The following is a 45983-nucleotide window of genomic DNA, read 5'->3' on the forward strand; positions in this document are numbered from 1 at the left end:
GTCCTCAAGGCGGCCAACGCCGAGACCATTCTGACCAGCGAGCTGTACACCACCCACGCCGCCGCCGACAAAGGCATCGCCTCGGTCCAGGCCAACAGCCCGCTGGATGAGCGTTACGAGAAGAAAACCACCAAGGATGGCCATCCGTATTTCAACCTCAAGGCGGGCAACCACGAGATCATCGGCAGCAGCGAGGCCTATTCCTCCGCTGCAGCCATGGAGAAAGGTATCGCCAGTGTGAAGGCCAACGGCCCGACCAAGGTGGTCAAGGACAAGACGTTGCCGGTGCTTTGAAATCAGTGCACATCCTCTGTGGGAACGGGCTTGCTCCGGGCGGCGTTCCGACGAAGGCGTCAATCGTGTCGCAGTTAGACTTCAACGGGTACGGTCAGCTTAGGGCCACCCAACGCATGGCTCTTGGAATCAAAAAACCGCAACTCAACCCCCGTCCCCTCAAACACCTTCGCGTAATGCCGCTTCTGGTGCTGGATGAATGCCTTGCTGCGCGGGTAAATCGAGATCGCCACCACCGGCGGCTTCGCCAGGCGCAAGGCGTGGATGATGTGGCTGTCCTGCTCTCCCAGCGCATGGCCGAAGATGCACAGTGCCTGGCCGTGACCGAGTAGTTGCTCGTAGCAGAACGACAGATAGTCCGAACTGCGGATGGTCTTTAGCTTGTCTGCGCTCGGCCCTTCGTTGACGAACAGCGGCACGTCGTCGAGGGTCTTGATCGTGTTGTTGATGGCGAAATTGCCCAGCAAGGTGCCCTCGGTCGACATCAGCTTGCGCGCCGTACCGTCCTGGTTGCGCACCAGGTGCAGGCCTCCGTGCAGGTACAGCAAACGGGTTTTGTCGGTGGTCGTGTCGCTCAGGTTGAAACCGGGCTCGGCCCCCTGGAACAGGTCGGTAATCGCCTCAGGCTGCTGTTGCACCGCCCAGTAGTTGAGCAGGTCGTAATTGGTGGTGAACACCGTGCGGTAACTGGCCAGTTCCTGATTGATCGTCGCCAGCGTCGAAGGCACCACCAGCCGCCATGGGATATGCACCGCATGCACGGTGTTGATCAGCGCTTCCTTGATCGCGTAGTAGCGATTGCGCGGGGCGGCGGAGCTGACAGCCAGGGCCTTGTTGACCCGGCTGGTGGTTTTCAACGCGCTCAGTACCTGCTCGAAACTGCGGGTCTGCAGCGCGTCGAACACGCTCAGCTCGGATTGGCTCAGGGGTTTTTCTTCAACGGTGCGGGCGTTTTCGAACAACGACTCGTAGCCGAAATCGTCCCACACCGCGCGACTGGCGCCGTTGCCCACCAGCAAGCCACTGAACGAAGTGGTGCTGCGCAAGACGTTCCAGTCTTCAAGTTGGGCATCGACATCCTGGAAATCGGTCATTGCGGTCTTCGTCTCACGGCAAAAGGTCTGTGGGCGGCGACTTTATCACGACCGGTGCCCGGACCACGGCACGACGCGGGCGAAGAACGCTATGCTGCGACTTTGCCTGAGCCGACTTCGCCGAGTACCCGATGCTGCAAAAAAGCCTGATCCGCCGTCTCGACCTGATCACTCTGCAACTGTTCGTCGCTGTCCATGAAGAGGGCACGCTGACCCGTGCCGCCTCGCGCGAAGCGATTGCCGTCTCGGCGGCGAGCAAGCGCTTGATGGAGCTGGAGGAGGCGTTGGGCATCAGCCTGTTCGTGCGCCAGGCCAAGGGCATGTCCCTGACGCCGGCCGGTGAAACCCTGCTGCACCATGCCCGGCAGATGTTGTTCAACGTCGAGAAAATGGGCCTTGAACTGGGCGAGCACAGCCACGGTGTGCGCGGCTATGTGCGGATGCTCGCCAACCTGTCGGCGATCATTCAGTTTTTGCCCGAGGACCTGCGGGATTTTTCCGAGCGTCACCCGCAGGTCAAGACCGACCTCGAAGAACGGCCCAGTGCCGGGGTGATTCAGGGCGTGCTCGACGGGGTAGCCGACCTCGGGATCTGTTCCATCGACAGCGACATCAAGGGCCTGCACAGCGTGCTGTATCGCCAGGACAAACTGGTGGTGTTGATGCCGCCGCACCATCCATTGGCGAACCGCTCGAGCGTGGCGTTCGCCGATACGCTGGACAGTGATTACGTCGGCTTGCATGCCGCCAGTTCGATCAACATGCGTACCCATGCCGCAGCCCGTGAGGCCGGCAAGGTGTTGCGGGTGCGTATTCATGTGCCGGGGTTCGATGCCATGTGCCGCATGATCCAGGCCAACATGGGGATTGGCATCCTTCCGCAGCGGGCCTATGAATTGTTCGGCCGGGCGCTGGGTTTGTACGCGGTGCCGTTGACGGACGAATGGTCGGACCGGGCATTGATTCTGGTGGTGCGCGATGAGGCGTTGCTGTCGCCGGTGAGCCGGATGCTGTTTGAGCATTTGCGGGGTTCAGCCTGAAAGTTCTTCGCTGACTGGGCCGGCCTCTTCGCGGGCAAGCCCGCTCCTAGAGGGGATGTGTGATCGCCACGAATCAACTGTAGGAGCGGGCTTGCTCCGGGCGGCGATCCGACGAAGGCGGCCTTGAGGCTGCGACAATCTTCCAGAGCGTTCGCGTTTGGCGAACGCCCGTTGCCAACTGAAGGTTGGATTCCCGAGCCCTCTGTCCTCTAGCCTTGGCGCATATTCCAAGAACAAGAGGTACCCCGCGATGACTGCCCCCTTGAGTGCGATCAAAGTGATCGAGATCGGCACGCTGATCGCCGCGCCATTTGCGGCGCGCATGCTGGCCGAGTTCGGCGCCGAGGTGATCAAGATCGAAGCCATGGGCCAGGGCGATCCCCTGCGCAAATGGCGCAAGCTGCACGAAGGCACCTCGCTGTGGTGGTACCTGCAATCGCGCAACAAGAAGTCCCTGGCGCTGAACCTCAAATCCCCCGAAGGCATCGAACTGGTCAAGCAACTGGCGACCAGCGCCGATGTGCTGATCGAAAACCTGCGCCCCGGCGCCCTGGAGAAACTCGGCCTCGGTTGGGACGTGTTGCATGCGCTCAATCCCAACCTGACGCTGGTGCGAATCTCCGGTTACGGCCAGACCGGCCCGTACCGCGATCGTCCGGGTTTCGGTGCCATCGGCGAGGCCATGGGCGGGATTCGCTATACCACCGGCACGCCCGGTACGCCGCCGGCGCGGGTCGGCGTGAGCCTTGGCGACTCCCTGGCTTCGCTGCATGCGGTGATCGGTGCGCTGATGTCGCTGCTACGGGTCAAGACCGGGCAGGGTGGCGGGCAAATCGTCGATGTGTCCCTGGCCGAAAGCGTGTTCAACGTCATGGAAAGCCTGGTGCCGGAATACGACATGCTGGGCCATGTGCGTGAACGCAGTGGCGGCGCCTTGCCGGGCATCGCGCCATCCAACACCTATCTGACCGCCGACGGCGCCTACGTGGTGATTGCCGGCAACAGCGATCCGATCTACAAGCGCCTGATGCAAACCATCGGCCGCCCTGATCTGGCCGAAGCCCCGGAGTTCGCCCACAACGACGGGCGTGCAGCCAAGAGCAATCTGCTCGACGCCGCCATCACCCACTGGACCAGCAGCCTGCCCATCGACGAGGTGTTGGCCGCCCTTGAAGCAGCCGAAGTCCCGGCCGGACGCATCTACTCGGTGGCCGACATCGTCGCCGATCCGCATTATCAGGCGCGGGACATGCTGCTCAATGCCGAGCTGCCCGGTGGCGCCACGGTGAAGATGCCGGGCATCGTGCCGAAACTCTCCGAAACCCCCGGCGGCGTGAACTGGTCCGGCCCTGGTTTGGGCCAGCACACCGACGGCATCCTCGCGCAACTGGGTCTTACCGTTGCCGACATAGAGCGCCTGAAAGTCGAAGGAGTGGTGCAATGATCACCGATTATTCCGATAGCCTGATCGTGCAGGAAGTGTCCCCGCGCGACGGCTTGCAGATCGAGCCGACCTGGGTTGAAACCGACGACAAGATCGCCTTGATCGATCAACTGTCGCTGGCCGGATTCAGCCGTATCGAAGCCGGTTCGTTCGTGTCGCCCAAGGCCATTCCAGCGCTGCGCGATGGCGAGCTGGTGTTCAAGGGCATCGCCCGGCAACCGGGGGTGATCTATGTCGCGTTGATCCCCAACCTCAAAGGCGCGCTACGGGCGCTGGCGTGCAGTGCTGATGAGCTGAACCTGGTGATGTCCGCCAGCCAGACTCATAACCTGGCGAACATGCGCATGGGTTGTGAAGATTCGTTGGCCGCGTTTGGCGAGATTGTGCAGTTCGTTGGCGACAGTCCTGTGCGGCTCAACGCCAGCATCGCCACCACCTTCGGCTGCCCGTTCGAAGGCAAGATCGATGAGGACCGCGTACTGCAAATCGTCGAGGCCTATCAGGAACTCGGCATCCAGGGCATCACCCTGGCCGATACCACGGGCATGGCCAACCCGCGTCAGGTCGACCGGCTGGTGCTTCGGGTGCTGCAACGGGTGTCCCCGGCGGACCTGACCCTGCATTTTCACAACACCCGCGGCCTTGGCCTGTGCAACGTGCTGGCCGCCTACGAGGCCGGTGCCCGACGCTTCGACGCGGCCCTCGGCGGCCTCGGTGGCTGCCCGTTTGCACCGGGGGCATCGGGAAACATCTGCACCGAGGATCTGGTGAACCTGTGCGATGAAGTCGGCATTCATACCGGTATCGATCTGCCGCTGCTGCTGAAACTGTCCCGGGGACTGCCGGCGCTGCTCGGTCACGAAGTGCCCGGTCAACTGGCCAAGGCCGGGCGCAATTGCGACTTGCACCCGATCCCCACCTGACACACCGAATCACCTGTAGGAGCTGGCTTGCCAGCGAAGAGGCCAGCCCATTGAACATCGATGTCGACTGACACGCCGCTTCGCCGGCAAGCCGGCTCCTACAGAAAGAACATCACACCTAACCAGACAACAAAAACAATCGGACACCTACGGGAAGTCCGCCTGGAGAACCGCAATGAGCCTGAATGCACTGGAGGCGGGCGCGAGCCCGGCCGTTAGCCACGACACCGAAAAAGCCTTGGTCAGCAAAGTCGCCTGGCGTCTGATGCCGCTGATCATGGTCTGCTACCTGTTTGCCTTTTTCGATCGCATCAACATCAGCTTCGCCAAGTTTCAGCTGCAGACCGACCTGAGCCTGAGCGACACCGCGTACGGCCTCGGCGCCGGGTTGTTCGTGGTCGGTTATGTGATTTTCGAAGTGCCGAGCAACATGATGCTGTACAAGGTCGGCGCCCGGCGCTGGATCGCCCGGATCATGATGTCCTGGGGCCTGGCCACGGCGGCCATGGTGTTCGTCAACAGCGAATGGCAGTTCTACGTGCTGCGCTTCGTGATTGGCGCAATGGAGGCGGGTTTCGCCCCAGGCGTGCTGTATTACCTGACCCTGTGGTTCCCACAGCACTATCGCGGGCGCATCACCTCGATGCTGTTCCTGTCGTCGGCGTTCGCTGGCCTTGTGGGCGCGCCGTTCTCGGGGCTGGTGCTGCAACACCTCGACGGCTTCCTGCAAATGCGTGGCTGGCACTGGCTGTTCCTGCTCGGTGGCGTGCCGTGCATCGGCCTCGGCTTGCTGGTGCTGACCCTGCTCAAGGACCGCATCGAAGACGCCCATTGGTTGACGCCTTCGGAGAAAACCCTGCTGGCCAGCCGCATCGCCCGGCATGAGCCGCACAAGAGCGGAGGTTCGCTGCTCGCCGCGCTGCGGATTCCAGGTTTCCTGACCTTGGGCCTGATCTATTTCCTGATTCAGGTGGCGTCCTACGGCTTGAACTTCTGGGCGCCGCAACTGATCCGCAGCGCCGGCACTGAAAGTCCGGTGATGATCGGCTTGCTCACGGCCATCCCGTACATCTGCGGTGCCATCAGCATGGTGGTGATCGGACGCCTGTCCGATGCTTCTGGCGAGCGACGCAAGTTTGTCGCCGGTCTGGTGGCGGTCGGCGCGATCGGTTTCTTCTGTGCAGGGATTTTCGCCAACCAAACGACCTTCCTGATTGTCGCGTTGGGCCTGCTCGGTGCCGGGATCATCGCCTCTATCCCGAGCTTCTGGACCCTGCCGCCGAAACTGCTGGCCGGTGCCGGCGCGGGCGCTGCCGGCGGGATCGCGGTGATCAACACCCTGGGCCAGTTCGGCGGCATCGTCAGCCCGGTGATGGTCGGCCGGATCAAGGACCTGACCGGCAGCACCACGCCGGCGCTGTATGTCATTGGGGTCTGTGCGCTGATTGCGGTGGCGCTGTTGCTGTGGGGGTTGCCGCAGAAGTTGCGCACACTCGACAAGTTTTAAAAGATCGCAGCCTTCGGCAGCTCCTACTCGGACCACGCATCCCCAGGAGCTGCCGGAGGCTGCGATCTTTTGATCTTCAAGAAGTCGCTGTCATCGCTTTTTCCGCAGCGTCACTAAACTGAATCAACACCACCCCGGCCATCAACAGCGCCACCCCAAACATCTTCGGCAAGGTGACCTGCCGCTCCACCAACCCAAACCAGCCGTAGTGATCCAGCAACAACGACGCCACCACTTGCCCCGCCAGCGCCAATGCCATGAACCCCGCGGCACCCAGCTTGGGCAGCAGTACCAATGCCAGGGAAATAAAACACACCCCAAACACGCCACCGGCCCACATCCAAGGCGGCGCCTTGCTGATGAACGCCAGTGACGGCAACGGCAAGCGCATTGCAACGATGATCGGCAGCAACACCACAACGCTCACCAGCAACGAGGCGAGCGTCGCCCACAACGGATGGCCCAACCCGCGTCCAAGATTGACGTTGATCGCACTCTGAAACGGCACCACCGCCCCGGCGATCATCGCCAGCCCCATCAGACCGGCCCAATGCAACGTACTCATGATTGATCTCCAACAGGTTTTGCTGGACTCTAGAGTATTCGTCGCGCAGATTTAAATTCCGTTTTGTTATCCTGAACATGCACCAGATGAATGATCTGCGACGCATCGACCTCAACTTGCTGGTGATCCTCGACGCCCTGCTCGCCGAGCAACACGTGACCCGGGCGGCTGAGCGTCTGCACCTGAGCCAGCCAGCGGTCAGCCATGCGCTGGCGCGATTGCGCGACCTGCTTGGTGATCCGCTGCTGGTGCGCGCCGGGGCCGGCCTTGTGCCGACTCCGCGAGCGCTGGAGCTGGTGGCACCGCTGGCCGAAGCCCTCGCCCAGGTGCAAGCGCTGCTGGCGCCGAACGCCTTCGATCCCGCGACCACCAGGCGCACTTTCCGCCTGGCGATGTCCGACTATGGCGCCGCCATCGTCCTGCCGGGACTGATCCGAACCTTGCGCCGTGAAGCGCCGGGCATTGACCTGCAAATCAGCCATGGCAGTCGCGAAAGCATGCTCGAAGGGGTGCTCAACGGTGACATTGATGTCGCCGCCGGTGTGTTCCCGGAAATGCCCAACGAGTTGCGCAGCACGGCGCTGTTCGAAGAGCACTACGCCTGCCTGGTCGACCGCAAAAGCTTGCCCATCGATGGTGTCCTCGACCTGCCCACCTACCTGGCTCGGCCTCATGTACTGCTGGAGATGCGCGGCAGCGGCACCCCGGAAATCGAGCGCGCCTTGACTGCATTGCGCGAGCGCCGGCGTGTCGCCATCAGCCTGCCGCACTGGAGCGTGGCCCCGGAACTCATTAGCGGAACGGACTTGATCCTCACCGTCGCGTCGCGAGGATTGCGCGATATCCATGAGTCCTCATTGGTCGTCGTGCCACCGCCGTTTCACATTCCGTCGTTCACCTTTGTGTTGGCGTGGCATAAACGGCGGGGCGGGGATCAGGCGTTGAACTGGTTGAATCGCAGGATTGGGGAGGGGATCGATCGCTAGAGGCTTTTCTAAAATGGCCTTTACCAATTGGAAGGTGGCAGGCGACGCGTATGAAAAATTCGTAGTACCTGAAGCCGACCTTGGCGAACCCGGTAGGGAATCAAATAGGGGCGATGTGGCATGATCCATTCCCGGGTACCGGGTAAGCGTCCTTCACGACCCGTCGCTGGAAATCGGGCAAGGTGATCGACACTGGCGAGAATCGCCTGGACAAAATCTGCTGCAGCTTTTGGGTTCTCGATGGCGATGTACGCGGCTTCATCATCCAGATTCTTTAACGCCGTACGCAACCACTCAGCGGGCATTCGTCGTCCACTTGTCAGCCATTGCATTCACTTCCTCTTGTGTCGCGAAGTCACCTTCATCGGCTTCTTTCAAGGCTTTCTGAATTTCCTCGATTTGCCACGCTTCACGGGCCAGGTATTCACGCAGCGCATCCACGGCCAGAAATGATTTGCTGCGGCCCGTTGCTTTGGAAAGACTCGCGAGGGTATCGGCGATTTCGTCTGGTATGCGCAGGGACATAACTGACATGGTGGTCTCGATGTAGTGGTTTGTAATACAACATACTACACCGCCATCTGTGGGGCGGGGCCAACCCGTTCGTCTGTCGAGATGTTTCAGTCGACAGGCAATGACCTGATATAGACTGGCCACCATTCACCAAGTTGTTCAAAAGGATTCCCCATGACCCCATCGTTGCTAATGGCCGTGCTTGCCTCGGGTTTTATCTACGGCATCACCCCGGGGCCGGGTGTGCTGGCAGTGTTCGGCATTGGCGCGGCCCATGGGCGACGGGCCGGGGCGGGGTTTCTGTGCGGGCATTTGCTCGGCGATGTGCTCTGGTGCAGCACGGCGCTGATCGCGATTGTCGGTGCGCGGGAGATCGGCAGTACCGCGTTCGACGTGCTCGGTGTGCTCAGCGGCCTGTACCTGTTCTGGCTTGGCTGGCGTGCGGTGCGCGCCCGGCGCAGCAGCGCTGATGCGCCACAGGGGCCGGCGCGGAAACCGTTCTGGCACGGCATTCTGTTCGGTTTGACCAATCCGAAGGCCTATCCGGTAGCGGTGGCGACGTTCACGGCACTGTTGTCGAGCCGCGCGGAACTGCTCCACTGGTCAATGCTGCCGGCGCTGATCGCCCTGAGTTTCGTCGGCGGGTTGCTCGCCTACGCTATTCTCGTCGGTGTTGTCGGTGCGCGGCGAGTGCGCAGCTTGTACCAGCGTCATGAACTGGCAATCACTCGGTTGTGCGGGGTGATGTTCATCGGTTTCGCCATCAACGCGCTGGTCCATGCGTTGCCGGGGCTGATGCCGAACAAGGCTTGAATGTGATCACAAGGACGCAAGGCCGACAGGGCAGGGATGATTGATGAGCACTGCATAATCGGGACACCCACGCTGAACCATGGAAAACCGAAACTCCGCGCCGCTGGCGAGCTATATCGATCTGTTGCTGGACGCCGTCTGCGCGGTGGATAAACAGGGCCGTTTCGTCTTTGTCAGCGCGGCGTGCGAGCGCATTTTCGGCTACAGCGCCGACGAGATGATCGGAGAAACGATGATCGATATGGTGCACCCGGCCGATCGCCAGCGCACCCTCGACGCTGCCCGGGAAATCATGGGTGGCGAACCCAAGCTCAACTTCGAAAACCGCTACCTGCGCAAGGATGGCAGCGTGGTACACATCCTCTGGTCGGCACGTTGGTCCGAGGACGATCAATTGCGCATCGCGGTGGCTCGCGACATCACCGAACGCAAGCAGGCCGAATCCCGGCAGGCAGCGTTATATGCGATTTCCGAGGCGGCCCACGCGGCGGAGGATCTGCTGGCGTTGTTCAAGCGCATCCACATGATCATCGGCGAATGGCTGCCGGCACTGAATTTTTCCGTGGCGCTGTACGACGAGCGCTGCGCGCAGTTGAATTTCCCTTATCACGTCGATGACCACGAGCCACAGCCCGAACAGCCCGGAACCATGACCGGGCGCCTGTGCACCGAAGTGATCCGCACGGGGCAGCCGATCCTGTTGACCCCGGACCAGAGCACACCGCCTGCCGGCTTCGAAGCGCTGTTGACCGGGCAGAACGCACCGTGTTGGCTGGGTGTGCCGCTGAACTCGCAAAACGGCACCATTGGCGCATTGATCGTCAAAAGCATTCCGGGCGGCGAGCGCTACACCGAGCAAGACAAGGAACTGCTGCAATACGTCTGCGCCCAGGTCGCAACCGCCATCGAGCGCAAGCAACTGCATGCCCGCCTGCAATACATGGCCCAGTACGACCAATTGACCCAGTTACCCAACCGCGAACTGCTGCGCGAGCGGCTCAAGGCATCACTGCAAGCGGCCCGGGAGGACCGCGGGCGCATGGCGCTGTTGTACGTCGACCTCGACCGCTTCAAGCAAGTCAACGACACCCATGGCCACGCAGTCGGCGACATGCTGCTGCAAGCGGTGGCCAACCGGCTCAAGGGCTGCGTACGGGAAACCGATACCGTGGCCCGCATCGGCGGCGATGAATTCGTGGTGTTGTTGCACAGCATTCGCGCTGCAGGCGATACCGACATCGTGGTCGAGAAAATCCGTCAGGTCCTGGTCCAGCCCCTGCGTCTGGACGGGCACAGTGTGAACATCCAGCCAAGTATCGGCGTCGCTCGATACCCCGATCACGGCACCGAAGAGAAGCAATTGTTCAGGCATGCCGACGAGGCGATGTACTGCGCCAAACGCGAGCATCACCTGCGACTGGTCTGAAAACCGGGCACCGTTCGTCGTGGTATCCATGCAATTTTCTAAACCTTTTAGGACGCGCAACTTCAGATTCTATGGGGGCTGCAGCTCGCCGCGATCATCACCAGGAGGAAGAGAATCATGCCTAATTCAAGAAACTCGAACTCGGGAAACTTCGCCAACGATCGAACGAAGGCCTCTGAAGCCGGTCGCAAGGGTGGGAAAACCACCACCACGACCGTCGATAAAGACCCTGCCAAACCTGGCATGGGTCGCAAGGGCGGTCAGAAAACCCGCTAAAGGATGCAGGTGGTTTTGATTGAGAAGCGGGGGCGAAAGCTCCCGTTTGACTTTGAAAAGGAGGGCGCGACCATGAACCGGATGGCCACCCGATTATGTAATGTCAGTTTTGCCACGTTACTGGGCCTGATTGCCAGCAGCGCCTTTGCCCAGTCGCCCGCCGAGTTCATCGACGAGGCCTCGGCAAAAGGTATCGCCGATATCGAAGTGAGCCGCCTGGCGCACCAGAAATCCGAGTCCAAAGAGGTCAAGGACTACACTATCGTCGTCATCAACGACCGCACCACTGCGAACCAGCACTTGGCGAAAATCGCCAAACAACTGGATTTACCTGTCGCCCCGCGCGAAGAGGTTGTCGAAAAAGCCAAAGCCCTGATGCCACAAATCATGGAAGGGGAGACCTACGACGAGGCCTATGCAGCCAGTCAGGTGAAGACCACCCAGGAAGCCATCGATCAGTTGCAGCAGGAAGCACAAACCACCGACCTGCCGGAAATCAAGGCGTTCGCCGAAGAAACCCTGCCCAAATTGCAAAATCATCTGCAAATGGCCAAGGCGTTGCAGGCTAAAAGTTGAGCATAAGGATTGAACGCATACGGCGCGGAACTTTGATCACGCGCCGTTTTTTTTAGCTCTGATCCAGAGGCGGATTGGGGTTATGCGTTGAATTCAGGCCATTGAGGTCAAGTACTCGACGTGGCCGAAAAGATGATTCTCTGAAACATTTGGCGGTGTTCGCTGCGGTATCGTAGCCGCCCGAGGACAACACACCGACAGGAGAACGCAATGAGTTGGTCCGCCAAACAGTACGTCGCTTTTGAAGATGAACGCACCCGTCCCGCCCGTGACCTGCTGGCGGCCATTCCCGCCGGGGACGTGCGTTCGGCCATCGATATCGGTTGCGGCCCCGGTAACTCCACCGAGTTACTGGTGGAGCGTTTTGCCGATGCCACAGTGCGCGGGCTGGACAGTTCCAGCGACATGATCGAAGCCGCTCGCAAGCGCTTGCCGCAGGTGCAGTTCGACATCGCCGACATCGACACCTGGAATGACAGCGGCCCGTTCGATGTGATTTTCGCCAACGCGGTGTTGCAGTGGGTGCCTGATCACGCCACGTTGCTACCGTCGCTGGTGAGCAAACTGGCGCCGGGTGGCAGCCTGGCCGTCCAGATGCCTGACAACCTGAATGAACACTCGCACCGCTTGATGCGTGAAGTCGCCGCTGATGGCCCTTGGGTCGGCAAACTGGCAGGCGCCGCCGGGCAGAGGGCTGAAATGGCCGATGCCAGCGGTTACTACTCGATACTCAAAGCCTGTTGCACCCGCGTCGATGTGTGGCGCACCACTTACCACCATCCCTTGGCGGGCGGCGCGTCTGGCGTGGTGGAGTGGTTCAAGGGCAGCGCGCTGCGGCCGTTTCTCGATCCGCTGGATGAGACGGAACGGGTGCAATATCTGAAGCAGTATCAGGTTGCTATCGAGCGGGCGTATCCGGTAGTGGCCGATGGTTCGGTACTGCTGCCATTTCCGCGACTGTTTATCGTCGCAACCCGCTGATGGGAAAAAGGGACAGACTTATCTGTCCCTTTTTATCCATCAACGCTGAACGCCGACCAGCATCATCATCGGCCGTTCCCGCTCTTCGGCAAGCGCTGGCTGCGCCGCCACCTCGGCATCGCTCGGCCCCCATTCGTTGACATGGCGGATGCTGAAACCCGCCGCTATCAGCGAGTTGAACAACGTCCCGATGGTTCGATGCTGCTTGATCACGCCGTCCGCCAGCCAGTTGGTCACTCGCTCGCCTTCCATCTGATAACCGTCCACGGGCCAACTCTTGCGGCCCTCGGCATCGATGATCCAGCCAGGATTGCGCGGAGCCATGAAGATCGGGTGCTCGATGGAAAACACGAAATGCGATCCGGGTTTGAGGGCTGCGTAGAGATGCGTGAACAGTCCAGGCAAGTCCTTGATGTAATGCAGTGCCAGGGAGCTGTAGGCCAGATCGAACGTGGCGGCGGGCAGATCGAGCTGTTCCAGGTCGGCGCGCTCATAACGGATGTTGGATGCGGATGTGGACTTGCGTGCCTGTTCCAGCATCTTTTCCGAAACATCCAGACCGAGCACGCATTCGACGCCTTGCTCACTGGCCCAACGGCAAAACCAACCGTAGCCGCAACCGAGATCCACCACCTTCAAGCCCTGCATGGGCGGCAGCATGGCCTTCAGTGCAGGCCACTCCGGCGCGGCATCGAGACCGCCGATGGAGCGGGCCATCTGGCTGTAGCCCTGGAAAAATTGAGGGTTGTCGTAGATGTTTTGAGTCATGTAAAAGTCCATGTCCCGGAAAGAAAAAGCCCGAACATAGTACCGGACCAAGCCAGCACTGGAAGATCGGGCATGGGACGTCAGGACGGAGCTGCATCCATGCGTCGAGCGATAACGTCCAGCACATCGCAACCGTCGCGTAGCGGCACGCAGCAGAGCAATGCGAAGTCGCTCAGCACCACGATGTCAGAGGTCAGGTCGCCGCACATTGCGAGATTTTCAAGAAGCTGAGTTACGGCGCGAATTCTGTAGCTGGCGGTGCTGAGCAGGGAGTGCAGGGGTTGGGTGGTGTTGACGTAGAGGGAGGGGAGGTCGTCGGCGTTGCTGGTTAAAGCCATGAATTCTTTCATGAGTGAGTACCAATTGTAGGTGGAAGACCTACCACTCAATCGTCGCCAAACAATAGGGTGGTAGCTGTACGCGGGTTGGCGAACCGGACAATGGTAAAACCGGCAGACCCGAAGGTCTCCCACGCACAGCTACCGAAAAAGCAGCCAAGCGTGATCAAAAGTGCTCCGAGAAATCCTCGGAGCCTTCTGTACCGTTGTTACCGAGTCGCCAAACCCGATACGCCATTTGGGCGCGGTCGGACTATAGGTCTCATGACAAAGGCACAGCAATGCGCAAGTGTACGGACATTTCCCAGTGTCGTGTAGGACGTTGCTTTTTCTGGCGTTGATCTCCGTTGGGCCTTTAAAAGTGGGTCTTTGCACTGACTTCGACGGGCCCTTCATCAAATCCCGCCCACAAAAAAACCGGCCACTTGGGACCGGTTTGTTCATTTCAAAAAGCAACGTTCTTAGCCCTGTTGCAACACCTTGAGTGCCGCCGAGGCCAGAAAACCCGAACGACTTTTCTCTTCCGGGTGGTGCAGTACGTATTCATCAATCCGGTTGAGCAGGTAGCCAGGCAAAGTGATATTCAGCTTCTGGGCCTTGCCCAGATATTTGGTTACATCAATGTCCACCAGCGCCCATGCACACCCAGCGTACTTTGGGTTGGCAGCATGCAAGGTCACTTTATTGGCAGGGGGAATTGGTGATCCGTCTTCGGCCAGAATCTCGAAGTGGCCCTCGATGGCTTCCCGCGCCATGGCCATCGCGTCATCCAGGTCTTCCCCAGCGGAAAAGCACCCTGGAATGTCAGGAACTTCCACGCCCCAGGCGTGTTTATCGTCCCCCATTGAAATTGCAATTGGGTACAGCATGTTGATTGTCCTCCACGGACGTAGCGCATCGGGCTCCTCAGAGCAGCGCCTGTTGCAAAATACTGATGGCCGTTTTCTTGAGCAGATCTTTCTTCGGGTGAGGGACAGTCACCAGCCCCGGTTTGGTCGGATGCTTGAAGTGATGATGGCTGCCTCTGATCCGTACCAGATACCAGCCGTCCGCAACGAGTTGGCTTATCAAAAATCGGCTATTCACATCACCTCCCTGTGGTGTGCTTGTGGTTACTATACCTACTGAAATTTTGTTATCAACACTATACCTACCAAACCCTCCTGGGTTCGGCGGGAAAGCGATAGGCTTCGAGTCTAGGAGGGCGCTGTGGCAAAGGCTTTGGGTAAGCCTGTCATTACCTGTTTTGTGTATTGCGAGGTTTTGCCGTGAACACGTGACACTCGAATTTCAGGCATAAAAAAACCGGCCATCAAGGCCGGTTTTTTCTGTCTCTACATCCCCCGTCAAAACCACCCTGACGTGAGATAAAAATTCGATTGGAGCGGGTGAAGGGAATCGAACCCTCGTTATCAGCTTGGGAAGCTGGAGTAATGCCATTATACGACACCCGCTCAGAGCGTTGACTTTGTACCAGATACGGCCATGGATTTGAAGTTTTTCTTTACGTGGGGCGGGTTTAACGCAGATGTGACAAAAAAGCCCGGACCGTCTGACGGTCGATCGCGGGCAAACCTCGCGCCTGCAGAATACGTTTAACGCAGCAGGGCGGGGCTTGCTCGCGATGACGCTACTTCAGATTGCCAATGCATGATGTTCCTGGACTTTGTGGTAACGCGGTCGGCTTTCGTGTTGCGCTGGTTTCAGGAAACCCATCAGTGCGTTGCGGCTGTCTCGGCAGGCGGCTTTGTGCTCCATGTCGAGAAAGTGGCCGGTGGCCTGAAGGGTACTGAACGTGCTGTGTTGCACGTGGCTTTCGAACAACCGGGCGTCGGCGGCGGCGGTGTATTCATCCCATTCGCCGTTGAGGAACAGCACTGGCACGTCGATTTTTTTCGCCGCGTGCAGGTAGCACTGGCGGTCGCTGTGCAGCACGTCGTTGATGTGGAAGTGCATCTGCCCGTACTCATGTTCGGCCAGGGAGCTGACGTGGCGATAGTTGAAACGCTTGAACAACGACGGCAGGTGTTTGCCGATGGTGTCGTTCACCAGGTGCCCGACCCGGTCGCGGTCCAGGTTGCCGAGGTGTTCGACGCCGCGCTCGAGGTAGTCGAGCATGTGTGCGTTGATCACCGGGGAGAACGAGCTGATCACGGCTTTTTCGATGCGCCGTGGTCGTTGCGACAACGCCATCATGGTCGCGGCACCGCCCCAGGAAAACGACAGCACGTGTTCGGCGGCGAAGTGGTCGATCAGCTCAAGCAGGATCTGTCCTTCGATTTCCTTGGTGAGCATTTTCTCATGCAGGTTGTGGGCTTTTGACCGGCCCGCGTAGGGCTGGTCGTAGCAGACGACGTTGAACTGCGGATGGAGGTTTTTCACGGTTTGTGCAAACGACGCAGTCGTGGCCATCGAGCCGTTGACCAAGATAATGGTCTTCTCTGCGGCGTCTGCGCGATAGAACTCCGTGTAAACCCGATACTGACCCTGTATATCCAACACAGCGATTTCTGGCCTCATGTCATAAGACTCCTGGCAAGCGGGTATGCGCGCAAATAGAGATTGCACGAGCTTTGTGACAGGTAGGCATACGCCTGGAATTTGAGAGGCCCATGTCGATCCACTGCAGTCCGGTCGACGGGTATTGTTATTGGCGGGCAGTCTGCCGGATGAGGCCGGAACCCCTGGGTTCCTACCGGCAAAAAGTTTCTTAGAAGTATGTGGTGACTCGTCGGTCACATTTCGGCCGACGTCCTGATTCAAGCAGGGGTCACGTCATCGCGCAAGTGCCATTGGTAAATTGTTCGACAACTTTCTGCTCGGCGGTCGCCTGCTTAGATCAATCCGATCTCTGCATCGCTCAGTGAGCGGTATTCGCCCGGTTTCAACGCGTCGTCGAGCACCAGCGGCCCCATGCGTTCGCGGTGCAGGCGCATCACCTTGTTGTTGAAGTGGCCGAACATGCGCTTGACCTGGTGATAGCGGCCTTCGACGATGCTCAGGCGTGCGCACTTTGGCCCGAGCAGCTCTAGCCCGGCCGGTTGCGTGGTGAGGTCTTCGAAGGCGAAGTACAGCCCTTGGCTGAACTTGATCGCGTATTCGGGGCCGATGTCCTGTTCGGTTTCGACGTAATAGACCTTGGGCAGTTTGGTCTGTGGTTGGGTCAAGCGTCGCGACCAGCTGCCGTCGTTGGTGATCAGCATCAGACCGGTGGTATTGAAATCCAGGCGTCCGGCGATGTGCAGTTCTTCCTTGTCCGGCTCGTGGATCAAATCGAGCACGGTCGGGTGCTGCGGATCCTTGGTAGCGCTGACGCAACCGGCAGGTTTGTGCAGCATGAAGTGGCGCAGGGGTTTACCGACTTGCAGCACGTCGTTGTCGACTTCGACGCGGCTGAATTCGCGGACTTCGCTGTGCGGGTCGCTGACGACTTTTCCGTCAACCCTGACGCGTTTTTCCACCAGCAACAGGCGCACCTGTTTACGGTTGAAGCACGGCAGGTTGCTGAGGAAACGGTCGACGCGCATGGCTTAGGATCAGTGAAGAAAGGGGCGCGCATCTTACTAGAACGATTCGGGCGCTGCTTGCAACTGCGCCTCGACCTCGGCGCAACGCGGGCACAGGCACGAGGCGTTGCGCAGTTCCGTCGGCAGCGCCTGGAGCACCGCCGGGTCGATGCTGACGCCGTAGCACCAGCAGGCGCGGTCAGCGGTTCGCGGGTCGGCCAGGGTGCAGTCGTTGGGGGCGCCGCAGGCGGGGCAGAGCTCAGGCTGGTTCATGGACGGAGTGAGACTTCTCTACGCAGGTTCGGTTGCGGCCACATTGTTTGGCCCGATGCATCGCATGATCCGCCCGCGACAGCAGGCTGTGCAAGGTGTCATCGGGCTGCAGGGTGGTGAGACCGATGCTCACCGTCATCGGCAGTTCGGTGTTGGCGATGTTGTCGCGGATCGATGCCCGAGAGGCGTAGTAACTGAAACAGGAGGTAGCGAGGAAGCCTGTGCTCAGCAATACGACCAGCGTGAGGACCAACGAGCGTTGAGAATACAGTGGCGAGCGAAGCGGCATGGCAGCTCCATTGGCAGTCATTCGATGGCATGCATTCCAGGGGGAGTGCCGGGAAATAACTGCTCCATGCGCGCCGCGAATGGTCGTTCCCACATGCCACGGAGGGTTACACCCGGCCCTGCAGGAGCTGAGCGTGCGCGCAAGTGCACCGCATTGGAACGTATCCGCCGCTGATCAGAAGGCACTCGCGGCGTTGCACTTGGCAGAGTTTTGCCAGTCAAAACAGATGTCAGCCGGTGTGTGCCGACTGCTGTCACAGGTCTTTACGGAGGCCGTCATGTTGCGTCGATTGTTGTTTGGTGCAGTGCTCGGTTTTGGATTGTCTGGCTGCTACTACTACGACGGTCCTGCCGATGTTTACGCGGCACCTTATTACTATCCCGGTTACTACTCGCCTTATTACCACGGCGGCTATTACGGCCCACGTTATTACGGTGGTTATCGCTCCTATTACTACGGTGGGCATGGTTATTACCGTGGCCACGGCTATCACGGCGGTGGATATCGCGGTGGCCACCATTAACCAGGGCGTGAAGGGATGAAAAACCTTTCATCGGCCAGATGTTTCCACTTGTTTCAGGCGCGCACCAGATTCCGAATTCGATGTCTGATATTTCGACAGTCATCGAACATTTGATTGTCGCCTGCCAGCGTCGCTGGTGTGGCTTACCCGCGGTCCAGGAGGCCGCCATGCTCTGTCGAATACTTCTGCTAGCTGTGTTGGGATTATCCCTTGGTGGGTGCGCGCCTTACTACGACGAAGGAGGCAGTTACTACAGTTCCGAGGTGTATACCTCGCCTGCGCCAACCTATTACACCGGGGGGCATTCTTACTATTCCAATGGTTATTACACACCGCCACCCCGGTATTACGTGCCGCCAGCGCGGTATTACCAGCCGACACCACGCTATTACTCGCAGCCGCGGATCTATCAACCGTCGCGCCATTACCAGTCGGCCCCTCGTTACTATCAGCCGTCGCGGGGCGACTACCGCATGCATCAGAACCATGGCTGGGACGGCCGTAGCCGTGGGAACTGGAACAACGACTATCGCGGTCACGACGGGCGCAACCATCGTAGTGAACGTGGCGGTCACAACTGGCGGGGTAACCACCGCTAATCATTAAACTGAATACAAAACCTGTGGGAGCGAGCCTGCTCGCGAAGGCGGTGTGTCAGACACCTATAGCGTCAACTGACAGACCCTCTTCGCGAGCAGGCTCGCTCCCACATTTTTTATGCCCGGACTTCAGTACTCGGACAGGTCCGCCAACGGATGCCGACCTTCCCACGCCTTGTGAAAATGCGCCTCTACCACCGCGTTTGGCACGTTGTTGATATCCGGCCAGTGCCAGTGCGGCTTCTGATCCTTGTCGATCAACCGGGCACGTACGCCTTCGCTGAATTCCGGATGACGACAACAGTTGAGGCTCAGGGTGTATTCCATCTGAAAGACTTCGGCCAGCGACAGGTGCCGGGCACGGATGATCTGCTCCCACACCAGATGAGCGGTCAGCGGTGCGCCTTCGCTCAGGGTCCTGGCCGCGCGGTTCAGCAACAGATCCCTGTGATCGCGCAAGGCGCTGATGGCCTTCCAGGCGCAACGCACGTCGCTGACATCCAGCAGTTCGTCGATCTGCTGACGGCGCGGCAGCCACTGGGCTTCGGGCATCTGCGCCACGGCTTCCTGCTGCAGGGCCTTGAGCAGGCTGTTGAGCTGCATCGGTGTCTGTTCCTGCCAGTTCAATTGCAGCAGACCTTCGATCAACTTCGGCTGCTGCTCATCGAGCAGGAAACGATCTGCCAGGTCCAGGTCGATGGCATCGCGGCCGTTCATGTGCGCACCGGTCAGGCCCAGGAACAACCCGAGCTTGCCGGGCAGGCGCGACAGAAACCAACTGGCGCCAACGTCCGGGTACAGGCCGATGCTGATCTCCGGCATGGCCAACCGGCTACTCGGCGTGACAATACGGATGCCTGCCCCTTGCAACAGTCCCATGCCGCCGCCGAGCACATAGCCGTGGCCCCAACAGATCAACGGCTTGGGGTAGGTGTGCAGTTTGAAGTCCAGGCGATACTCCGCCGCAAAAAACTGCGCAGCCAGTGGCGGTACTTCACCCGGATGGACGCGACAGGCTTGCACCAGGCTGCGCACTTCGCCGCCGGCGCAAAAAGCCTTGGCGCCGTTACCGCGCAAAAGGACGCAAACGATCTGCGGGTCCTTGGCCCAAGCCTCCATGCGGTCGCGCAGGGCGTTGATCATCGGCAGGGACAGGGCGTTGAGGGAATTTTCGGCATCCAGGCTGGCGATGCCAATGCGGGCGCCGTCCGTGCCGGTGAGTTCTTCGAAGTGCAGATTCATCGTGACCTCGATCGGGAATTTGAAGGTTAAGTATGATCGGTGTATGGGAAAGTGCCGGATCTGCGTCAGATCAATTGACAAGTGTGGTGAGCTTTCCTAGGGTTCGCCCCATTGTTTTTGCCGGATGTAACCATGACTGCTGACGACCGTATCAAACTCGAACCGGGCTGGAAGGAGGCACTGCGTGCCGAATTCGACCAGCCCTACATGGCAGAATTGCGAAACTTCCTGCAACAGGAACGGGCGGCCGGCAAGGAGATCTATCCGCCGGGGCCGATGATCTTCAGCGCGCTCAATTCCACGCCGCTGGACAAGGTCAAGGTGGTGATCCTCGGCCAGGATCCTTATCACGGCCCGGGCCAGGCCCATGGTTTGTGCTTTTCGGTGCAACCCGGCGTACCGGCGCCGCCGTCGCTGGTGAACATCTACAAAGAGCTCAAGCGCGACCTGAACATCGATATCCCCAACCATGGCTACCTGCAGAGCTGGGCCGATCAGGGCGTGCTGATGCTCAACACCACTATGACCGTCGAGCGCGCCAACGCCAATGCGCACAAGGACAAGGGCTGGCAGCTTTTCACCGATCGAATCATTGAAGTGGTCAGCCAGCAGCAACCGCACCTGGTGTTCATGCTGTGGGGCGCCCATGCCCAGAGCAAGCAGAAACTGATCGATGCCACCAAGCATCTGGTGTTGACCTCAGTGCACCCGTCACCGCTGTCGGCCTATCGCGGCTTCCTCGGTTGCGGGCACTTCAGCCGCACCAACAAGTTTCTGGAACAGAACGGCGAGACGCCTATCGAGTGGCGGTTGCCGCCGGTTTAGGGTGGGTGGAGGGCTTTTGTGGCGAGGGGGCTTGCCCCCGTTGGGCTGCGAAGCGGCCCCAAATCCAGTAAATGAGTTTTTTCTGAATCACCGCGCGCGCAGTATTTACGACTGCTGCGCAGCCGAACGGGGGCAAGCCCCCTCGCCACAGTCATCACCTGCCTCCAGGATTGCGTCAGGACTTTTCCGGATTGCGGTTCCAATACCTGAACAACGGCTCCGCCAGAAACAGCACAAACAACAGCCGCATTACCTGCATCGCCGTCACCAGCGGCACCGACAGTTGCAGGGTTTCCGCCGTCAGGCTCATCTCGGCGATGCCGCCGGGCATCATGCCCAATGTTAGCGAACGCAGGTCCAGATGGGTCAGCGCGCTCAAGCCCAATGCCGCCACCGTGGCGATCAGCATGGTCAACGCCGTGCCAATCAAGGTGCGGCCCATGAACGATGGCGCACGCCGGAAAAACTGCCGGTTGAAGTGACAGCCCAGACCGCTGCCGATCAACCATTGGCCGATCTGGCTACCGCCGTTGGGTAAACCGATGTGCAGATCCCAGCCGATGCTGACTGCCGCACTGACCAGCAATGGCCCGAACAGCCAGGGATTGGGTTGACGCAGGCGTTCCCAGATCCAGGCGGCCAACGCGCCAGCAGGAAACAATACCGCCAGCCAGCGCCAATCGATGCTGCCAACATGGGAAATCGGCGCCCCGTCGCCCAACAGATACTTGAAGGCAGCCGGTACGCACAGCACCACCACCAACACCCGCAAACTCTGCCCCGCCGCCACACGGCTGAGTACCGCACCATTGCGGGCGCCGAGGTTGACCATTTCCCCGGAACCACCGGGCATGCTGGAAAAGAACGCCGTGGCGCGGTCTTCACCGGTGCGGCGCATCAGCCACACGCCGACCACGGCAGACAGGCTGGTGACCAACGCACCGAAGAAGATCAGACCGAAATGACTCAGTACCTGTTCCATCACTAGCGGGGTGAAGTGCAGGCCGATACCGATGCCGACGATCCACTGGCCGCACTTGCGACCGCCAGGGATTTCGGCCAATTGCCAGGGTGTCAGGCAGCGCACGAGGATGATCGCCAGCAACGAGCCGACCATCCACGGCAAAGGCCAGCCGACCTGGCTGGCGAGGTAGCCGCCAAGCAGGCCGACCAGCGGGGTTCCCCACCAGTTTCTGAAGGGGGGCCGATCAGACATCGGCGATAGCGCGCTGCGTGGCCGAACGTTTGCGCCAGATGCGCAGGATCGGCATCAACAGCATGATCGCCGTCAGGACCCAGACACCGAAGGTGATCGGGCTCGACCAGAGGATTTCCAGCGCACCGTTGGAAATCGACAGGGCGCGGCGCAGGTTCTGTTCCATCAAGCCTCCGAGGATGAAGCCCAGCAATACCGGCGACAACGGGAAGTCCAGTTTGCGCAGGATATAACCGAAGATGCCGATGCCGATCATCAGGAACAGGTCGAACGTGGTGGCATGCACCGCGTAGACGCCGATCCCGGTAATAATCGCAATCACCGGCACCAGTGCCCAGTTTGGCACCGCGAGGATGCGGGTGAACACGCGGATCATCGGGATGTTGAGGATCACCAGCATCACGTTGGCGATGAACAACGAAGCGATCAGGCCCCAGACGATGTCGGGTTGTTCCTGGAACAGCAACGGGCCTGGGGTGATGTTGTACAGCGACAGGGCGCCGATCATCACGGCCGTGGTGCCGGAGCCTGGAACACCGAGGGTCAGCATCGGCACCAACGCACCGCAGGCCGCGCCACCGATGGCGGTTTCCGGGGCGGCAAGGCCGCGCTTGTCACCTTGGCCGAATTTGCCGCCAGCACCGGCGATGCGTTTCTCGGTCATGTAGGCCACGGCACTGGCCAGGGTCGCGCCGGCACCCGGCAACACGCCCATGATGAAACCCAGTACGCCGCAACGAATGTTCACCGTGAACACCGACGCCGCTTCCTTGAAGTTGAACATCATGCGCCCGGTGGCTTTCACCGCTTCCTGGCCGTGATGGGTTTTTTCCAGCAGCAGAAGGATTTCGCTGATGGAGAACAGACCGAGCACCAGCACGACGAACTGGATGCCGTCAGTCAGGTGGATGTTATCCCCGGTGAAGCGATACACGCCGCTGTTGGCGTCGATGCCGACGCTCGACAGGAACAGGCCGATCAGCGCCGCGATGAACGTTTTCAACGGACGGTCACCGGCCATGCCGCCAAGGCAGACAATTGCAAACACCATCAGCACGAAGTATTCCGCCGGCCCGAAGGCAATCGCCCATTTCGCCAGCAGCGGGGCGAACAGCACCATGCCGCAGGTCGCGATGAAGGCACCGATGAACGAGCTCCATGCCGACAGCGACAGCGCGACACCGGCCAGGCCCTGGCGGGCCATCGGGTAGCCATCGAGGGTAGTCATCACGGTAGACGCTTCGCCCGGGATGTTCAGCAGAATCGAGCTGATCCTGCCGCCGTATTCGCAACCCAGGTACACCGCCGCCAGCAGGATCAGTGCCGATTCCGGTGGCAGGCCGAGGGCGAATGCGATCGGGATCAACAGTGCCACGCCGTTGATCGGACCGAGGCCCGGCAACAGCCCGACCACGGTGCCGATCAGGGTGCCGCACAGTGCAGTCACCAGGTTGTACGGGCTCAGCGCGACGCCGAAGCCCTGACCCAAATAGCCAAGAGTATCCATATCAGTTCTCCAGAACGTCGAGCAGGCCGAGGGGCAGCGGTACGTCCATCACGCGGTCGAACAGCAGGTAGAGGCCGACGGCCATCAGGCTGATGATCACGATGCTGGGTACCCAGCGGCCGCCATACAGACGGGCCATGGGCACGCCGATCAGGATGCTGGCGACGATGAAACCCAGCGGTTCGAAGGTGCCGGCGAACACCAGCAACAGCACCACACAGACTCCGATTTTGGTCAGGGTTTCGCGATCCAGCGGCGGCTCGTCATCGCTGTGCTTGATCGGCGCAGGACGAAATACCATGTACAACAGTGCCGAGCCCATCAGGCCGAGCATCAACAACGGGAAGGCCCGAGGCCCCACCGGTTCGTAGGAAAAAGCCGCTTGATACGGCCACGCCATCAGTGCCAGGCCGATACAGGCCAGCAATAGCACCGAGGCGAAAATGCGTTGTAAGAGCATGGGGAACTCCTGGGCTGCGGCCCCGCCAACACGGAGCCGCAACCGCTAGACAGAGACGATCACTGGATCAGGCCGAACTCTTTGGCCAGCACTTTGTAGTCCGCAACCTGCTTTTTCACGTAGGTGTCCAGTTCCGGGCCGGTCATGGCGAACGGGAAGAGCTCGCGCTGATCGCGCAACTTGGCGAAGTCTTCGGAAGCCAGCAATTTGTCGAAAGCCGCTTTCCACCAGGCGTAGTCTTCGTCGCTGACTTTTGGCCCGAGGTAGAAGCCGCGCACCACCGGCCAGACGATGTCGTAGCCTTGCTCACGTGCTGTCGGGATGTCCTTCATTTCCGGCTCGTCTAGACGCTTGTCGGAGAACACTGCCAACAAACGCATGTCACCGCTCTGGATGTGCGGCATGGAGTCGGAGATGTCGGTGCTGCCGACCTGGATGTGCCCACCGAGCAGGGCGGTGGCGATTTCACCGCCGCCTTCGAGGGCGACGTAACGCAGGTCACGCGGGTTGATCCCGGCAGCCTTGGCGATCAGCGCGGTCTGCATCCAGTCCTGGCTGCCGACGGTGCCACCGGAACCGATCACCACTTTGCTCGGATCTTTCTTCAGTGCCTGAACGAGGTCGTCCAGAGTCTTGTAAGGCGAATCGCTTTTAACCGCGATGGCGCCATAGCTGGTGCCAACGGCGGCCAGCCAGCGCACGTTGGTTTCATCGAAACGACCGAACTTGCCTTGCGCAAGGTTCAGCAGTGAACCACTGGACCAGGCCACCAGGGTGCCGGCATCGGCCGGACGCTGGGCGACCACCGCGTTGTATGCCACCGCGCCGACACCGCCGGGCATGTAGGTCACGCGCATCGGTTTGGTCAGCAGTTTTTCGTTGACCAGCGCGCTTTGCGCCAGTTTGCAGGTCAGGTCGAAACCACCGCCGGGCGAGGCCGGGGCGATGCATTCCGGGCGTTTGGGTTCGGCGAGCGCTTGGCCGGTGAGCAGCAGGACGCTGGCGGCGAGGGCTAGTTTACGCATTGACAGGTTCATTCAAGTCTCCTTGGGAGTTGTTGTTATTGACGTACTGAATTACCAAAGGGCAACGCTATAGCTCACCAGCAGACGCACTTCATCGGCATCGCGGGCGGAGTAGTTGGAGCGGTAGGTGGCATTGCGCAGACGCACGGCGACATCCTTGAGCGCGCCGCTTTGTACAACATATTTAATCTCGCTGTTACGTTCCCACTCTTTGCCTTCGTCACCGTTCTTGAGCTTGATGTTGTCACCGCTCACGTAACGGCTCATGAAGGTCAGGCCGGGGACGCCGAGGGTGACGAAGTCGAAGTCATAACGCGCTTGCCAGGAGCGCTCTTGGGCGCCGGCAAAGTCGTTGATCTGCACGAAGTTCACCAGGTACGGGTCGCTGCCATCCACATATGGGAACGCGCTGTCGCCGGACATGTGCTGGTAGCCCGCGCTGAACTTGTGCCCGCTCAAGGCATAACTCACCAGGCCGTTGAGGGACTTGTTGTCGATCGGGCCGCCACGGGCCTCGCCCTGGTCATCACTGATGGCAAATCGCAGGTCGCTGGCAACGGTGCCAGGGCCGAACGGCTGCGAAGCAACCAGCCCGAGATAGTGCTGGTTGTAGACTTCATCGAGTTGCGCGAAGTGGTAGCTGCCGGTGATTTTGTCGGTGAACTTGTAGTCCACGCCGCCAAAGTCGAAGTGCTTGCCAGCCACTGTTCCGGCGAAGCGGTTGTTCTTGTTGTTGAGGGCTACGTCCTCGAAGTCGGTGCTGTCGCGATCCTTGGCCTTGTCCAGACGCCCGCCGGTGAAGGTCAGGTTCTTGATCTCCCTGGAGGTCAGCATGCCGCCTTCAAAGGTCTGCGGCAGGATGCGTCCGTCGTTGGGCTTGAGGATCGGCAGTTCCGGAATCAGGGTGCCGATTTTCAGCTCGCTGGCGGAGATTTTCACTTTGCCGGTCAGGCCGAGCTTGGAGTATTCGTCGACGGCTCGCCCATCGTCAGTCGGTAGCAGGCCGGTACCGGTGCGGTCAGGGCTTGAATCGAGCTTGACCCCCAACATGCCCAGCGCATCGACACCGAATCCCACAGTACCGTCGGTGTAGCCTGATTTAAGATTGAGCATGAAACCCTGGGCCCACTCGTCACGCTTGGACTGTTGGGCACTGGTGCCGTCGCGATAATCGCGATTGAAGTACATGTTGCGGGTTTCGAAAGTGGCCGAGCTGTCGTCGAAGAATGCGGCCTGGCTCAACGGTGAAAAACCGGCAAGGGCAGCAGCGCTGGCAAGCGCAGTGTGGCTGAAACGGGAGAGGCGGGCAGGCGCGATAGCCTGGGTCTGCAGGGACTGCATGGATGACTTACTCCGTTTATTGTTCTTATTTGTCGAAAACGCTTCGAGGCGTTTTTCGTATCGCTGTGTGGCTGCAGCGACGGCAGTCGAAACTGTCCGTGGCTGGACTGTAACGGGCTAACCTTTCGCTAAGCTTTCAGCTGACTTTCACGGTTTTCGGGCTTCACAGCGGCGGTTGCGGCTGTAAACTTCGCGCCAAAGAATGGCGTCGACCATCCCTGAACGAGGTAAAGATCCATGCGTGTCCTGCTCGTCGAAGACCATTTGCAGCTCGCCGAAAGTGTCGCCCAGGCGCTCAAGAGCACCGGGTTGACCGTGGACGTTCTGCACGATGGCGTGGCAGCCGACCTGGCGCTGGGCAGCGAGGAGTACGCCATGGCGATCCTCGACGTCGGCTTGCCGCGCATGGATGGTTTCGAAGTGCTGGCGCGTTTGCGGGCGCGGGGCAAGAACCTGCCGGTGTTGATGCTGACCGCCCGCAGCGACGTCAAGGATCGGGTCCATGGCCTGAACCTCGGCGCCGACGACTACCTGGCCAAGCCGTTCGAACTGACCGAACTCGAAGCCCGGGTCAAAGCCTTGTTGCGCCGCAGCGTGCTGGGCGGTGAACGCATTCAGCGTTGCGGTGTGCTGGCCTATGACCTGGAAACCCGGCGCTTCACCCTCGGCGAAGAATTGCTGACCCTGACTTCCCGCGAGCAAGCCGTACTCGAAGCCCTGATCGCACGCCCCGGTCGGGTGATGAGCAAGGAGCAATTGGCGTCGCAAGTGTTCGGTCTCGATGAAGAGGCCAGCCCCGATGCGATCGAAATCTACGTGCACCGGCTGCGCAAGAAACTCGATGGCCAGCCGGTTGCCATCGTGACCTTCCGCGGCCTCGGTTACTTGCTGGAAAGCCGCGATGCATAAGCCCAGCAGCCTGCGCTGGAGGTTGTTGTGGAACCTGGCGCTGTTGCTGGTGGTGTTGATGCTGGCCAGTGGTTTGAGCGCCTACTGGAACGGTCGTGAAGCAGCCGACACGGCCTATGACCGGACTTTGCTCGCCTCGGCGCGGACCATCGCCGCAGGCCTGTCCGAGCACGATGGGAGCCTCAGCCTCGACGTGCCTTATGTCGCCCTCGATACCTTCGCCTACGACAGCGCCGGGCGGATTTTCTACCTGGTCAACGACATCAATCAGAAGCTGATTTCCGGTTACGAAAACCTGCCCGCGCCGCCGCCGGGAACGCCGCGCACCGATGACTATCCAGCGCTGGCACGTTTCTACAACGCCCAGTACCGCGGGCAGAACGTGCGCGTGGTGAGCCTGCTCAAGCCCGTGAGCGAGCCGAACATGAACGGCATGGCGGAAATCCGCGTGGCGGAAACCGATGAAGCGCGGGTGAGCATGGCCCGCAGTCTGGCGACAGATACTTTGCTGCGCCTGGGCATGCTTGCGGGTGGGGCCTTGATGTTGGTGTGGTTCGCGGTGAGTGCCGCGTTGCGTCCGCTGGAGCGCTTGCGCACGGCAGTGGAGGAGCGTCAGCCGGACGATCTGCGGCCCTTGCCATTGGTGGAAGTCCAGCGCGAATTGTGGCCTCTGGTGCGCGCCCTCAATCACTTTACCGAGCGCTTGCGCGGGCAGTTCGAGAAGCAGGCGCAATTCATCGCCGATGCCGCCCACGAACTGCGCACGCCGCTGGCGGCGCTCAAGGCACGACTGGAACTGGGCATGCGCTCAGTCGAGCCCGAAACCTGGCGCAGCACGCTGGAAACCGCCGCCCAGGGTACTGATCGCTTGACCCATCTGGCCAATCAGTTGCTTTCCATGGCACGGGTCGAAAATGGCGCCCGGGCGATTGCCGAGGGCGGCGCGCAGTTACTCGACCTCAGTCAGTTGGCTCGGGACCTGGGCATGGCCATGGCGCCGCTGGCCCACAAGCGCGGCATCGCGCTGGCGCTGGAAGCGGATGAACCCGTCTGGTTGCGGGGCGAGCCGACATTATTGAACGAACTGCTGAGCAATCTGGTGGATAACGCACTGGCTCACACGCCACCGGGTGGCAACGTGATTTTGCGCGTCTCGGCGCCCGCCGTACTGGAAGTCGAAGATGATGGCCCCGGCATTCCTCTCGAGGAGCGCGATCGGGTATTCGAGCGGTTCTACCGACGCAATCAGCAAGTGGCCGGTTCAGGGTTGGGGTTGGCGATTGTCGGTGAGATCTGCCGCGCGCATCTGGCGCAGATCAGCCTGCATGATGGTGAGCACGCAGGGTTGAAGGTGCGGGTGAGTTTTGTTGCGGGGGATTGATCACTTCTTTTGTGGCGAGGGAGCTTGCTCCCGTTCGGGTGCGCAGCACCCGTAGAATCAGTAAATGCGGTTTGTCCGAAATACGCGGTGCATGGTTCGGGGCCGCTTCGCAGCCCAACGGGGGCAAGCCCCCTCGCCACAATGGTCAGTAAAACATCGTGCGTGTTTCTTCCAGGTCGGCGCATATCGCCTTGTCGTCAAAGTCGATTCCGAGTGCCTTGTAGGCCGGTACATTCAATGCATCGGCACGGGCGAGCGGGTGATCGGTGTCCTGCAGGCAATACAGGCTGGCCACCTGCACCAGATCCACATAATCGACCTGCGCAGACTGGCGTTTGAAGTTCAGGTACAGCTGCGGCACTTGCACCAGCATGTCGGGAAATTCCCAGACCCTGAGCAGTTTTTCGCCGATCAGCGGATGAATCTGATCGATCACATGGTTGAGGCTGACCGGGTCGGACAGCAGCTCATAGTGATCTTCGGCGTAGGTCAGGATCGGCAGCACGCCGATCTGATGCACCAGCCCGCCAAGGGCCGCCTGATCGGGCTTGAGTCGGGTATGGCGGCGGCACAAGGCGTAGCTGACGCCGGCGATTTCCAGGCTTTTACGCCAGACATCGCGCATCTTCTGTTCAACCACGTCGGAGCGGGCATGGAAAATCTGCTCCATGACCAGGCCGATCGCCAGATTGCAGCTGTAGTTGATGCCCAGACGGGTGATCGCGGTATGCAGATCGGTCACTTCCTGGGTCGCGCGCAACAGTGGGCTGTTGACCACTTTGATCAGGCGTGCCGACAGCGCGGTATCGCGGCCGATCACTTTGCTCAGGGTACTGACGCTGACTTCCGGGTTTTCTGCGGCCTTGCGAATCCGCAGGGCCACTTCCGGTAACGTTGGCAGAACCAGGTCATCGTTATTGATGGCCTCAACCAAATCCTTTTGGACCTTTTCCGCCAGTTCGCTCATTTAGTCTCTCTAGGGGGCGCGCCAAGTGCTGCCGTTATTGCTGGATTTCGCGATCGCGGTCCAGTTCATAAGGCAGGTCGAGCAGTTGCAGGGACGGCCCCTCGAGCTCGCCCAGGTGGATGTCTCCACTGTCTGCTGCTTCGGCTTGCAACACAGCCAGGAGTTCAATGTTCTGCCCGGCGCGGGCAGCCAGCACCACTTCGCCAATGGAACTGCCGTGGGTCGGGGAAAACAGCGCGGTACCCGGTTCAGGCAGTTCGCTGACCGTCAGTTGCAGGCGATACAAACGGCGCTTGAGTTTGCCCAGGTACTGCATGCGCGCGACGATTTCCTGCCCGGTGTAGCAACCTTTCTTGAAACTCACGCCACCGACCGCTTGCAGGTTGAGCATCTGCGGGATGAACAACTCGCGGGTGTCGGGCATGACCTGGCCGATCCCTGCGCGGACCTGGCCCAGCAGCCATTGATTGAGGTCGCCTTCGCTCAGCACCACCGATAGCTTGCCTTTGACCGCATCGGCTTGACCGGCGGAGGCCCACAACTCGGCGCGTTGCGGCGAGACACGGATGGCGATCAGCCCATCGTTGCGCACGACGCTGTCGGTTTCTGCCGGCAGGTCCAGACCGAGGCTGACCAGTGCAGCGTCGCCATGGTCAACGCCGAAGCGAACCCAGGCGGCACTTTCGTCGGTCAGTTTCGACTTGGAAAACACGGCGTATTTTTTCAGGTCCGCCAGTTGCGGTTCGAGCAATGCGGTGGCCATGGCCAGGACCACGCCATCTCCTTCGAGCAGGATGCGGAAACTCGATTGCATCCGGCCTTTCTGGGTGCAGCGCGCACCGAGGCTGGCCCGGGATTCGCTCAGGTAGTTGAGATTGCAGGTCAGTTGGCCTTGCAGGAATTTGCTGGCGTCCGCGCCGCGGACCGCGAGAACACCTTCATGAGAAAGGGTGCAGAAAAAAGCAGAATCGGCCATGGGTCATCGCAGGGTAAAGAGTCTGGCGGACATCATAAGGGGGCGCCTTCGAAATGGGTAGTTCACAAAGGATCACCGGTGCCCGACCAAAGCCGACTGTTCGACGGGGCGCGGGCCTGTATACTTGCGGCCTATTTGAGGAGCGCTCCATGGTCGAAGATGTTGAACTGAACCGCCTCTACTGGCACAGCCGCCGCGGCATGCTTGAACTTGACGTGCTGCTGGTACCGTTTGTGAAAGAGGTTTACCAGCACCTCAACGAGGTTGATCGCGCCTGCTACGTCAGGTTGCTCGAATGCGAAGATCAGGACATGTTCGGTTGGTTCATGGAACGCAACGAATCCGAAGATCCTGAGCTGCAACGCATGGTTCGCATGATCCTGGATCGTGTTCAGCCCAAGTAATTCGTTCGAATGCCGCTGGCATGCCTCACGGCAGTTGCTGGCGGCGTATCTTCTGGCCCAGCTGCTCACGTTGGGTTCGCTGTTTTTACTGTCGATTCCGGTCTGGGCCAGCGCGCTCGGCGTCGCGCTGTGTGTGGCTCACGGCCTCTGGCTGTTGCCCCGGCAGATCTTGCTGACGCACCCGCAGGCCTTTTGCGGCTTGCGGCGCGATGCCGATGGCTGGCAATTGTGGAGTCGGGCCAAGGGTTGGCAGCCCGTGCAACTGAGACCGGACAGCCTGGCGCTGCCGTTGGTGGTGGTACTGCGTTTTCGACTACGTGGTGAGCGCCGGGTCCGGGCCATTTGCGTGCCCCGGGATGCGCAGGCGGCGGATGTGCACCGACGCCTGCGGGTCCGGCTCAAGTTCAGCCGACGTAGGTGGGCGGCACCAGAATAGTGTCCAGTGCGACCGGCAACAGGTTCGGGTAGTCGAGGGTGTAATGCAGGCCACGGCTTTCCTTGCGCTCCATGGCTGACAGAATCATCAGCTCGGCCACTTGAGCCAGGTTGCGCAGCTCGATCAAATCCCGGCTGACCTTGTAGTTACTGTAGAACTCGTCGATTTCATCCAGCAGCAATTGCACGCGGTGTTGCGCCCGTTGCAGACGCTTGTTGGTGCGCACGATGCCGACGTAGTCCCACATGAATCGCCGCAGCTCATCCCAGTTGTGCGCAATGATCACGTCTTCATCGGAATCGGTGACCTGGCTCGCATCCCAGGCGGGAAGGGGGACTGGCATCGGAATCCGGGGCAGCTGTTCAAGAATGTCTGCGGCCGCCGAGCGGGCATAAACGAAACATTCCAGCAGCGAGTTGCTGGCCATGCGGTTGGCGCCGTGCAGGCCGGTGAAACTGGTTTCGCCAATGGCGTACAGACCCGGCACGTCGGTGCGGCCCTGTTGATCGACCATCACACCACCGCAGGTGTAGTGCGCAGCCGGGACCACCGGAATCGGTTGCCTGGTGATGTCGATGGAAAATTCCAGGCAGCGTTCGTACACCGTCGGGAAGTGCGTCTTGATGAAAGCTTCGGGCTTGTGGCTGATGTCCAGATAGACGCAATCGACGCCCAGGCGCTTCATTTCATGGTCGATGGCCCGTGCGACGATGTCCCGTGGTGCCAATTCGGCCCGTGGATCGAAGCGCTGCATGAAGCGTTCACCGTTGGGCAGCTTCAGGTGGGCACCTTCGCCTCGCAGGGCTTCAGTGATCAGGAAGCTCTTGGCTTGCGGGTGATACAGGCAAGTGGGGTGGAACTGGTTGAATTCCAGGTTCGCCACCCGGCAGCCTGAGCGCCAGGCCATGGCAATGCCATCGCCGCAGGCGCCGTCAGGGTTACTGGTGTACAGGTAAACCTTGGCCGCACCACCGGAGGCGAGGATCACAAAACGGGCGCCATAGGTGTCGACTTCGCCGGTACCGCGATTGAGTACATAAGCGCCGAGGCAGCGATCACCTTCCAGGCCCAGGCGTTTCTCCGTGATCAGGTCAACCGCCACCCGCTGTTCCAGCAATTCGATGTTGGGTCGTTTCCTGGCCTGGTCGAGCAGGGTTGTGAAAATGGCAGCGCCCGTGGCATCGGCGGCGTGGATGATGCGCCGATGGCTGTGGCCGCCCTCGCGGGTCAGGTGGAACTCGAAGCCGCCATCTTCGTTGCCCGACTGTTCATCGCGGGTAAAGGGCACGCCCTGGTCGATCAGCCACTGAATGGCTTCCTTGCTGTGCTCGACGGTAAAACGCACAGCGTCCTCATGGCACAGGCCGCCGCCGGCATTGAGCGTGTCATCGACATGGGATTCAACGGTATCGGTGTCATCCAGCACGGCCGCAACGCCACCCTGGGCCCAGAACGTCGAGCCATTGGCGAGGTTGCCCTTGCTCAGTACGGCAATGCGCAAATGACCGGGCAAGGTCAGCGCAAGGCTCAAGCCGGCAGCACCGCTGCCAATTACCAGAACATCGTGTTGAAACTGTTGGCTCATTTCAGGATTCCGCTCAAAGCGACCCGGGTCGGGGGTTGGCGCAGCTGGACTGGCGAGTCAAAGCAGCCGCACTGCCCACTAGTATATAGAGGGGGGGAGCGGCACAATACCCGAGCTGGCATGGCATTGTGAAACTACTGTGACGCAAAATATCGGTCGCTTCGTCGGATGTTTTTCTGCCCGTTGGGCGCAAGAATGACCGTATCGCCGATTTAACAGTCTTTTTCCCTACACGGTTGCACAATGTCAGGTCGGCGCAGCTATAAATATTTGGAACTTTTGCCAAAGGGCCAAGATCAATAGACGGTTGTCTGAAACATGGGACAGTGTCGGCTTCAGTGCGAGATTGCAGTGCGATCCTTGCCGAAGAATCCGATGACAAGATTATCCGCGCGGCCGGGTCAACTCGTGCTGCGCTTTTCGTGCGTGCCAAATCAGAGCCCGCAGGAAACTTGCCTGGAGGGGGAGAACTTTTGCGAAAAGCCCGAGTCTATGTTTGCAAGTCTGGTGATTTACTTCTGCAAGCCTCCTCCGAGCTCATCGAGGAGTGTTCATGCTAACCCAGGAAGAGGATCAGCAACTGGTCGAGCGCGTTCAGCGCGGCGACAAGCGTGCTTTCGATCTGCTAGTGCTGAAATACCAGCACAAAATTCTCGGGTTGATCGTGCGTTTCGTGCACGACACCCATGAAGCCCAGGATGTGGCACAAGAAGCCTTTATCAAGGCGTACCGTGCACTTGGAAATTTTCGCGGAGACAGCGCGTTTTATACGTGGCTTTACCGCATCGCCATCAACACGGCGAAAAACTATCTGGTTTCACGCGGCCGTCGGCCGCCGGATAGCGATGTCAGTTCCGAGGATGCAGAGTTCTACGATGGCGATCATGGCCTCAAGGATCTCGAGTCGCCAGAACGGGCTTTGCTGCGGGATGAGATCGAAGGCACGGTCCATCGAACCATTCAGCAACTGCCGGAAGATTTGCGTACGGCTTTAACTTTACGTGAATTTGATGGTCTGAGTTACGAGGACATTGCGAGCGTCATGCAATGTCCGGTAGGCACCGTGCGCTCCCGGATCTTCCGCGCCCGGGAGGCCATCGACAAAGCCCTGCAGCCGTTGTTGCAGGAAAACTAAAGACAGCGGCGACAGCCAAGAGAGGAACGCCATGAGTCGTGAAGCCCTGCAGGAATCGCTGTCCGCAGTGATGGATAACGAAGCGGACGAATTGGAATTGCGTCGGGTATTGAATGCCTGCGACGATGTTGAAACCCGTGAAACCTGGGCTCGTTATCAGATCGCTCGGGCAGTGATGCACAAGGATCTGCTGCTTCCTCGTCTGGACATCGCTGCGGCTGTTTCTGCTGCCCTGGCTGACGAAGCCGTACCGGCAAAACCTTCCCGTGGTCCATGGCGTAGCCTGGGTCGTCTGGCGGTCGCAGCTTCCGTGACCCTGGCGGTGCTGGCCGGTGTGCGTCTGTACAACCAGGATGAGATCGCCGGTGTCGAACTGGCCCAGCAATCCAGTCAACCCGCACTGGCCGCTCCTCAAGTAAAAGGCCCTGCTGTTCTGGCAGGCTACAATGAGAGTTCGGAAGCTACTGGCCCCATGGCCAGCGGTGTATTGCAAGGTCAGCCAGGCTGGCACGATCAGCGTCTGCCAGGCTATTTGCGCCAACATGCTCAACAGGCTGCACTGAAAGGCACTGAGAGCGCTCTGCCGTACGCTCGTGCCGCAAGTCTGGAAAACCGTTAAGGAGGACCATGCGCGCCATACCTCTACTTTCGCTTCTGCTCGGCGGCTGGTTCATCGTTCCAGCCCAAGCCGATGATGCCCAGGACTGGTTGACCCGCCTGGGCCAGGCAGAGCAACAGCAAAGCTTTCAGGGTACTTTCGTCTACGAGCGTAACGGTAGTTTTTCTACCCATAACATCTGGCACCGTGTCCAGGATGGAAAAATCCGTGAGCGATTGATCCAGCTCGACGGCTCCGCTCAGGAAGTCGTTCGCATTGATGGGCAAACCCAATGCGTCAGTGGCACGCTGATAGCAGGGCTTGGGGACTCCCCGAACTCCGCGGCCCGTGCACTCGATCCTCAAAAGCTCAAGAATTGGTATGACCTCGCTGTCATCGGCAAGTCGCGTGTCGCCGGGCGTTCCGCGGTGATCGTATCGCTGACACCCCGCGATCAACACCGCTACGGTTTTGAACTGCATCTGGATAAAGAAACCGGCCTGCCTCTGAAGTCTTTGTTATTGGACGACAAGGGACGGTTGTTGGAGCGCTTCCAGTTTACGCGACTGGATACCGCTGACGTTCCTTCCGAAAAAGACCTGCAGGCCAGTAATGATTGCAAGCCCGTCAATCTCGAAAGTGACAAGGCTTCTGCCGTCAAGTCTGCCCAGGTCTGGCGTTCCGACTGGTTGCCGCCCGGCTTCGAGCTGACCAGCAGCACCGCTCGCAAGGATCCGGAGACCAAAACCCAGGTCAATAGCCTGATGTATGACGATGGTCTGACGCGTTTTTCGGTATTCCTCGAGCCGCTCAATGGCGCAACAGTCACCGATACCCGCACTCAGTTGGGGCCGACCGTTGCGGTTTCCCGGCGCTTGACCACGGCACAGGGTGAGATGATGGTGACCGTCGTCGGTGAAATACCGGTCGGTACCGCTGAGCGTATAGCGCTTTCGATGCGTACCGACGCCGCTGCGACCAAGCAGTGAGCTGAATTCGAAATGTTTCGTGAGCATTTCAATTTGCTAAAATCCCGTAAATTTCATATAGGTCAGAGTCCCTCGGCTCTGGCCTTGTTTGTTGTTCCCGGAACAAAAATACCGGCGTATTGTTCCCGGTGTTCCTTGCTCCATATCGCTTAACCATGCTCGTCGTAACGGGAGCCGTATGTCGATACCACGCTTGAAGTCCTACCTTTCCATTATTGCCACCGTGCTGGTTCTCGGTCAGGCGGTCACCGCCCAAGCGGTCGAATTGCCTGACTTTACGCAACTGGTCGAACAGGCCTCGCCTGCGGTCGTGAACATCAGTACTACGCAAAAACTGCCGGATCGCCAAGTCAGCCAGCAAATGCCCGACCTCGAAGGCTTGCCGCCAATGCTGCGCGAATTCTTCGAGCGAGGCATGCCGCCGCAATCGCGTTCACCTCGCGACCGTCAGCGCGAGGCAACTTCCCTGGGGTCGGGTTTCATCATCTCTACTGATGGCTATATCCTGACCAACAACCACGTGATCGCCGATGCTGACGAAATCCTCGTCCGCCTGGCTGATCGCAGCGAAATGAAAGCCAAGCTGATCGGTACCGATCCACGTTCCGACGTGGCGCTGCTGAAAATCGAAGGCAAGGATCTGCCAGTGCTGAAGCTAGGTAAATCCCAGGACCTGAAGGCTGGCCAATGGGTTGTCGCGATTGGTTCGCCATTCGGCTTTGACCACACGGTGACCCAGGGCATCGTCAGTGCCGTCGGTCGCAGTCTGCCGAACGAAAACTATGTACCGTTCATCCAGACCGACGTACCGATCAACCCGGGTAACTCGGGCGGCCCGCTGTTCAACCTGAACGGTGAGGTGGTCGGGATCAACTCGCAGATCTACACTCGCTCCGGTGGCTTCATGGGTGTGTCGTTTGCGATCCCGATCGACGTGGCCATGGATGTTTCCAATCAGCTGAAATCCGGTGGAAAAGTCAGCCGAGGCTGGCTGGGTGTCGTGATTCAGGAAGTCAGCAAGGACCTGGCCGAGTCGTTCGGTCTGGAGAAGCCTGCGGGTGCGCTGGTTGCCCAGATCCAGGATGATGGCCCGGCTGCCAAAGGTGGCCTGCAAGTCGGCGACGTGATCCTGAGCATGAACGGTCAGCCAATCGTCATGTCGGCCGACCTGCCGCATCTCGTTGGTGCGCTGAAGGCTGGCGCAAAAGCCAATCTGGAAGTGATTCGTGACGGCAAGCGCAAGAAAGTCGAGCTGACCGTCGGTGCAATTCCGGAAGAAGCCAAAGAGCTGGATGCCGAGCCAAAATCCAGCATCGAGCGCAGTAGCAATCGCCTCGGTGTTTCTGTGGTCGAGTTGACTGACGACCAGAAGAAAACCTATGACCTCAAAGGCGGTGTGATGATCAAGGAAGTGCAGGACGGTCCTGCCGCCATGATCGGCTTGCAGCCGGGTGATGTGATCACCCACCTGAACAACCAGGCCATCGGTTCCACCAAGGAGTTCGCAGACATCGCCAAGGCGCTGCCAAAGAACCGTTCGGTGTCGATGCGGGTACTGCGTCAGGGGCGAGCGAGCTTCATCACCTTCAAGCTGGCTGAGTAATCCGGTAGCCCGCTGAATAAAAAACCGCCTCGTAAGGGGCGGTTTTTTTATGTCCGGACTTTTTGTCTCCGGGGGGGGGGGGCGTCAGCCCATCATGTCCTTGATCATGCGCTCTTGTTCCATCAGCTCACGTTGCCGTGCGTCGATCCGCGAAGACAGCGGGAAGTTCGTGCCGGCCTTGCGTTTGGCGAAGTCCAGTTGCTGAATGGCCTGTTTATAGTCCCCGACCAGTGCAAAGTATTCGGCGCGAGCCTGATGCAAGCCGATGATATTGCCCGACAGGCCGCGCGTCTCGGCAACCTGATACCACACGTCCGGATCATCCGGGCGTGATTTGAGCAGGCCTTCGAGGGCTTTCTCCGCATCCGCAGTACGGTTCTGCTTGAGCAGCAGGTCGACTCGAATCTGGTTCAGCGGATAGTTGCCAGCGTATTGGCCCATCAACCGGTCAACCCGGGACTGGGCATCCGCCAGGCGATTGTTGGTGATGTCCAGATCGACCTGAGCCAGGTTGTAGATGATTTCGTTGGGTGACTTGGCCAGCAACTGCTTGAGGTTTTCCCGTGCTTCGTTCAGTTGGCCGCCCTTGATCTGGGCGATCGCCAGGCCGTAGCGTGCCACGTCGTTTTTCGGGTTCTCGTCGAGCTGGGCGCGGAAGCGCTTGGCGCCAAGTCCCGGGGTTTCTTCATAGATCAGTTGGACGCGTGCGCGGATCAGTTGGTAGCGCATGCTGTCTTCGATACCTCCCTTTGGAAACTGTTCGGCGCGGTTGCGGGTGTCGGCGATACGCGATTCGGTGACCGGGTGAGTCAGCAGAAATTCCGGTGGCTTGGCATCGTAGCGGTACTGACGCCCCAGGCGCTCGAACATGCTGGGCATCGAGCGGGGATCGTAACCGGCCTTTTCCAGATTGAGGATGCCGATACGGTCTGCTTCCTGCTCGTTCTGGCGGGAGAATCGCCGCTGTTCCTGGATGGCTGCGGCCTGTGTGCCGGCAATGGCTGCAATCCCGGCGTTACCGCCACCCGCGGCTGCAACCACGATGCCGGCCAACAATGCAGCCATCATCGGTACTTGCATGCGTTGCTGCGCTTCGACGCCCCGGGCAAAGTGGCGTTGCGACAAGTGAGCCAGTTCGTGCGCCAGCACCGAAGCGTATTCGCCTTCGGTCTGGGCGTAGAGGAACAAGCCACCGTTCACCCCGACGATCCCGCCGGGTGCCGCAAAGGCGTTGAGCTGCGGGCTGTTGATCAGGATGAACTCCAGGCGCCGGTCGGTGACCTGGCTGGTCTCCAGCAGTCGGTAGACGCTGGATTCCACGTAATTCTTGAGTTGCGGATCGTTGAGCTGTGAAACCTGACTGCGCAACATGGCCAGCCAGGCGCGGCCGAGCTGGTATTCCTGTTGCGGTGAGACAATGGCAGAACTGGCGTCGCCGAGTGACGGCAGGTCGTCGGCGAAGCCCGGTGAGGCGAGCAGGCAAGCGAGCGTCAGCAGGGTAGGGCGCAAAAATGTCATGCACAAAGCCTTAGTCGACAAAGACCTTACTGTAGCCGGACACCGGCGTTGCGACCAGATATTCTAGGCAACTCAACCGCCTGACCCGGAGTGATGCAATGACCGACGCTGTAGAGCATGACGTTGAACTGGACGCCAGCGGCCTGAATTGCCCGTTGCCGTTGCTCAAGGCCAAGATGGAACTCAACCGGCTGGCCAGTGGTGCGGTACTCAAGGTCATCGCCACCGATGCGGGTTCGCAGCGCGACTTTCGCACCTTTGCCCGATTGGCCGGTCATACCCTGCTTCGTGAAGAAGAAGAGGCGGGTGTTTACCGCTACTGGTTGAAAAAAGCCTGAATTCGGCTGCGTTTGCTCATAAGGATTATTGATGTTCAAAGTGTTACGCGACTGGATTCAGCGCTATTTCTCCGATGAAGAAGCTGTGGTGCTGGCTGTCCTGCTGTTTCTGGCATTCACCGTCGTACTGACCTTGGGCGGTATGCTGGCGCCGGTACTCGCCGGGATGGTGCTGGCGTACCTGATGCAGGGGCTGGTGGTGGCCCTCGAGCGCTTGCGCGTGCCGGGTTGGGCCGCGGTGGGGCTGGTCTTTGCGTTATTCATGGGGCTGTTGCTGGTATTCATCGTGGTTGTCGTGCCGTTGCTGTGGCACCAACTGATCACGTTGTTCAACGAGTTGCCCGGCATGCTTGCCAAGTGGCAGTCGCTGTTGCTGCTGCTACCCGAGCGTTATCCGCACCTGGTATCCGATGAGCAAGTATTGCGGGCCATCGAAGTGGCGCGGGGCGAAATCGGCAAGTTTGGTCAGTGGGCGCTGACGTTCTCGCTGTCGAGCCTGCCACTGCTTGTGAACATCATGATCTACCTGGTGCTGGTGCCGATTCTGGTGTTCTTCTTTCTCAAGGATCGGGCCATGATCGGCCAGTGGGTACGCGGTTACCTGCCCCGTGAGCGGGCGTTGATCACCCGGGTCGCCCATGACATGAACCGGCAGATCGCCAACTACATTCGCGGCAAGGTCATCGAAATCTTCATTTGCGGTGGCGTGACCTACATCGCCTTTGTTGTTCTTGAGCTCAATTACGCGGCGCTGCTGGCACTGCTGGTGGGGATCTCGGTGGTGGTGCCTTATGTCGGTGCCGTGGTGGTGACTGTGCCCGTATTTCTGATTGCGCTGTTCCAGTGGGGCTGGAGCGATCAGTTCATTTACTTGATGGCGGTCTACGGGATCATCCAGACGCTGGATGGCAACGTGCTGGTGCCATTGCTGTTCTCGGAGGCGGTCAACCTGCACCCGGTGGCGATCATATGCGCTGTGCTGCTGTTTGGCGGGTTGTGGGGCTTCTGGGGGGTGTTCTTTGCGATTCCCCTGGCGACGCTGTTCAAGGCGGTGCTGGATGCGTGGCCGCGCAAGGAGCCGGTGGTGGCGCCATTGCTTTAGATTGTAAAAAGATCGCAGCCTGCGGCAGCTCCTACAGAGAAATGCGTAATCCTGTAGGAGCTGCCGCAGGCTGCGATCTTTTAAAGGTCAGGCTTTATTCAGGGCCTGAGCCGCAGCCAATACCGCATCAACATGCCCCGGCACCTTCACGCTGCGCCATTCCTGGCGCAACACGCCTTTGGCGTCGATCAGGAAGGTGCTGCGATCCACCCCCATGTATTCCTTGCCGTAGAGCTTTTTCAGCTTGATCACGTCGAACAGCTGGCAGATGGCTTCGTCCTTGTCGCTGATCAGCTCAAAGGGGAATTCCTGCTTACATTTGAAGTTCTCGTGGGATTTCAGGCTGTCGCGAGACACACCGAACACTTCGGTATTGGCGGCCTTGAACGCTGCGTACTGATCACGAAAGCCTTGCCCTTCGGTCGTGCAACCCGGCGTGCTGTCCTTGGGGTAGAAGTAGATCACCACCTGCTTGCCTTTCAGGCCAGCGAGGCTGACGGTGTGCCCGCTGGTGGCGAGGGCTTCGAAATCGGTTACCGGTTGGTCGATGGCAACGGCCATGAAAGCTTCCTTACATTGGGTTCTGTGGGCGCCAGGGTTCGATCAGGGCATCGAGGTTCAGCGCGTCGGCAAAATCCAGGAACTGATCGCGCAGCCAGCTGATTTGCACGCCGGCCGGCAAGGTCACGGTAAACGTGGCGTTGAGCATGGTGCCGCCGGTCTGCGGAGCCTGGTAGGTGTCGCAGGTCAGGTTTTCCAGCTCGACATTGTGGTCCATGAAGAACTGGCACAGCTCATTGATGATGTCCGAGCGGTAGGCCGAGCTGACATAGGCGACGTACGGCAGGGCCTGGGGACGGTTATCCAGGGCGGCGCTGCGCACCACGTTGACCGTGAACGCATGCCGCTTGGCCAGCACTGGCAGGCTGCCTTCCAGGCGTGCCAGGGCATCCCAGCTGCCGGAGATTTCCAGCACCAGCGCACTGCATTCGCCATGACGGGTCAGGCGAGAAGTGACCACGGCGCAGCGGTTTTCATGGCTGGCGCGGCACAGGACGTTGGTCAGCTCCATGGGGTTGGCGCCGAGGGCACTGATGACAAGGAATTGTTCGCGAACTGTGGGGGTGGACATGCAGCATTCCTAAAGCGATGAGCGGTCGATACGTCAAAGGGCCGATTTACCGGGAACGAGCCTGCGGATGCGAACTCAGAAAGCCCCGAGTGACAGGTTGCGACGTGCTCTGGCAGGGCGGGAGCGAGGCGTGGCAACGCTTGATCAGGGCTTGTGATGCCGAAAATGGAGGCTGAAACCCGACGGACGAGCTTGTCTGTACCGATCAAAGTCTGAAGGGTAGCGAAAACCGGCGCCAAGGGGAATGGCGGCAGCACAGTACTTCGCTTGTGCAAGCATCTTGGCGCCAGTACCATTACGGCTCTCTTTTTCCGGCAGGAGCGGTTTCATGATTGCGGGCAGTATGGTGGCACTGGTCACACCCATGGATGCACAGGGGCGTCTTGACTGGGACAGCCTCAGCAAACTCGTGGACTTCCACCTTGAAAACGGCACCCATGCCATTGTCGCCGTCGGCACCACCGGCGAATCGGCAACCCTCGACGTCAACGAGCACATCGCAGTCATCCGCGCCGTGGTCAAGCAGGTCAACGGTCGCATTCCGGTGATCGCCGGTACCGGCGCCAATTCGACCCGCGAAGCCGTCGAGTTGACCCGCAATGCCAAGGAAGCCGGCGCCGATGCCTGCCTGCTGGTCGTGCCGTACTACAACAAGCCGACCCAGGAAGGCCTGTACCTGCACTTCAAACATATCGCCGAAGCGGTCGATATCCCGCAGATTCTCTACAATGTTCCCGGCCGCACTTCCTGCGACATGCAGGCCGAGACCGTGATCCGCCTGTCCACCGTGCCGAACATCATCGGTATCAAGGAAGCGACCGGCGACCTCAAACGCGCCAAGGCCATCCTTGACGGCGTAAGCAAGGACTTCATCGTCCTTTCCGGCGATGATCCGACCGCGGTCGAGCTGATCCTGATGGGCGGCAAGGGCAATATCTCCGTCACCGCCAACGTTGCGCCGCGTGAAATGGCCGATCTGTGCGAGGCCGCCCTCAAGGGGGATGCCGAGACCGCACGGGCAATCAACGAAAAACTGATGCCGCTGCACAAGGACCTGTTCATCGAAGCCAACCCGATTCCGGTGAAGTGGGCTTTGGTTGAAATGGGCCTGATGCACGAAGGCATTCGCCTGCCGTTGACCTGGCTGAGCACACCTTGTCACGAAACGCTGCGCACGGCCCTGCGCCAGTGCGGCGTCCTGGTTTAATTGAGGAAGTACAACGCATGAAGCGAATGGCCGGACTTTCCGCACTTGCCTTGATTATCTCCAGCACCAGTGGCTGTGGATGGGTCTGGGGCCCGGAAGGTTATTTCCGTGACCGTGGTAGCGATTACCTGCAAGCGCAACAGACTGCGCCGATGCAAATACCGCAGGATATCCATGACGCCAAGCGTCTGGATCCGCTGTTGCCGATCCCGCGCAACGTGGCTGATGACACTGAGAAGGGCGAGTACGTAGTGCCTCGTCCGCAGCCACTGACGGCGGCTGCGGACGCCAGCCCCTACTCCCTGCAGAAGAGCGGCGGCTCCAGCTCCATCCTGGCGCAGAATCCGCCGGCTGAAATCTGGCCAGTGGCCGTTCAGTTCTTCCAGGACAACGGTTTCCGTCTGGATGAGCAGCGTCCGCAAACCGGTGAATTCACCACGACCTGGCAGCACTCCGATGAACTGTCCGCCGCCATGGGCAAACGCCTGAGCGCGGCCGGCGTCAGCACAGACAGCGAAACCCGCGTGCGGGTGCGCATCGAGCCGGGTGTGCAGCGCAACACCAGTGAAGTCTATGTGGTCAGCGCCGAGCGTCCTGCCGGCAGCACCGCTGACGTGGCTTTCACCAACCGTTCGGTCAACACTGGCCTGGACGCGGCACTGGTCGACGACATGCTTGCGAGCATGAGCCGTATCTCGGAGAAGGGCGGTTCGGTTTCCATGTTGGCTTCACGTGATTTCGACGCGCCCAGCCGTGTCAGTCTGAGCGAAGACGGCAGCGGCAACCCTGTGCTCAACGTCGGTACCGACCTGGATCGTGCCTGGTCGAGCGTCGGTCGTGCGTTGGAACAAGGTGAATGGCGTGTTGAAGACATCAACCGCAGCCTGGGTCTGTACTACATCAACCTGGCCGAAAAAGCCGAGAAGAAAGACGACAAGCCAGGCTTCCTCAGCAGCCTGTTCGGCAGCGCGCCGAGCAAGGAAGAGCTGGATGCCCGCGCCGAGCGTTATCAGGTTCGCCTGAGCAAGGTTGGCGAGAGCGTCCAGGTCACCGTCGAGAAAAACATCAACACCGTGGCGCCGCCAGAGGTAGCGCGTAAAGTGTTGAGCAAGATTCAGGACAACCTGGGCTGATCCTATGCGTTTTGCCGTTCTCGGCAGCGGCAGTCAAGGGAATGGCACGCTGATAGCCAGCGCTGATACGTACGTGTTGGTGGATTGTGGTTTTTCCCTGCGGGAAACCGAAAAACGCCTGCTGCGCCTGGGTGTGAACCCTGCGCAGCTGAGCGCGATACTCGTGACCCACGAACATGCCGACCACGTGCATGGCGTGGGTTTGCTGTCTCGGCGCTACAATCTGCCTGTCTACCTCAGTCGCGGGACCTTGCGCGGGATGCGCAAACCGATTGAACCCGCAGGCTTTCTGGCTGGCGGCGAGCAACTGCAAATCGGCGACTTGAGCATCGGTGTCATTGCCGTGGCCCACGATGCACAGGAGCCGACACAGTATGTCTTCAGTGATGGTGAGCGGCGCTTCGGCCTGTTAACCGACCTGGGCTCGTATTGCGACAAGGTGCTGGACGGCTATCGGGACCTCGATGCGTTGATGATCGAGTCCAATCACTGCCGTGACATGCTGGCTCGCGGTCATTACCCGTACTTTCTCAAGCAACGGGTGGGCGGTGAACTGGGACATTTGAATAACCACCAGGCGGCATTCCTGGTGGCCGAGTTGGGCTGGAAAGACCTGCAACACCTGGTCCTGGCCCATCTGAGCAGCAAGAACAACCTGCCGCGGCTGGCCCGGCAATGTTTTGTCGACACCCTCGGGTGCGACCCGGACTGGCTGCAACTGGCCGATCAAGATTCAGGGCTCGACTGGCGCCACATCGCCTAGCCCATCTACTTAGCAAGCGGAGCCCATCATGGAAAAACGTGAAGAACTCTACCGCGGCAAAGCCAAGTCGGTTTACAAGACCGACGACGCTAACCGTTTGATCCTGCTGTTTCGCAACGACACCTCGGCTTTCGATGGCAAGCGTATCGAACAGCTCGACCGCAAAGGCATGGTGAACAACAAGTTCAACGCCTTCATCATGCAGAAGCTCGAAGCTGCTGGCGTGCCGACCCAATTCGACAAGCTGCTGGGCGACAACGAATGCCTGGTGAAGAAGCTCGACATGATCCCGGTCGAGTGCGTCGTGCGTAACTACGCCGCCGGCAGCCTGGTCAAGCGTCTGGGTGTCGAAGAGGGCATGAAGCTCAACCCTTACACCTTCGAACTGTTCCTGAAGGACGACGCCAAGGGCGACCCGTTCATCAACGAATCCCACGTCGTGGCCTTTGGTTGGGGCACCGCCGAGCAACTGGTTCGCATGAAAGAACTGTCGCTTAAGGTCAACGAAGTCCTGAGCAAACTGTTCGACGACGCCGGCCTGCTGCTGGTCGACTTCAAGCTGGAATTCGGCGTGTTCCACGATGGCTCCATCGTGCTGGGCGACGAATTCAGCCCAGACGGCTGCCGTCTGTGGGACAAGGCCACCGGCAAGAAAATGGACAAGGACCGCTTCCGTCAGGGCCTCGGTGACGTTATCGAAGCCTACGAAGAAGTCGCCAATCGTCTTGGCGTACCGCTTTAACCGACGCAAGCATCTGATAGCACAGAAATATTTCGCTTAGGGGGTTCGCTTCCTGCGAAAGTGTTGTTATGATGCGCGCCGTTGGAGAGATGCCAGAGTGGCCGAATGGGACGGATTCGAAATCCGTTGTACCTTCACCGGTACCTAGGGTTCGAATCCCTATCTCTCCGCCATTATTGAACAAGACTAAGCCCCTGAAATGGTTAAACATTTCAGGGGCTTTTTCGTTTCTGTCATATTGATTCGGGCATTTCGACGCGGTACCCGCCATGCCCTTAGGGTTCCTGGGTATCCATTTGCCGAAGTGCTTTCTCACCTTGTTGTATCTATATGTCCGGATGGCGTGGATTTGGATCTCTGCTGCCCCGATGCTTTATATGGATGCTGGGGGTTTTCATGGTGGCAGCCAGGGTGCTTTGGTAGGGGAAAGAATTTTCAGATTGGGGTTGACCACGTATTTTAATGCTGTACTATTCGCCTCCCGCTAACGAGCAGTTTGATGTTGTTCTTGGCTTAAGTAGTTGATTTTGTTGAAAAATCAGAAACTTTTAAGGTTGCAAATTGAAAAGATGCGCTGTAAGATGCGCACCTCGGTTGAGACGAAAGATCTTAACCAACCGCTCTTTAACAACTGAATCAAGCAATTCGTGTGGGTGCTTGTGGAGTCAGACTGCTAGTCAACAGATTATCAGCATCACAAGTTACTCCGCGAGAA

At 59.6% G+C, this 45983-nt stretch carries 52 protein-coding genes and 2 tRNA genes (1 of these 54 running past the window's edge); 29 read left to right on the plus strand and 25 right to left on the minus strand.

The genetic code is table 11. The features are described 5' to 3' along the window. On the plus strand, positions 1–294 hold the 3' portion of the coding sequence (locus tag KW849_RS16165; protein ID WP_218430346.1) for a YegP family protein. Its footprint begins 51 nt before the window's first position; 294 of the gene's 345 nt are visible here — the last part of the coding sequence; the start codon falls outside the window, past its left edge; it ends in the stop codon at positions 292–294. Positions 295–368: 74 nt separating this feature from the next. Here KW849_RS16165 and KW849_RS16170 read toward each other — a convergent pair whose 3' ends face one another. Next, entirely contained in the window at positions 369–1388 is a 1020-nt protein-coding gene (locus KW849_RS16170; protein ID WP_218430347.1) for a DUF4917 family protein, read from the minus strand. 131 nt (positions 1389–1519) lie between these two features. Here KW849_RS16170 and KW849_RS16175 point away from each other — a divergent pair, with 131 nt between their 5' ends. The 4 genes from KW849_RS16175 (at position 1520) to KW849_RS16190 (ending at position 6302) form a co-directional block, all read left to right on the plus strand. Next, positions 1520–2428 carry a LysR family transcriptional regulator gene (locus tag KW849_RS16175; RefSeq protein ID WP_218430348.1) on the plus strand — a complete coding sequence of 303 codons (909 nt, stop codon included), beginning with the start codon at positions 1520–1522 and terminating at the stop codon, positions 2426–2428. Positions 2429–2678: 250 nt separating this feature from the next. After that, entirely contained in the window at positions 2679–3872 is a 1194-nt protein-coding gene (locus tag KW849_RS16180; protein WP_218430349.1) for a CaiB/BaiF CoA-transferase family protein, read from the plus strand. Beyond that, positions 3869–4795 carry a hydroxymethylglutaryl-CoA lyase gene (locus tag KW849_RS16185; protein WP_218430350.1) on the plus strand — a complete coding sequence of 309 codons (927 nt, stop codon included), beginning with the start codon at positions 3869–3871 and terminating at the stop codon, positions 4793–4795. Before KW849_RS16180 ends, KW849_RS16185 begins: the two co-directional genes overlap by 4 nt. A 175-nt stretch (positions 4796–4970) precedes the next feature. Beyond that, a complete protein-coding gene (locus KW849_RS16190) occupies positions 4971–6302 on the plus strand; it encodes an MFS transporter (protein ID WP_218430351.1) in 1332 nt (443 codons plus the stop codon). Between the two features lie 76 nt (positions 6303–6378). Here KW849_RS16190 and KW849_RS16195 read toward each other — a convergent pair whose 3' ends face one another. Next, positions 6379–6867, minus strand: a complete 489-nt coding sequence (locus tag KW849_RS16195; RefSeq protein WP_218430352.1) for a DMT family transporter — start codon at positions 6865–6867, stop codon at positions 6379–6381. Between the two features lie 77 nt (positions 6868–6944). Here KW849_RS16195 and KW849_RS16200 point away from each other — a divergent pair, with 77 nt between their 5' ends. Continuing rightward, positions 6945–7853, plus strand: a complete 909-nt coding sequence (locus KW849_RS16200; protein WP_218430353.1) for a LysR family transcriptional regulator — start codon at positions 6945–6947, stop codon at positions 7851–7853. 20 nt (positions 7854–7873) lie between these two features. On the opposite strand, the gene KW849_RS16205 is transcribed toward KW849_RS16200, so the two are convergent. Continuing rightward, positions 7874–8158, minus strand: coding sequence for a type II toxin-antitoxin system RelE/ParE family toxin (locus KW849_RS16205; protein WP_218430354.1), 285 nt, complete (start codon positions 8156–8158; stop codon positions 7874–7876). After that, positions 8148–8387: a CopG family ribbon-helix-helix protein gene (locus tag KW849_RS16210; RefSeq protein WP_218430355.1), complete on the minus strand. Its 240-nt coding sequence runs from the start codon at positions 8385–8387 to the stop codon at positions 8148–8150. Before KW849_RS16210 ends, KW849_RS16205 begins: the two co-directional genes overlap by 11 nt. Before the next feature lie 153 nt (positions 8388–8540). Between KW849_RS16210 and KW849_RS16215 the strand changes: the two genes are divergently transcribed. The 5 genes from KW849_RS16215 to tam all read left to right on the plus strand — a co-directional run bounded on the left by KW849_RS16215 (position 8541) and on the right by tam (position 12438). Beyond that, entirely contained in the window at positions 8541–9179 is a 639-nt protein-coding gene (locus KW849_RS16215; RefSeq protein ID WP_218430356.1) for a LysE family translocator, read from the plus strand. 79 nt (positions 9180–9258) lie between these two features. Beyond that, a complete protein-coding gene (locus KW849_RS16220) occupies positions 9259–10605 on the plus strand; it encodes a bifunctional diguanylate cyclase/phosphodiesterase (protein WP_218430357.1) in 1347 nt (448 codons plus the stop codon). A 117-nt stretch (positions 10606–10722) separates the two neighbouring features. Then, positions 10723–10881, plus strand: coding sequence for a KGG domain-containing protein (locus KW849_RS16225; protein ID WP_218430358.1), 159 nt, complete (start codon positions 10723–10725; stop codon positions 10879–10881). A gap of 72 nt (positions 10882–10953) precedes the next feature. Further along, positions 10954–11457: a DUF4142 domain-containing protein gene (locus KW849_RS16230; RefSeq protein ID WP_218430359.1), complete on the plus strand. Its 504-nt coding sequence runs from the start codon at positions 10954–10956 to the stop codon at positions 11455–11457. A 210-nt stretch (positions 11458–11667) separates the two neighbouring features. Next, the gene (tam, locus tag KW849_RS16235; RefSeq protein WP_218430360.1) at positions 11668–12438 is read left to right on the plus strand and encodes a trans-aconitate 2-methyltransferase; all 771 of its coding nucleotides are present in this window, start codon (positions 11668–11670) and stop codon (positions 12436–12438) included. Positions 12439–12477: 39 nt separating this feature from the next. Here the strand turns inward: tam and KW849_RS16240 are convergent, their stop codons facing one another. The 9 genes from KW849_RS16240 to KW849_RS31875 all read right to left on the minus strand — a co-directional run bounded on the left by KW849_RS16240 (position 12478) and on the right by KW849_RS31875 (position 17612). Continuing rightward, complete coding sequence (locus tag KW849_RS16240; protein ID WP_218430361.1) at positions 12478–13206, minus strand: bifunctional 2-polyprenyl-6-hydroxyphenol methylase/3-demethylubiquinol 3-O-methyltransferase UbiG; 729 nt, start codon at positions 13204–13206, stop codon at positions 12478–12480. 80 nt (positions 13207–13286) lie between these two features. Beyond that, positions 13287–13556, minus strand: a complete 270-nt coding sequence (locus KW849_RS16245) for a short-chain dehydrogenase (RefSeq protein ID WP_218430362.1) — start codon at positions 13554–13556, stop codon at positions 13287–13289. Positions 13557–14005: 449 nt separating this feature from the next. After that, a complete protein-coding gene (locus tag KW849_RS16250; RefSeq protein ID WP_218430363.1) occupies positions 14006–14413 on the minus strand; it encodes a type II toxin-antitoxin system HicB family antitoxin in 408 nt (135 codons plus the stop codon). 37 nt (positions 14414–14450) lie between these two features. Then, positions 14451–14630: a type II toxin-antitoxin system HicA family toxin gene (locus tag KW849_RS16255; RefSeq protein ID WP_077184214.1), complete on the minus strand. Its 180-nt coding sequence runs from the start codon at positions 14628–14630 to the stop codon at positions 14451–14453. Between the two features lie 294 nt (positions 14631–14924). Continuing rightward, a tRNA-Gly gene (locus tag KW849_RS16260) sits at positions 14925–14998 on the minus strand. Positions 14999–15179: 181 nt separating this feature from the next. Then, entirely contained in the window at positions 15180–16064 is an 885-nt protein-coding gene (locus KW849_RS16265; protein WP_218430364.1) for an alpha/beta fold hydrolase, read from the minus strand. A 314-nt stretch (positions 16065–16378) separates the two neighbouring features. Continuing rightward, positions 16379–17071, minus strand: a complete 693-nt coding sequence (locus KW849_RS16270; RefSeq protein WP_218430365.1) for a pseudouridine synthase — start codon at positions 17069–17071, stop codon at positions 16379–16381. 36 nt (positions 17072–17107) lie between these two features. Continuing rightward, entirely contained in the window at positions 17108–17323 is a 216-nt protein-coding gene (locus tag KW849_RS16275; protein WP_218430366.1) for a cysteine-rich CWC family protein, read from the minus strand. Then, complete coding sequence (locus KW849_RS31875) at positions 17310–17612, minus strand: GGDEF domain-containing protein (protein ID WP_371319145.1); 303 nt, start codon at positions 17610–17612, stop codon at positions 17310–17312. The genes KW849_RS16275 and KW849_RS31875 overlap by 14 nt, the downstream gene beginning before the upstream one ends. 277 nt (positions 17613–17889) lie before the next feature. On the opposite strand from KW849_RS31875, the gene KW849_RS16290 reads away from it, so the two are divergent. After that, positions 17890–18135, plus strand: a complete 246-nt coding sequence (locus tag KW849_RS16290; RefSeq protein WP_115948418.1) for a hypothetical protein — start codon at positions 17890–17892, stop codon at positions 18133–18135. Positions 18136–18302: 167 nt separating this feature from the next. Continuing rightward, positions 18303–18734 carry a hypothetical protein gene (locus KW849_RS16295; RefSeq protein WP_218430367.1) on the plus strand — a complete coding sequence of 144 codons (432 nt, stop codon included), beginning with the start codon at positions 18303–18305 and terminating at the stop codon, positions 18732–18734. A gap of 129 nt (positions 18735–18863) precedes the next feature. Here KW849_RS16295 and KW849_RS16300 read toward each other — a convergent pair whose 3' ends face one another. After that, positions 18864–19976 (minus strand): enoyl-CoA hydratase/isomerase family protein, encoded by a 1113-nt coding sequence (locus tag KW849_RS16300; RefSeq protein WP_218430368.1) that lies wholly within the window; start codon positions 19974–19976, stop codon positions 18864–18866. Positions 19977–20108: 132 nt separating this feature from the next. Here KW849_RS16300 and ung point away from each other — a divergent pair, with 132 nt between their 5' ends. Next, the gene (gene ung / locus KW849_RS16305) at positions 20109–20801 is read left to right on the plus strand and encodes a uracil-DNA glycosylase (RefSeq protein WP_218430369.1); all 693 of its coding nucleotides are present in this window, start codon (positions 20109–20111) and stop codon (positions 20799–20801) included. Positions 20802–20976: 175 nt separating this feature from the next. Here the strand turns inward: ung and KW849_RS16310 are convergent, their stop codons facing one another. Genes KW849_RS16310 through KW849_RS16330 form a run of 5 tightly spaced genes read right to left on the minus strand, consistent with a single transcriptional unit; the run spans position 20977 to position 26350 of the window. After that, complete coding sequence (locus KW849_RS16310) at positions 20977–22017, minus strand: AbrB family transcriptional regulator (RefSeq protein WP_218430370.1); 1041 nt, start codon at positions 22015–22017, stop codon at positions 20977–20979. Next, positions 22010–23524 (minus strand): tripartite tricarboxylate transporter permease, encoded by a 1515-nt coding sequence (locus KW849_RS16315; RefSeq protein WP_218430371.1) that lies wholly within the window; start codon positions 23522–23524, stop codon positions 22010–22012. The genes KW849_RS16310 and KW849_RS16315 overlap by 8 nt, the downstream gene beginning before the upstream one ends. A 1-nt stretch (position 23525) precedes the next feature. Then, positions 23526–23984 carry a tripartite tricarboxylate transporter TctB family protein gene (locus KW849_RS16320; protein WP_218430372.1) on the minus strand — a complete coding sequence of 153 codons (459 nt, stop codon included), beginning with the start codon at positions 23982–23984 and terminating at the stop codon, positions 23526–23528. 59 nt (positions 23985–24043) lie between these two features. Next, positions 24044–25021, minus strand: coding sequence for a tripartite tricarboxylate transporter substrate binding protein (locus KW849_RS16325; protein WP_218430373.1), 978 nt, complete (start codon positions 25019–25021; stop codon positions 24044–24046). A gap of 39 nt (positions 25022–25060) precedes the next feature. Beyond that, positions 25061–26350, minus strand: coding sequence for an OprD family porin (locus tag KW849_RS16330; RefSeq protein WP_218430374.1), 1290 nt, complete (start codon positions 26348–26350; stop codon positions 25061–25063). 237 nt (positions 26351–26587) lie between these two features. On the opposite strand from KW849_RS16330, the gene KW849_RS16335 reads away from it, so the two are divergent. Both KW849_RS16335 and KW849_RS16340 read left to right on the plus strand, forming a co-directional pair. After that, positions 26588–27259 (plus strand): response regulator, encoded by a 672-nt coding sequence (locus KW849_RS16335; RefSeq protein ID WP_007979804.1) that lies wholly within the window; start codon positions 26588–26590, stop codon positions 27257–27259. Beyond that, positions 27252–28640: a sensor histidine kinase gene (locus KW849_RS16340; protein WP_218430375.1), complete on the plus strand. Its 1389-nt coding sequence runs from the start codon at positions 27252–27254 to the stop codon at positions 28638–28640. Before KW849_RS16335 ends, KW849_RS16340 begins: the two co-directional genes overlap by 8 nt. Before the next feature lie 145 nt (positions 28641–28785). Here the strand turns inward: KW849_RS16340 and KW849_RS16345 are convergent, their stop codons facing one another. Both KW849_RS16345 and KW849_RS16350 read right to left on the minus strand, forming a co-directional pair. Further along, positions 28786–29607 (minus strand): HDOD domain-containing protein, encoded by an 822-nt coding sequence (locus KW849_RS16345; protein ID WP_218430376.1) that lies wholly within the window; start codon positions 29605–29607, stop codon positions 28786–28788. Positions 29608–29641: 34 nt separating this feature from the next. Further along, positions 29642–30583: a folate-binding protein YgfZ gene (locus KW849_RS16350; protein WP_218430377.1), complete on the minus strand. Its 942-nt coding sequence runs from the start codon at positions 30581–30583 to the stop codon at positions 29642–29644. A 149-nt stretch (positions 30584–30732) separates the two neighbouring features. On the opposite strand from KW849_RS16350, the gene KW849_RS16355 reads away from it, so the two are divergent. After that, positions 30733–30987, plus strand: coding sequence for a succinate dehydrogenase assembly factor 2 (locus KW849_RS16355; RefSeq protein ID WP_108216825.1), 255 nt, complete (start codon positions 30733–30735; stop codon positions 30985–30987). Further along, positions 30971–31423 (plus strand): protein YgfX, encoded by a 453-nt coding sequence (locus KW849_RS16360; RefSeq protein ID WP_218430378.1) that lies wholly within the window; start codon positions 30971–30973, stop codon positions 31421–31423. Before KW849_RS16355 ends, KW849_RS16360 begins: the two co-directional genes overlap by 17 nt. Here the strand turns inward: KW849_RS16360 and nadB are convergent. Further along, positions 31392–33008 carry an L-aspartate oxidase gene (nadB, locus tag KW849_RS16365; protein ID WP_218430379.1) on the minus strand — a complete coding sequence of 539 codons (1617 nt, stop codon included), beginning with the start codon at positions 33006–33008 and terminating at the stop codon, positions 31392–31394. The two genes, KW849_RS16360 and nadB, sit on opposite strands and share 32 nt — an antisense overlap. A 553-nt stretch (positions 33009–33561) precedes the next feature. Between nadB and rpoE the strand changes: the two genes are divergently transcribed. The 4 genes from rpoE (at position 33562) to KW849_RS16385 (ending at position 37333) form a co-directional block, all read left to right on the plus strand. Beyond that, entirely contained in the window at positions 33562–34143 is a 582-nt protein-coding gene (gene rpoE, locus KW849_RS16370) for an RNA polymerase sigma factor RpoE (RefSeq protein ID WP_003172477.1), read from the plus strand. Positions 34144–34174: 31 nt separating this feature from the next. Further along, positions 34175–34762 carry a sigma-E factor negative regulatory protein gene (locus KW849_RS16375; RefSeq protein WP_108216828.1) on the plus strand — a complete coding sequence of 196 codons (588 nt, stop codon included), beginning with the start codon at positions 34175–34177 and terminating at the stop codon, positions 34760–34762. A gap of 8 nt (positions 34763–34770) precedes the next feature. Beyond that, on the plus strand, positions 34771–35730 hold the full coding sequence (locus KW849_RS16380; protein WP_218430380.1) for a MucB/RseB C-terminal domain-containing protein: 960 nt from the start codon (positions 34771–34773) through the stop codon (positions 35728–35730). A gap of 178 nt (positions 35731–35908) precedes the next feature. Beyond that, entirely contained in the window at positions 35909–37333 is a 1425-nt protein-coding gene (locus KW849_RS16385) for a DegQ family serine endoprotease (protein WP_108216830.1), read from the plus strand. An 84-nt stretch (positions 37334–37417) separates the two neighbouring features. On the opposite strand, the gene KW849_RS16390 is transcribed toward KW849_RS16385, so the two are convergent. Further along, positions 37418–38851 (minus strand): M48 family metalloprotease, encoded by a 1434-nt coding sequence (locus KW849_RS16390; protein ID WP_218430381.1) that lies wholly within the window; start codon positions 38849–38851, stop codon positions 37418–37420. A gap of 98 nt (positions 38852–38949) precedes the next feature. Here KW849_RS16390 and KW849_RS16395 point away from each other — a divergent pair, with 98 nt between their 5' ends. Both KW849_RS16395 and KW849_RS16400 read left to right on the plus strand, forming a co-directional pair. Continuing rightward, positions 38950–39189: a sulfurtransferase TusA family protein gene (locus KW849_RS16395; protein ID WP_108216832.1), complete on the plus strand. Its 240-nt coding sequence runs from the start codon at positions 38950–38952 to the stop codon at positions 39187–39189. A gap of 31 nt (positions 39190–39220) precedes the next feature. Next, a complete protein-coding gene (locus KW849_RS16400; RefSeq protein ID WP_108216833.1) occupies positions 39221–40291 on the plus strand; it encodes an AI-2E family transporter in 1071 nt (356 codons plus the stop codon). Positions 40292–40378: 87 nt separating this feature from the next. On the opposite strand, the gene KW849_RS16405 is transcribed toward KW849_RS16400, so the two are convergent. Beyond that, positions 40379–40852: a peroxiredoxin gene (locus KW849_RS16405; protein ID WP_218430382.1), complete on the minus strand. Its 474-nt coding sequence runs from the start codon at positions 40850–40852 to the stop codon at positions 40379–40381. Positions 40853–40862: 10 nt separating this feature from the next. Continuing rightward, positions 40863–41423, minus strand: a complete 561-nt coding sequence (locus KW849_RS16410; protein WP_218430383.1) for a glycine cleavage system protein R — start codon at positions 41421–41423, stop codon at positions 40863–40865. A 328-nt stretch (positions 41424–41751) separates the two neighbouring features. Here KW849_RS16410 and dapA point away from each other — a divergent pair, with 328 nt between their 5' ends. The 5 genes from dapA to KW849_RS16435 all read left to right on the plus strand — a co-directional run bounded on the left by dapA (position 41752) and on the right by KW849_RS16435 (position 45441). After that, entirely contained in the window at positions 41752–42630 is an 879-nt protein-coding gene (gene dapA / locus KW849_RS16415; RefSeq protein ID WP_108216835.1) for a 4-hydroxy-tetrahydrodipicolinate synthase, read from the plus strand. A 17-nt stretch (positions 42631–42647) separates the two neighbouring features. Continuing rightward, entirely contained in the window at positions 42648–43763 is a 1116-nt protein-coding gene (gene bamC, locus KW849_RS16420) for an outer membrane protein assembly factor BamC (RefSeq protein ID WP_218430384.1), read from the plus strand. 4 nt (positions 43764–43767) lie between these two features. Continuing rightward, a complete protein-coding gene (locus KW849_RS16425; protein WP_218430385.1) occupies positions 43768–44526 on the plus strand; it encodes an MBL fold metallo-hydrolase in 759 nt (252 codons plus the stop codon). 28 nt (positions 44527–44554) lie between these two features. After that, positions 44555–45268 (plus strand): phosphoribosylaminoimidazolesuccinocarboxamide synthase, encoded by a 714-nt coding sequence (purC, locus tag KW849_RS16430; protein ID WP_007944067.1) that lies wholly within the window; start codon positions 44555–44557, stop codon positions 45266–45268. Positions 45269–45351: 83 nt separating this feature from the next. Beyond that, positions 45352–45441, plus strand: a tRNA-Ser gene (locus tag KW849_RS16435). Positions 45442–45983: the final 542 nt, after the last annotated feature.

Source organism: Pseudomonas sp. PDM26 (assembly GCF_019219185.1).
In the GTDB taxonomy this organism is placed as follows: domain Bacteria; phylum Pseudomonadota; class Gammaproteobacteria; order Pseudomonadales; family Pseudomonadaceae; genus Aquipseudomonas.

Excerpts from the sequence above, each read along its gene's own strand:
- KW849_RS16170 (WP_218430347.1), bottom strand. The coding sequence starts at position 1,388 with ATGACCGATTTCCAGGATGTCGATGCCCAACTTGAAGACTGGAACGTC.
- KW849_RS16175 (WP_218430348.1), top strand. The coding sequence starts at position 1,520 with ATGCTGCAAAAAAGCCTGATCCGCCGTCTCGACCTGATCACTCTGCAA.
- KW849_RS16180 (WP_218430349.1), top strand. The coding sequence starts at position 2,679 with ATGACTGCCCCCTTGAGTGCGATCAAAGTGATCGAGATCGGCACGCTG.
- KW849_RS16185 (WP_218430350.1), top strand. The coding sequence starts at position 3,869 with ATGATCACCGATTATTCCGATAGCCTGATCGTGCAGGAAGTGTCCCCG.
- KW849_RS16190 (WP_218430351.1), top strand. The coding sequence starts at position 4,971 with ATGAGCCTGAATGCACTGGAGGCGGGCGCGAGCCCGGCCGTTAGCCAC.
- KW849_RS16195 (WP_218430352.1), bottom strand. The coding sequence starts at position 6,867 with ATGAGTACGTTGCATTGGGCCGGTCTGATGGGGCTGGCGATGATCGCC.
- KW849_RS16200 (WP_218430353.1), top strand. The coding sequence starts at position 6,945 with ATGCACCAGATGAATGATCTGCGACGCATCGACCTCAACTTGCTGGTG.
- KW849_RS16205 (WP_218430354.1), bottom strand. The coding sequence starts at position 8,158 with ATGCCCGCTGAGTGGTTGCGTACGGCGTTAAAGAATCTGGATGATGAA.
- KW849_RS16210 (WP_218430355.1), bottom strand. The coding sequence starts at position 8,387 with ATGTCAGTTATGTCCCTGCGCATACCAGACGAAATCGCCGATACCCTC.
- KW849_RS16215 (WP_218430356.1), top strand. The coding sequence starts at position 8,541 with ATGACCCCATCGTTGCTAATGGCCGTGCTTGCCTCGGGTTTTATCTAC.
- KW849_RS16220 (WP_218430357.1), top strand. The coding sequence starts at position 9,259 with ATGGAAAACCGAAACTCCGCGCCGCTGGCGAGCTATATCGATCTGTTG.
- KW849_RS16225 (WP_218430358.1), top strand. The coding sequence starts at position 10,723 with ATGCCTAATTCAAGAAACTCGAACTCGGGAAACTTCGCCAACGATCGA.
- KW849_RS16230 (WP_218430359.1), top strand. The coding sequence starts at position 10,954 with ATGAACCGGATGGCCACCCGATTATGTAATGTCAGTTTTGCCACGTTA.
- tam (WP_218430360.1), top strand. The coding sequence starts at position 11,668 with ATGAGTTGGTCCGCCAAACAGTACGTCGCTTTTGAAGATGAACGCACC.
- KW849_RS16240 (WP_218430361.1), bottom strand. The coding sequence starts at position 13,206 with ATGACTCAAAACATCTACGACAACCCTCAATTTTTCCAGGGCTACAGC.
- KW849_RS16245 (WP_218430362.1), bottom strand. The coding sequence starts at position 13,556 with ATGAAAGAATTCATGGCTTTAACCAGCAACGCCGACGACCTCCCCTCC.
- KW849_RS16250 (WP_218430363.1), bottom strand. The coding sequence starts at position 14,413 with ATGCTGTACCCAATTGCAATTTCAATGGGGGACGATAAACACGCCTGG.
- KW849_RS16265 (WP_218430364.1), bottom strand. The coding sequence starts at position 16,064 with ATGAGGCCAGAAATCGCTGTGTTGGATATACAGGGTCAGTATCGGGTT.
- KW849_RS16270 (WP_218430365.1), bottom strand. The coding sequence starts at position 17,071 with ATGCGCGTCGACCGTTTCCTCAGCAACCTGCCGTGCTTCAACCGTAAA.
- KW849_RS16275 (WP_218430366.1), bottom strand. The coding sequence starts at position 17,323 with ATGAACCAGCCTGAGCTCTGCCCCGCCTGCGGCGCCCCCAACGACTGC.
- KW849_RS31875 (WP_371319145.1), bottom strand. The coding sequence starts at position 17,612 with ATGCCGCTTCGCTCGCCACTGTATTCTCAACGCTCGTTGGTCCTCACG.
- KW849_RS16290 (WP_115948418.1), top strand. The coding sequence starts at position 17,890 with ATGTTGCGTCGATTGTTGTTTGGTGCAGTGCTCGGTTTTGGATTGTCT.
- KW849_RS16295 (WP_218430367.1), top strand. The coding sequence starts at position 18,303 with ATGCTCTGTCGAATACTTCTGCTAGCTGTGTTGGGATTATCCCTTGGT.
- KW849_RS16300 (WP_218430368.1), bottom strand. The coding sequence starts at position 19,976 with ATGAATCTGCACTTCGAAGAACTCACCGGCACGGACGGCGCCCGCATT.
- ung (WP_218430369.1), top strand. The coding sequence starts at position 20,109 with ATGACTGCTGACGACCGTATCAAACTCGAACCGGGCTGGAAGGAGGCA.
- KW849_RS16310 (WP_218430370.1), bottom strand. The coding sequence starts at position 22,017 with ATGTCTGATCGGCCCCCCTTCAGAAACTGGTGGGGAACCCCGCTGGTC.
- KW849_RS16315 (WP_218430371.1), bottom strand. The coding sequence starts at position 23,524 with ATGGATACTCTTGGCTATTTGGGTCAGGGCTTCGGCGTCGCGCTGAGC.
- KW849_RS16320 (WP_218430372.1), bottom strand. The coding sequence starts at position 23,984 with ATGCTCTTACAACGCATTTTCGCCTCGGTGCTATTGCTGGCCTGTATC.
- KW849_RS16325 (WP_218430373.1), bottom strand. The coding sequence starts at position 25,021 with ATGAACCTGTCAATGCGTAAACTAGCCCTCGCCGCCAGCGTCCTGCTG.
- KW849_RS16330 (WP_218430374.1), bottom strand. The coding sequence starts at position 26,350 with ATGCAGTCCCTGCAGACCCAGGCTATCGCGCCTGCCCGCCTCTCCCGT.
- KW849_RS16335 (WP_007979804.1), top strand. The coding sequence starts at position 26,588 with ATGCGTGTCCTGCTCGTCGAAGACCATTTGCAGCTCGCCGAAAGTGTC.
- KW849_RS16340 (WP_218430375.1), top strand. The coding sequence starts at position 27,252 with ATGCATAAGCCCAGCAGCCTGCGCTGGAGGTTGTTGTGGAACCTGGCG.
- KW849_RS16345 (WP_218430376.1), bottom strand. The coding sequence starts at position 29,607 with ATGAGCGAACTGGCGGAAAAGGTCCAAAAGGATTTGGTTGAGGCCATC.
- KW849_RS16350 (WP_218430377.1), bottom strand. The coding sequence starts at position 30,583 with ATGGCCGATTCTGCTTTTTTCTGCACCCTTTCTCATGAAGGTGTTCTC.
- KW849_RS16355 (WP_108216825.1), top strand. The coding sequence starts at position 30,733 with ATGGTCGAAGATGTTGAACTGAACCGCCTCTACTGGCACAGCCGCCGC.
- nadB (WP_218430379.1), bottom strand. The coding sequence starts at position 33,008 with ATGAGCCAACAGTTTCAACACGATGTTCTGGTAATTGGCAGCGGTGCT.
- rpoE (WP_003172477.1), top strand. The coding sequence starts at position 33,562 with ATGCTAACCCAGGAAGAGGATCAGCAACTGGTCGAGCGCGTTCAGCGC.
- KW849_RS16375 (WP_108216828.1), top strand. The coding sequence starts at position 34,175 with ATGAGTCGTGAAGCCCTGCAGGAATCGCTGTCCGCAGTGATGGATAAC.
- KW849_RS16380 (WP_218430380.1), top strand. The coding sequence starts at position 34,771 with ATGCGCGCCATACCTCTACTTTCGCTTCTGCTCGGCGGCTGGTTCATC.
- KW849_RS16385 (WP_108216830.1), top strand. The coding sequence starts at position 35,909 with ATGTCGATACCACGCTTGAAGTCCTACCTTTCCATTATTGCCACCGTG.
- KW849_RS16390 (WP_218430381.1), bottom strand. The coding sequence starts at position 38,851 with ATGACATTTTTGCGCCCTACCCTGCTGACGCTCGCTTGCCTGCTCGCC.
- KW849_RS16395 (WP_108216832.1), top strand. The coding sequence starts at position 38,950 with ATGACCGACGCTGTAGAGCATGACGTTGAACTGGACGCCAGCGGCCTG.
- KW849_RS16400 (WP_108216833.1), top strand. The coding sequence starts at position 39,221 with ATGTTCAAAGTGTTACGCGACTGGATTCAGCGCTATTTCTCCGATGAA.
- KW849_RS16405 (WP_218430382.1), bottom strand. The coding sequence starts at position 40,852 with ATGGCCGTTGCCATCGACCAACCGGTAACCGATTTCGAAGCCCTCGCC.
- KW849_RS16410 (WP_218430383.1), bottom strand. The coding sequence starts at position 41,423 with ATGTCCACCCCCACAGTTCGCGAACAATTCCTTGTCATCAGTGCCCTC.
- dapA (WP_108216835.1), top strand. The coding sequence starts at position 41,752 with ATGATTGCGGGCAGTATGGTGGCACTGGTCACACCCATGGATGCACAG.
- bamC (WP_218430384.1), top strand. The coding sequence starts at position 42,648 with ATGAAGCGAATGGCCGGACTTTCCGCACTTGCCTTGATTATCTCCAGC.
- KW849_RS16425 (WP_218430385.1), top strand. The coding sequence starts at position 43,768 with ATGCGTTTTGCCGTTCTCGGCAGCGGCAGTCAAGGGAATGGCACGCTG.
- purC (WP_007944067.1), top strand. The coding sequence starts at position 44,555 with ATGGAAAAACGTGAAGAACTCTACCGCGGCAAAGCCAAGTCGGTTTAC.